Raw genomic sequence first — 57671 nt, 5'->3', positions numbered from 1 at the left:
TCCGGCGTGATCGTCAACCGCCCGCAGTGGCAGCCCGCCTACAACGCGTCGAAGGCGGCCGTGCACCAGCTGACGAAGTCGCTGGCGGCGGAGTGGGCGCCGTACGACATCCGGGTCAACGCGCTCGCGCCCGGTTACGTGAAGACCGAGATGGCGCCGGTGGACCGGCCGGAGTTCCGGCGGCAGTGGATCGAGGACGCGCCGCAGCAGCGGTACGCCACACCGGAGGAGATCGCACCGAGCGTGGTGTTCCTGGCCGGCCCGGCCGCGTCGTTCATGACCGGGTCCGTCCTTGTCGTGGACGGTGGCTACACGGCCTTCTGAGTCCGCGTCCCCGCGCGGAAGTGTCCGATGGCGGACGGCCGGACGATCCGGGAAGCAGGGCGGAGGATGCTGGAGGCGCACCCGGATCCTCCGCCCCTATGGTCGGTGTGGATCTGGCGTACAGCCGTGCTCGGAAGAGGTGGAGACCCGTGGAACGAAAGCAGCCGACCCCGCTGGACGACTTCCTGTTCGACCTTCGTGGCTATCTGGTGCTGAAGAACGCCGTCGAGCCGGAGCTCCTGGACGACCTCAACCACGCGTTCGACACCTTCCCCGAGCTCGCGCCCGGGCAGTGGTGGGGCAACGCGCAGCGCCGCGACTACACCGACGAGACCGGCTTCGAACTGCACAACGTCGTCGAGGCCGGCGAGCCGTTCGAGCGGCTCATCGACCACCCGTCCTGGATCAGCCTGGTCACCCACTTCGCCGGTGAGGAGAAGTGTTACGTGGAAGGCGTCTTCATCGACGAGTGCATCGCCTCCATCCGGACCTCCGGTGGCCACCACCCGGTGCACAGCGGCGGCTTCCAGGGCGCGATGCGCGGCGCCTTCCAGTACAAGAACGGCGTCTTCCGCTGCGGCCAGGTGAACATCATCCTGGCGCTCACCGACGTGGGCGAGGGCGACGGTCCCACCATGGTGATCCCGGGCAGCCACAAGTCGAACTTCGTGCACCCGCTGGCCGGTGACTACGCGGCCGGTGACCGGATGGACACCCTCGAGGGCGCGATCCCGTTGCACCTGGACAAGGGCGACGCGCTGTTGTTCGTGGACGGGTTGATGCACGGCGGCAGCAGCCGTACCAACCCGGGCGAGCGCCGGGTCCTCATCTACCGCTACGGGCCTTCCTGGGCACGTACGCGCTTCAACTACGAGTACTCGCCCGAGCTGCTGGAGCGGCTGACCCCGGAGCGGCGGCGGATCCTGCAGCCGGTCGCGCCGGCCCGCCCGCCGGTGGCCCAGCCGGTGCCCTGACGCGGGCTGTCAACCGCAGGCTGTCAACCGGCGGGCTGTCAACCGGAGGTTGGCGACGCGGGTGCGGTCGCCGCGCCCGCGTCCACGGCCGCGACGTGGCACGCCGCGGAGTGGCCCGGGACCAACTCGCCGAGTGGTGGTGTGACGGTGTCGCACACCGGGATCGCCAGCGGGCAACGCGGCCGGAACCTGCAGCCCTCCTCGGGGTCGACCACCCGCGGCGGCTCGCCGTAGTCGTCCGGGCCGCTCTCCTCGCGCATCGCGTCCGGGTCCGGTGCGGCCGACAACAGGAGTTGGGTGTACGGATGGCGCGGGTCGGCGAGCACCTGTTCGGCCGGCCCGCTCTCCACCACCTGCCCGGCGTACATCACCATCATCCGGTCGGCGACGTACCGTGCGCTGGCCAGGTCGTGGGTGATGTAGAGGAACGACACGTCCTCCTGCTCGCGCAGCCTGGCCATCAGGTTGAGCAGCCCGATCCGGATCGACACGTCCAGCATCGACACCGGCTCGTCGGCCAGGATCACCTCCGGACGGCAGGCCAGCGCCGCCGCGAACCCGACCCGCTGCCGCTGGCCGCCGCTGAGCTCGTGGGGGTACTTCCGCATCACCTCACCGGGCGGGGTGAGCCCCACCAGCGCGAGCAGGCGTTCGGCCTCCTTCGTACGTTCGGTCGCGGACAGGTCGCCGCGGTGCAGCCGCAGCGACCGCATGATCGCGTGCGAGACGGGATAGACCGGGCTGAGCGAGCTGTAGGGGTCCTGGAACACCATCTGCACCCGGCGGCGGTAGTCCAGGCGCTGCTTGCGGCCGCGGAGCGTTCCCACCGGCCGGCCGTGGTAGTGGATCTCGCCCGCGGTCACCGGGTGCAGCATCGCGAGCAACCTCGCCACCGTGCTCTTGCCGCTGCCGCTTTCTCCCACCAGGGCGACGATCTCGCGCCGCCCGATGGTGAGGTCCACCCCGTCGACGGCGTGCAGGGTGTTGCGGCCGAGCCGGCCGCCGACGCGGAAGTGGCGGGTGAGGTTGGTGGCCCGCAGCACCGGGCCGGCAGAACTCGAAGCGGCGGAGTCCTCGCGTACGGCGGTCATCGCTGCTCCTGACGTTCGGGTGCGGCGTCGGGTCCGTGGGCGTCGGGTCCGTAGAGGTGGCAGCGGACGAGTTCGGTGGCGCCGACGTGGTACGCCGGCGGGTCCTCGCGGCAGATGTCCATCACCTTCGGGCAGCGCGGCTGGAAACGGCAACCGCGCGGTGGATGCCGCAGGTCCGGTGGTGCGCCCGGGATGCCGGTCAGCTCCCGGCGTTCGCCACGCAGGGAGGGGAACGCGCCGAGCAGGCCCTCGCTGTACGGGTGGCGCGCGTGGGCGAACACCTCGCGGGTGGCGCCGAGCTCGACCAGCTGGCCGGCGTACATGATCGCCAGCCGGTCGGAGTAGTGGCTGACCAGCGACATGTCGTGGGTGACGAACACGACCGCGAAGCCGAACTCCTCCTGCAGCGCCTTGACCCGGCGCATCAGCGACCGCTGGGCCACCACGTCGAGGGCGGACGTCGGCTCGTCCATGATGATCAGGTCGGGCCGGAACACCAGCGCCATCGCGATCATCGCCCGTTGCCGCATACCGCCGGACAGCTGGTGTGGGTAGCTGGTCAGGTGAATCGGGTCGATGCCGACCAGCCGCAGCACCTCCTCCGACCGCTGCCGCATCTGCGCGGCCGGGATGCGTTCGTGCGCGGCCATCGCGTCCCGCAGCTGGGCGCCGATGCTGAGCACGGGATTGAGCGCGTTCATCGCGCTCTGCATCACCACGGAGTAGTCGCGCCAGCGGATCGGGCGCAGCTCGTCCTCGGTGAGCTGGACCATCTGGCGACCCGCGAAGTCGACCTGCCCGGACACGATGCGCGCGGGCGGGCTGAGCAGCCGGGCCACGGCGTACAGCAAGGTGGACTTGCCGCACCCGGACTCCCCGACGATGCCGACGAACTCGCCCCGGCGCACCCGCAGGCTCACGTGGTCGACCGCCCGGACCGGCTCGTGCACGCCGTAGTCGACCACCAGGTCGGTGATGTCAAGCAGGGCTTGACGCGACTGCGGTGTGGTGTCAGGTCTGCTGGACAGTGGCTGCACCGGACACCTCCTTCTGGTTGCGCTGTGACCGGTCGCGCTGCGGCCGGCGTCGCCGCGGCGGGCGCAGCGCGGGGTTGCTCACCTCGTCGAAGGCGTAGTTGATCAGCGAGAAACTGGCGCCCAGCAGGGCGATGCACAGGCCGGGGGCGAGGTCCCACAGCGGCGTGCCCGCCTGCAGGGCCTCGTTGTTCTCCGCCCAGTGCATCATCGAACCCCAGCTGATCGAGGTGATGTCGCCCAGGCCGATGAACTGCAGGCCCGCGACCGCCAGCACGCCGTACACCGCGGCGCCGAGGAAGTTCGCCACCAGCAGTCCCGACATGGTGGGCAGGATCTCGAAGACCACGGTGTAGGAGGTGCGTTCACCGCGCACCCGCGCGGCGTCCAGGAACTCCCGGTTGCGCAGCGACAGTGCCTGTGCCCGGAACTGCCGCGCGCCGTAGGCCCAGCTGGTCACCGCGATCACGCCGACCATCACCATGATGCCGCCGCCGCGGATGTAGGAGGAGATGACGATCAGCAGCGGCAGCCCCGGGATCACCAGGAAGATGTCGGTGAACAGCGACAGCCCGTGGTCGACGAGGTTGCCGACGTAGGCCGCGCCGACGCCGATCAGGGCCGACACCACCGTCGCCACCCCGCCGACGAGGAACGCGATCAGCAACGACTGGCGGGTGCCGTACACCAGCTGGGAGAAGACGTCCTGGCCGTATGTCGTGGTGCCGAGCCAGTGCGCACCGCTGGGGCCGACACCGCGGCCGTAGTCGGTGGAGTGCGGATCGAACGGCGCGATCAGCGGTGCGAACACCGCGACCACGACGAACATGCCCAGCACCGCCGCCCCGGCGAGTGCCTTGGGGTTGTGCGCGATCGAGCCGAGCAGCTGGCCGATCGCGCTCCGGTGACGGTTGTCGTCGTCCTGGGTGGCCGCTGCCTCGACGGCGGTTTCCGTGCCGCCGGGGCTCCCGGTGTCCTCGGTGTGGTTGAGGTCGGTGCTCATCACGCCCTGCCCCGGGTCCGCGGGTCGAGGACGAACGTCACCGCGTCGGCGATCAGCACCGAGACCAGCGTCGCCGCGGTGATCAGCAGGAACAGCGCCTGCATCAGCGGGTAGTCCTGCCCGGTCACCGCCTGCACCAGCAGGTAGCCGACCCCGGGGTAGGTGAACACCAGCTCGACCAGCAGGGCGCCGCTGATGACGAAGCCGAGCGACATCGCGAACCCGGTGAGGTTGGGCAGGATCGCGTTGCGGCTGGCGTACTGCACCATGATCCGGCCGGACGACAACCCCTTCGCCCGCGCCATCTTCACGTAGTCCTCCGACAGCACGCCGATCATCGTGTTGCGCATGGTGAGGATCCACCCGCCGATGGAGGTCAGCACGATCACCGTCGCCGGCAGCAGCGCGTGCGAGACGATCTGGCTGATCGTCTGCCAGTCGAACGACAACTGGCCGGCGGTGATGTCGTACCCGAACCCGATCGGCGCCCACGGAAGCAGAACGCCGAAGACGTACAGGAACAGCAGTCCCACCCAGAAGAACGGCAGCGCGCCCACCACGATGAACACCGGCGGCAGCACGCTGTCGAGCACCCCGCCGCGCCGCCAGGCCGAGACCGCGCCGAGCAGGGTGCCGAGTACGAACGCGAGGACGGTGGTGACCCCGACGAGTCCCAGCGTCCACGGGATCGCGATCGAGATCACGCTGGTGACGTTCTCGGGGAAGTAGGTGATGGAGGAGCCGAAGTCGAACCGGAACACCTGGCCCCAGTAGGAGATGTACTGCCTCCACAGGGGTTCGTGGGTGTTCAGGCCGAGCATCACCTCCAGCGAGTGCCGTCGGGAGCCGGTGATCTGGCCCTTCATCCGGGCCATCATCTGCTGGATCGGATCTCCGGGCATCATCCTGGGCAGCAGGAAGTTGATACTCACCGCTGCCCAGAACGTGACGACGAAGAACTCCAGCCTGCGGATCAGTCGGGGCATACCTGCGCCTTCGTCACTTCTTCTGCACGGGCTCGAGGTTGAGCAGGACGACGCCCCAGTCGGGCGCGGCGTACGGCGCCGGGTTGGCGTAGGGGTTCTGCTTCGACGGCCAGTTGGTGAAGTGCGTGCTGTCCATCTGGCTCCACGAGACCGCCTGGGTGACCGGGATGACCGGGACCTGTTCCAGCATCACCTGTTCCAGCTTCTTGACCACGCCGATCTGGGCCTGCTGGTCGGTCAGCGTGTCGTACTGGCGGATCAGGGCGTCGGTGGCCGGGTCCTTCCAGCGTTCGTAGTTGCGGCTGGTGTCCTGGCCGATGGGCTTGGCGTAGGCGCCGTAGAGCACGTCGCGGAGCTGGTAGTACGGCGTGGGGCCGGAGCTCGCCGACATGTACGCCAGGTCGAACTGGCCCTGGCTGAGCCGGCGGTTGTACTCGTTGCCGTTGAGGTTGAGCGCCTCCACCGCGATGCCGGCCTTCTTGAAGCTCCCGGTGAGCACCTGCACCGCGGCCACCCAGTCGGTGAAGCCGCCGTTGTTGATGATGCTCAGCTTGAACGGCTTGCCGTCCGGCGTCTTGAACATCCCGTCCGCGCCCTTGGTGAAGCCGGCCGCCTGGAGCTTGCCCGCCACCTTCGCCGGGTCGAAACCGTAGTCGTACTTCGACACCGCGGCCTGGTCCAGCCAGTCCTTGAACGTGGGCGTGGGAATCGCGGCCTGGTTGGCCGGCGGCTGGTAGCCGAACATCGCGTCGCTGGACACCTTGTCCCGGTCCACGGCGTACGACAGCGCCTGCCGGACCCGCTTGTCACCGAGGAACGGCTTGGCCGCGTTGATGCCGATGTAGACGTTGCCGCTCGGTGGGTACCAGTACTTGCGGTGCGCCTTGTCCTTGGCGACCCAGTAGTTGTCGATGTTCGGAACGAACTGGCCGCCCCAGTCGCCCTTGCCCTGCGCGAGGTAGCGGTTAGCCGGCTGGTTGTCGACGAAGGCGGGGTAGAGCACCTTGTCGACCTTCGGCTTGCCCTTCTGCCAGTACTTCGGGTTCTTGGTGTAGGTGACGGCCTGCGGCGTGCACGAGCCGATGGTGTACGGCCCGGTGCCGACCGGCTTGCGCATCATCTCCTTCACCGGGTCCTTGACCTTGCTCCACACGTGTTCGGGCAGGATCCAGGTCTGGCCGGCGATGTAGTAGAACGACGAGGTGGAGACCCGCTTGAACCGGAACTTCACCGTGGTGTCGTTCGCCGCGGTCACGCTGTCGAGGACGCCCTCGCCCCACAGGGCGTAGCTGTCCAGCGCGTCGTTGGTCTTGGCGGCGTTGAAGGTGTAGGCGACGTCCTTGGCGGTGAACGGCTTCCCGTCGGTCCACTTCACGCCCGACCGGGTGGTGAAGGTGAGCTCCTTGCGGTCCGAACTCCACTTGTAACCCGTGGCCAGCCAGGGCTTCTCCTTGCCGGTCAGGGTGTTGACGTAGATCAGCGGCTCCCAGATCGCACCCGCGGTCTGCCCCGAGGTGGGTGCGTAGGGGTTGAAGTTGCAGGTCCACAACGCGCCGGACGCGTTTACCACCGACAGCGTGCTGCCGCCACCGGGGCCGCCGCCCTCGTCGGACTGCCCGCCGCAGGCGGTCGCGGCCAGCGCCAGGCCGCACGCGCCTGCGAGAAGTCGTACAACTACCGATCGTTTCATCGCGTCCTCACCGTTCGTGCCTGCGCGCCGGGACGGGCGTACCTGAAGGGCTGGTGGAGCGGAGCTGGTGGAGCGGAGCTGGTGGAGCAGAAGCTGGTGCGGCGGAAGCCGATGGAGCAGAACTCGCAGCAGACCCGGTGCGGCGTCGAACCGATCTTGCTGGTGCAGTCGAGATTCCCGCGCCCACGGGTCGATAGCAAGCCTTCTTTAGGTAAAGGCCTTGTGAAATTACTGGCCGTTTCCGCCGTCCGGGCACTGTCGGCCGTTCCCGGTCGTGATGCTGGTGAACAGCCAGGCGCACCGTCCGGCCCTGTCGAGGTACGCCGCAGAAGGAGTGAGGACCCTTGCAGGTAAGCGACCCCGCGACCCCGGCGCTGCTGCGGCGCATCAACGCGCGGACGGTTCTGGACACCCTGCGCGGCTCCGAGGCCGACCGGAGCGTCGCCGAGGTCGCCGCCAGTACCGACCTGTCCCGGCCGACGGTGGACGCCGCGGTCGCCGACCTGGTACGGCTCGGCGCCGTGATGGAGGCGACCGGTCCGGGGTCCGCACCCGCCCGGCCGCGGCGCGGACGGCCGGCCCGGCGGTTCCGGTTCCGCGCCGGCGCCGGTCACCTGCTCGGGGTGGACGTGGCCGAGGAGTCCGTGCACGCCGCCGTCGCCGACCTGGCCGGTGAGCTGGTGGCCGAGCGCACCCGCGGCGTCGACCGCGAGGCCGGGCGCCGGTCGCGGCTGCGGGTGGTGCGGGCGACCGTGCGGGCGGCGCTGGCCGCCGCGGGCGTGCGCGCCGGCGACGTGCTGACCGCGGTGGTCGGCACACCCGGCACCGTGGACGCCGAGGCCGGCCGGGTGCGCTTCTGCACCGCGCTGCCGGAATGGTCCGACCTGGACCTCGCCGGATCGTTGCGGTCGGCGTTCGGGTGCCCGGTCCTGGTGGAGAACGACGCCAACCTCGCCGCGGTCGGCGAGGCGTGGCGGGGAGTGGCGGTGGGCTGCCGCGACATCGCGTTCCTGCTGCTGGGTTCTCGTACGGGCGCGGGGTTCGTGGTCGACGGGCGGCTGCTGCGCGGGCACGGCGGCGGCGCCGGCGAGCTCGGCTTCCTCGATCTGTGGGAGGACTCGCGCACGGCCCGCGGCGACGTGGCCGTGGCGAGTGCGGAGCTGGTGGCGGAGTTCGTCGGCTGGGGCAGCCGCCGGCCCAGCCGGCACAGCCTGCGCCGGCCCGAGGACCGGGAGAGCCTGTCCTGGGGGGTGGAGACCCGGCCGCTGATCGAGGCGGCGTCGAGCGGGTCGCGCGAGGCCCGGGCCGCGCTGGAACGTTTCGTGGCGGGGGCAGGATACGGCCTGGTGACGGTGGCGTTGCTGGTGAGCCCGGAGCTCGTCGTCGTCGGCGGCGGCACAGCGGCCGACGAGGTGCTGGTCGACCCGCTGCGCCGGATCACCCACCGGTTGCTGCGCGGCCGGATCGCCGTCCCGCCTCGCGTCGTGGCGTCGGCCCTCGGTGAGCGGGCGGTGGTGCTGGGTGCGGTCCGCCGGGGGCTGGACGACGTGGAACCCCGGCTGCTCGAGTGGTTCGAGGCCCGGGACGTGGAGACGCCCGTCAGCGCGGGGGAGCCTCGCCGAGGTGCCGCGCCACCGCGTCGGTGAACTCCGCCGTGCCGGACGTTCCGCCCAGGTCGGGCGTACGAACGCCGTCGGCGAGCACGGCCTCGAACGCCGCGACCACGTCCGCGGCGGCGGCCGGCTCACCCAGATGGTCGAGCATCATCGCGCCCGCCCACAGCTGGCCGACCGGGTTGGCGGCGCCCTTGCCGGCGATGTCCGGCGCGGACCCGTGCACCGGCTCGAACATCGACGGGTGGTCGCGTTCGGGGTTGAGGTTGGCGCTCGGCGCGACCCCGATCGACCCGGCGATCGCGCCCGCGAGGTCGGAGAGGATGTCGCCGAACAGGTTGGACGCGACGATGACGTCGAACGCGGTCGGCGCCAGCACCAGCTTGGCAGCCATCGCGTCCACCAGGATCTTCTCCAGCCGTACGCCCGCCCGGCCGGCCAGCGTCTGCTCCACCACCTCGTCCCAGAACGGCATGGTGTGCACGATGCCGTTGGACTTGGTGACGGAGGTGACCAGGCCGTGCCGCCCGGCGGCGAGCTCGGCCGCGAACGCCGCCACCCGGGTGATGCCGGTCCGGGTGAACACCGCCTCCTGGATCGCGGCCTCGGCCGGCTCGCCGCGGTAGATCCGCCCGCCCACCTCGGAGTACTCGCCCTCGACGTTCTCCCGCACGATCACCAGGTCCATCGTTTCCGCGCCGCGCACCGGGCTGGGCACGCCGGGCAGCGTGCGCACCGGCCGGAGGTTGACGTACTGGCTGAACCGGCGCCGGATCGGGATCAGCAACCCCCACAGGGTTTCGGTGTCGGGGATGTCCGGCGCGCCGACAGCACCGAGGAAGATGGCGTCGTGCGCGTGCAGCCGGTCCAGGCCGTCCGGCGGCATCATCGCCCCGTGCCTGCGGTAGTGGTCCGAGCCCCAGTCGTACTCCGTCCAGGCGAACGAGAAGCCGTGCCGGGCGGCGGCGAGGTCCAGGCACCGGACCGCGGCCGGCACCACCTCCCGGCCGATGCCGTCCCCGGCGACGACGGCGATGTCGTGCACCCGGGCGCCGGTGGCGGAGCTAATCCCGTTGTGCCTGTCGGTGGTGGCCGTTACGGTCCTCGGCGTGTTCGCACTCATCGGGTATGCCTACCAGGTCGCCCGCCGCAACACCCTTCTGACGCTCGGCCTGGCCGTCTCCTCGTCCGTTCTCGGCGTCCTGCTCACCTACCTCGTCGGGCAGGTCGTCGGCGCGGTGCCCGGCGTCGTCGCGGGCAGGACGGCCACGACGTCCGGGATGTCCCTTGCCGGCTTCGGGTTCCTGCTCGCGACGATGCTGGTGGTGTTCGTCGCGCAGAGCACGCTGCCCGCGCTCACCCAGGTCACGCAGTGGAACCTCTCCAACCGGGTCTCCCGCGACATCGGCGTCCGCGTCATCGACCCGCTGCTCGCACCGCGCCGCATCCACCACCTGGAAGACCCACAGGTGCAGGACGAGCAGGAGCGCGCCAAGGGCAAGGAGGGCTACCAGGTCAGCAACGGCCTGCACACCCTTCCCCAGTTGGTGTCCAGCCGGCTCACACTGCTGGGTTCGGCCGTTCTGGTCGGCCGGACGTTCTCCTGGCCGGTGGCGGTCGTCCTCGCCGCCGTCACCTTCTTCATGGAGTGGGACCGCCGCCGGGTGGTCGAGCGCGAGATCGACTCCTGGTGGGGACTCACCGAGGGGCAGCGCCGCACGTGGTACCTCTTCGACCTCGGCATGAAGGACGCGCCGAAGGAGCTGCGGGTGTTCGGCCTCGGCCGCTGGCTGGTCGAACGCCACCGGCGGGAGTGGCTGGACGCGATGCGGCCGGTGTGGGCGGCCCGCCGCAGGGGCACGGTGTCCTCCGCCGGCGCGGCCGTGGTGCACCTGGCCGCGCACGTGGTCGCGGTGGTGCTGGTCGCCCGGGCGGCACTGGCCGGTGACCTGCCGCTGACCCAGGTGGCCACCGCGGTGCCCGCCATCCTCGCCGTCGGCATGTCGTACAACGGGTTCGCGGCGGTGCAGGTGCGGCGGGCACAGACCGCCCTGCGCGCGCTGCGGGAGCTGCCGGGCTACATCGGCGAACACCACCCCGAGCAGACCGCGGGAAGCACCGACGGTGCACGCGACGTCGGCCTGATGCCGCGGGAGTGCGTACGCTTCGAGAACGTCAGCTTCCGCTACCCCGGCGCCGCCGAGGGCGCGGAGGTGCTGTCCGGGCTCGACCTGGAGATCCGGGCCGGGGAGGCGCTCGCCCTCGTGGGCGTCAACGGCGCCGGGAAGTCCACCCTGGTCAAGCTGCTCGCCGGTGTCTACCAGCCGACGTCGGGCCGGATCACCGTCGACGGTGTCGACCTGCGCGACCTCGACCTGGCCCGGTGGCAGCGGCGGATCGCCGCCATCGTGCAGGATTTCCTGCGGTTCCCGCTGTCGGCCACCGACAACGTCGTGCTCGGCGCGGTCGAGCACGCCGGCCCGCCCGGTGACTCTCCAGCGGTCGACCCCGGCGACGCGGTCGGCCGGGTGGCCGCCGAGGCCGGCATCACCGACGTCGTCGCCCGGCTTCCCTCCGGCTGGAACACCGTGCTGGACAAGACCTACACCGGCGGCGTCGACCTGTCCGGCGGGGAGTGGCAGCGGGTCGCGCTGGCGCGGGCGTTGTTCGCGGTCGACGCGGGCGCCGGGGTGCTCGTGCTGGACGAGCCGGCCGCCGCGCTGGACGTCCGCGCCGAGGCCGAGCTGGTGGAGCGTTACCTCGACCTGACGTCCGGGCTCACCTCGCTGATCATCTCCCACCGCTTCTCGGTCGTCCGCGACGCGCACCGGATCTGCGTCCTCGAGAACGGCCGGATCGTCGAGTCCGGCACGCACGACGAGTTGTTGAGCACCGGTGGGCGGTACGCCGACATGTTCACCTTGCAGGCCGAGCGGTACGCCGTGGCCGAGGTCGAGGGGAAGGCCTGAGGCCATGAGCGACCCGAAGGCCGAGGAGCGCTCGCTGCCGATGCCCGAGGCGGTGCGGGCCGTCCGCCTGTGGGCGGTCACCGCCTTCCGGGCCGCTCCGCTGCTGGTCGTCGTCCAGTGCCTGCTGTCGGTGCTGCAGGCGGTGACCGCGCCGGCCCAGACGTACGGCGTGAAACTCCTCGTCGACGGGCTGACCGGGCGGGACTCCGGCACCATCGGCCTGGGCACGACCGTCATCCTCGTCGGGTTCGCGGTGAGCTTCGTCGGGATGGTCGTCACCGGCCCGATCCAGGACACCACCGCCGAGCGGGTGGCGGGGCGGGTCTACCGCGACCTGCTGGACGTCACCGTGTCGATCCCGAGCATCACCCACCACGAGGACCCGAAGGTCGCCGACCGGCTGGAGCTGATCCGCGAGCAGGCGTGGCGGCTCGGCGTCAGCTTCGAGATGCTGCTGTTCCTGGTCGGCATCGCGGCCAACACCGTCGCGGTGCTCGGCCTGCTCGGATCGGTGCACCCGGTCTTGTTGCTGCTCCCGGTGCTCGGCCTGGGCCGGGTGTGGTCGTCCTACCGCAACATCCGCCGAGTGCAGGACGCCGTCGAGGAGGTGGCGCCGCGCCACCGGATGATCGACCGGCTGATCGAGATCTCCAAGGACGCCCGCAACGGCCTGGAGGTCCGGGTCTTCGGCCTGCGCCCGGTGCTGGTCGACCGGCTCGCCCGGCTGCACGACGAGGTGTTCGACATCCAGGCGGCGGCGTTGCGCAAGGGTGCCCTGCTCGACGGGACGGTGCGGGCCGCCTTCGGCGTGGTCTACGCCGGCGCGATCGTGTGGGTGCTGGCACGGGCGCGATCCGGTCAGGTCAGCGCCGGCGACGTCGTACTCCTGATCCTGGTCGCGCCGCAGGTGGACCAGCTCGCCGGCGGCCTGGCCGGAAACGTCTACTGGATGGGCGAGATCCTGCGCAGCTTCGGCCGCTACGACTGGTTGCGGGAGTACGCAGCCCGCAACTCGTGGTCGCAAAGCCGCACGCCCGCGCCGCCCCGGCTGACGGAGGGGATCAGCTTCCGCGGCGTCGGCTTCCGCTACCCCGGCTCGGAGCTTTCCACCCTGCACGACGTCGACCTGCACCTGCCGGCCGGCTCCACCGTCGCGCTGGTCGGGGAGAACGGCGCCGGGAAGACCACCCTGGTGAAGTTGCTGGCCAGGCTGTACGACCCGACGTCGGGCTCGATCCGGGTCGACGGCACCGACCTGCGCGACCTGGACCCGGCCGCCTGGCGGGCTCGGATCTCGGCCGGCTTCCAGGACTTCGTGAAGTTCCAGTTCACCGCCCGGGAGGTGGTGGGCATCGGCGACGCCGACCGGATGGACGACGAGCAGGCGGTGGCGGCGGCGATCCGCCGCGGCGACGCCGAGGCGGTGGTGGAGAAGCTGCCCCGCGGCCTGGACACCCAGCTGGGCAAGAAGTTCTCCGAAGGCGTGGACCTGTCCGGCGGGCAGTGGCAGCGGCTGGCCCTGGCCCGGGCGTTCATGCGGGAGCGCACCCTGCTGTTGCTGCTGGACGAACCCACCGCCGCACTCGACCCCGAGGCCGAGCACGTGCTGTTCGAGCGGTTCGCGCAGGCGTCCCGGCAGGCGGCCGCGGAGACCGGCGGGGTGACCATCCTGGTGTCCCACCGGTTCTCCACCGTACGGATGGCCGACCTGATCGTGGTGATGGCCGACGGGCGGGTCGCCGAGGTCGGCTCGCACGAGGAGCTGGTGGCCCTGGGCGGGCGGTACGCCGAGCTGTTCCAGATGCAGGCCCGTGCCTACCGCTGACCTGGGAACGAGCTACCGTCTGGGGCATGTCGACACACTTTGACGTGGTGGTGCTGGGTTCGGGTCCGGGTGGCTACACGGCGGCGGTACGAGCCGCACAACTCGGTAAGAAAACCGCGGTCGTGGAGGAGAAGTTCTGGGGCGGCGTCTGCCTCAACATCGGCTGCATCCCGTCCAAGGCACTGCTGCGCAACGCGGAGCTGGCCAACACCATCACCCGCGAGGCCAAGCTGTTCGGCATCGAGTCCGACGGTGAGGTACGACTCAACTACGGTGCGGCGTTCTCCCGCAGCCGGAAGGTCGCCGACGGCCGGGTCAAGGGCGTCCACTTCCTGATGAAGAAGAACGCGATCACCGAGTACGACGGCCGCGGCACCTTCACCGACGCCCACACCATCCGGGTCGACAAGTCCGACGGCGGCACCGAGACGATCACGTTCGACAACTGCATCATCTCCGTCGGCGCGGAGACCCGGCTGCTGCCGGGCACCTCCCTCAGCGACCGGGTGGTGACCTACGAGGGGCAGATCCTCAGCGAGGAGCTCCCGGGCAGCATCGTGATCGCGGGCGCGGGCGCGATCGGGGTCGAGTTCGCGTACGTCCTGAACGCCTACGGCGTGAAGGTGACCATCGTGGAGTTCCTCGACCGGGTGGTGCCCACCGAGGACGCCGAGGTGTCCGCGGAGCTCAACCGCCGCTTCCGCAAGCTCGGCATCGACATCCTCACCTCGACCCGGGTGGAGTCGATCGACGAGAGTGGGGACCAGGTGGAGGTGCTGGTCACCCGCGACGGGGAGAAGCAGACCCTGAAGGCCGACAAGGTGATGCAGGCGATCGGCTTCGCGCCTCGCGTGAAGGGCTACGGCCTGGACGCCACCGGGGTGGAGCTGACCGACCGCGGCGCGATCGCGGTCGACCGGCGCTGCCGCACCAGCGTCCCGCACATCTTCGCCATCGGCGACGTGACCGCGAAGCTGATGCTCGCGCACGCCGCGGAGGCGATGGGCATCGTGGCGGCGGAGACGATCGGCGACGCCGAGACGCAGGAGCTCGAGTACGTGATGATCCCGCGGGCGACCTACTGCCAGCCGCAGATCGCGAGCTTCGGGCTCACCGAGCAGCAGGCCCGCGACGCCGGCCACGACGTCAAGGTGGCGAAGTTCCCGTTCACCGCCAACGGCAAGGCGCACGGGCTCGGCGACCCGGGCGGCTTCGTGAAGATCCTCAGCGACGGCAAGTACGGCGAGCTGCTCGGCGCCCACATCATCGGCCCGGACGCCAGCGAGCTGCTGCCGGAGCTGACGCTGGCCCAGCAGTGGGACCTCACCGTCAACGAGGTCGCCCGCAACGTGCACGCCCACCCGACGCTCGGTGAGGCCGTCAAGGAGGCCGTCCACGGGCTCGCCGGCCACATGATCAACATGTGAGCCGACGGTCTCCTCAGGTGAGGCGCCGTCGTTCGGCGACGGTCGCGGCGGCGCCTGCTCCCACCAGGGCGGCGCTGCCGAGCAGGATCCACCGCGGGTCGTGCCCACTGAGCAGGCCGGCGAGAGCGGTGCCCGCAGAGGCCGCGGCGATCTTGAACCCCGCGACGGCGGCGAACACCTGGGCACGTGCGGACGCCGGTGAGTACGCAGAGCGGGCGGCCAGGGTGGCGGCGAAGAACGGCGCGTTCGCCGCTCCCACCAGCGCGAACCCGGCCAGCGCGAGCCAGTACGTCGGTGCCGCCGCGGTCAGCGCGAGCACGCCGGCCAGCACCCAGACGTAGCGGGTGGTCAGCCGTTCGGGCTCACCACCCAACGGGAACGCGGTCACCAGCAGCGAGCCGCCGAGGTTGCCTACACCGAACGCGGTGACCAGCGCGGCGCCCGCGGCGGCTCCGGAGCCGAGCCGGGCGCCGGTCGTCACCGCCAGGACAGGGATGCCGCCGAGCACGAGTGCGGTGAGCATCGTCGCGTAGGTGACCCGGCGCAACGGCCCGAACCGCGCGAGCAGGCCCAGCACCTGACGGGTCGGCATGGCCTTCTCGGCGTCGTGCCCCTGCGGCTGCCGCCGGGGAAGCGAGAGGGTGAGCAGGCCACCGAGGTCGGCCGCCGCGGCGAGAGTGAGGACGGCGACCAGCGGCGTGGTGGCCGCGGCCAGCACCGCCACCGCGGCCGGGCCGGCCGTCCCTGCCAGCCCGTAGGTGAGCGCGTCCCATCCCTCCGCGCGCCGGGTGCTCCGCTCCGCCTCGCCACCGTTTCGTAGTACGCCCGCCAGCTGGCTGCTCAGCCCGCTGGTGAGCAGCGGCCCGCACGACCCGGCGAGGGCGACGGCCACCACCGCCACCGGCAGCGGCGCCCGGCCGGTGAGCAACGCGCCGGCGGCCAGGAACACCCCGTACGCACAGGACGCCGTGGCCAGCATCCGCCGGCCGTCGGCGAGGGAGTCCAGCCGGCGTGCGAGCAGCGGGCCGAGCAGGTGGGGTGCGGTCAGCGCGGCCGCGAGCAGTCCGCCGGTGAGCGCGGTCGCGCCGTCGTGCCGGTCGGCGGCCAGTAGCAGCAGGCCGACGGCCGCGCCCGCGTCCGCCGTCCGGGCCAGCGTCGCGGCCAGCAGGTAGCGCGGCAGCCCGAACCGTCGCACGCGAGTGACCCAGCCCGCCCGCGCCCGGCTGCCGGTGTCCTGGACGGTCATCCCGGTCCCCTCCAGCTGCGTCACCGTTCTGACTGGTGACGCGCATCGCGATGGCGTCACCGCTTCGACCGGTGACGTGGCAAGGAACCCTTGCAGATCCGGACGTCACCGGTCAAGGTGGTGACATGGGAGTTGTCTTCGTGGGTGGCAACCTGGCCCTGGACTACGTGGGCACGCTGAACGAACGCCACACCAACCGGGTGGAACAGCTACGCGCCCCGGCCGACCTGGGCAGGTGGCTGGTGTCGGCGGGCGTACTCGACCGGCCGCCGGAGGTGACCGCCGGCGACCTGGCCAACGCGATCGGCCTGCGTGAGGTGCTGTTCGCGCTGGTCGAGCAGCGCATCGACCGTCCCGGCGAGGCGCCGCGGCCGGCACACCTGCGCCGGCTGAACGCCGCTGCCGCCGCACCCGACCCGGTCCCGCGACTCACCGGGAACGGCCGGATCACCCACACCGGCGACCTCGCCGCCGGGCTGTCCGCGGTCGCCCGGGACGCGATCGCGTTGTTCGACCCGGACCGGGGCGGCGTGCTGAAGTGGTGCGCCGACGACGACTGCACGCACCCGTTCCTGGACCGCTCGCGCGGGCACCGCCGCCGCTGGTGTGAGATGGCCGGCTGCGGCGACCGGGTGAAGGCCGCTGCCTACCGCGCGCGTCGCCGGGGCGGCGCTCCCTCGTCCACCTCGTCTGTCTCGCCGGGCTCGGCCGGCTGACCGTCCACCGGCGCGTACTCCGGCTCGTCCACCCGGGATTCGTTGTCCGGCGGTGCGGGAGGTGGCGGAGGCGGTGTGGGCGGAGCGTTCAGGGCCCGCCGGACCCGGCTCGCGACGGGTTCGACGTACCTCGCGGTGAGCGGTCCGGCGATCACCAGCAGCAGGACGTACGCCGTGGCCAGCGGCCCGAGTTCGGGCTGTACGCCGGCGGTGACCGCGATGCCGGCGATGACGATGGAGAACTCACCCCGGGCGACGAGAGTGCCGCCGGCCCGCCACCGTCCGCGTTCGCCGATGCCTGCCCGTCGCGCCGCCCAGTAGCCGGTGGCGATCTTGGTGACGATGGTGACGGCCGCGAGCAGCAGCGCGGGGAACAGGACCGGCGGGATGCTCGCCGGGTCGGTGTTCAGCCCGAAGAACACGAAGAACACCGCGGCGAACAGGTCGCGCAGCGGGCTGAGCAGCGTGTGCGCACCCTCGGCCACCTCACCGGACAGCGCGATGCCGACCAGGAAGGCGCCGACCGCCGCGGACACCTGCACCTGCTGGGCGATCCCGGCGACCAGCAGCGTCAGCCCGAACACCACCAGCAGTAGCTTCTCCGGGTCGTCACTGGACACGAACTGCGAGATCAGCCTGCCGTAGCGGAGCGCGACCACCAGCACGGCGCCGGCCGCACCGAGCGCGATCACCAGCGTGATGCTGCCGGTGGCCAGCCCGGCCCCGGCCACCAGCGCGGTGAGGATCGGCAGGTAGACCGCCATCGAGAGGTCCTCGAGGACCAGCACGCTCAGGATCACCGGTGTCTCGCGGTTACCGATCCGGCCGAGGTCGCCGAGCACCTTGGCGATCACCCCGGAGGAGGAGATCCAGGTGACTCCCGCGAGCACGACCGCCGCGACCGGTCCCCAGCCGAGCAGCAGCGCGGCCAGCGCGCCGGGCACGGCGTTCAGGGTGAAGTCGACGACGCCGGCCGGGAACTGCGTCTTGAGGTTGGTGACCAGGTCGGCGGCGGTGTACTCGAGGCCGAGCATCAGCAACAGCAGGATGACGCCGATCTCGGCGCCCACGGACACGAACTCCTCGCTGGCGTCCAGCGGGAGCAGTCCGCCGTGGCCGAACGCCAGTCCGGCCAGCAGGTAGAGCGGAATGGGGGAGAAGCCGTAGCGGCCGGCGATCCGGCCGAGCAGCCCGAGTCCCAGGATGACGGCGCCGAGCTCGATCAGCAGGAGGGTCGAGTGCACGCGTCACTCCCTCTCGAGGATCGCGGCGGCCGCGTCCACGCCCTCCCGGGTGCCGATCACGATAAGGGTGTCACCGCCCGCCAGCCGGAAGTCCGGACGCGGGGACGGGATCGCGTCCGTACGCCGGAGTACGGCGACGATCGACGCGCCGGTCTCCGCGCGCAGCCGGGTCTCGCCGAGCACCCGGCCGTTCCACAGCGAGGTGGCCGACAGCGGGATCCGGTCCGCGACCAGGCCGAGGTCGGTGGTGTGCAGCAGGCTCGGGCTCTTGTGCGTCGGCAGCAGGGCCTCGGCCAGGGTGGCCGCCTCCGGGCCGCTGAGCTGGAGGGACAGCGCGCACGCGTCCGGGTCGTCACCGCGGTAGGCGGACAGCGTCCGGGCGCCGTCGCGGTGCGCCACCACCGACAGGTGCCGGTCGTCGCGGGTCGTGAGGTCGTACTGAACCCCGATCCCGGGCAGTGGTGTCGAGCTCATCCGTGGGCCGGCCATCCGGACATCCCTTTCCGCGTTCGGGTTCGCGAGCCTGTGCGGCCCACCCGGGGTGCGGGTGGGCCGCACCGATCCTCTCACTCGCCGGCACCTTCGCCCACCGGCCACCACCGGGCCGGGAACCGGGTGGGCGACCGGTGCTGGCCGCCGGACTGTCCAGGCGTACCGACCGGCACTAGCGTCGGACGATGAGCACCGCACGGAGTACCGCACGCGAGCCCGAGACCCCGAAGCCGCGGACCGAAGCCGGTCGAACCGGGCACATCGCCTGGACCCGTCGCGGCGGCCGGCCGGAGATCCTCTTCCTGCACGGCTTCAGCGACTCCGGTGCCTGCTGGGACCCGGTGGTGTCCGCCCTCCGCCCCGGCTGGGGTGTTCTCGCCACCGACGCCCGCGGCCACGGTGAGTCCGGCCTTCCGGAGGAGCCGTTCGGCCACACCGCGCACGCCCGCGACGCCGCCGCCGTCCTGGACGACCAGCCCGGCCTCGACCCGGACGGCGTCCTCGTGGTCGGGCACTCGATGGGCGCGGTGACCGCCGCCGCACTGGCCGGCCTGCGCCCCGACCTGGTGCGCGCGGTGGTGCTGGAGGACCCGCCGCCGGGAGAACGCGAGAGTACGCCCGGCCCCGGGCCGGCGGCCTCCCCCGACACAGCCCCGGCCGCGCCCTCAGCCACGCCTCCGGCCGCGCCCTCAGCCACGCCCCGACCGGGACCGCCGCGGCAGCTGCCGGACTGGCTGCGGGCCGTCCGCGCACTCGACCCGGCGGCCCGGATCGCCCGCGGCCGCGCCGACAACCCGGAGTGGTCGGAGGAGGAGCTGGTCCCCTGGGCGCGGTCCAAGGAGCAGTTCGACGTGGGAGTGTTCGAGCGGCCGAGCGAGCCGTTCGTACCGCTGCGCGAACTCCTCGCGAAGGTGACCTGCCCGGTGCTGCTGATCCACGGCGACGTCGACCGGGGCTCGCTGCTGCCGCCCGCCATCGCGGCCGCGTGCGCGATGGCGGCCGGTGGGGACGTGGAGGTCGCCCGGATCGACGGCGCCGGCCATTCCGTACGCAGGGACCGGCCCGGCCCCTACGTCGCCGCCCTCGAGGACTTCCTGCGCCGGCACCGCGGCTGATGCAACCGCCCGGGGTCACGAGCGCCTGGGTCAGGTGGGTCGGGCGAGAGTCTCCCGGGCGGCGTTGGCGAGTTCGTCGCAGCGTTCGTTCTCGGGGTGGCCGCTGTGCCCCTTGATCCAGTGGAAGCGGACGTCGTGCGGCGCGACCAGCTCGTCCAGCCGCTGCCACAGGTCGAGGTTCTCCACCGGCTTGTTGTCGGCCTTGCGCCACCCGCGGGCCTTCCAGCGGGGCATCCAGTCGCGCAGGCCGCGCAGGACGTACTGCGAGTCCGAGGTGAGGTCGACCACCGACGGCCGCCGGAGCGCGACCAGTCCCTCGATCACCGCCTGCAGCTCCATCCGCTGGTTGGTAGCCACCGGGTCCGCCCCCGACCGCTCCTGGGTCTTGCCGCTGGCCGGATGCCGGAGCACGTACGCCCAGCCGCCCGGGCCGGGGTTGGGCCGGCAGGACCCGTCGGTGAACAGTTCCACGTGCGAGGGTGCGGCCACAGCAGCGAGACTAGCCGCCGGGCGGACGGGTAAGGGAACAGGTCGACGATGCCGCGGCGAGGTCACGGGGGATGCGCGGCGGGGTTACGGGAGGGCAGATGGCGGACGCCGGGAGGAGCCGGCTGCCGGCGAAGCATCCGGCCACGACGGCGGCCGGACCCTACGGCCACCCGCTGCACCCGGCCCTGGTCACGATCCCGATCGGATGCTGGGTGGCGAGCTTCGTCTTCGACGTGGTGTCGAGGTTCTCCAGCATGCCGGTGCTGTTCGCCGAGGGGTCGCACTGGCTGGTCGGGATCGGACTGGTCGGTGCCGTCGTCGCCGCGGCCGTCGGGCTGCTGGACTTCCTGGTCATCCCGGGCAGGACCCGTGCCTACCGCACGGCGGTCCTGCACATGTCGCTCAACCTCGTGGTCATCGTTCTGTACGTCGTGAACTTCTTCATGCGCGCCAACCCGCTCGGCCCGGTGGGCTGGGGACAGCTGGTCCTCTCCGCGGTCGGGCTCTCCCTGCTGGGCGGCTCCGGTTACCTCGGCGGCGAACTCACGTTCCGGTACGGCGTCCGGGTGGCCGCCGAGTCCACCCAGGCAGCCGGGTTCGCACCGGAGCCCTCGGGCGGCGCAGGTGGTTCAGGTGGTTCGGACGCTCCGGGTGGTTCGGGTGGCGCGGGTTCGGGCAAGCCGGGTGCATCGGGTGAAGTGGATCCACCGGGTGGTTAGGAAAGGACCGGAGCAATGGCTGTTGCCGCACTGATCACCTGGGTGATCACCGCGATCCTGGGTTTCACGATGCTGCGGAAGTGGGTCTCCGGCGGAGGCCTGGCCGCGGCGCGGGCAGGTGCCACCGAAACAGCAGGCACGGCCGACACGGCCGAGACCGCCACCGGCGGTACGGCTGCCGGCGGCGCGACGCCCGGGAGCACGGCTGCCGGTGGTGCGACGCCCGGGAGTACGACGGGCACGTCGTTTCCTCCGGGCGTGGTCTTCGGGCACTTCCTGGTGGTGCTGGCCGGGCTGGTGCTGTGGATCATCTACCTCGCCGCTGACAAGGACGTGTTGACATGGGTGTCGTTCGTGCTGCTGATCGTGGGGGCGGTGCTCGGCGACGTGATGTTCCTGCGGTGGCGGAAGTCCCGGTCCGGGCCCGAGGCCCGGCTGCCCCGCCAGTTGGTCTACCCCCACGGCGCGTTCGCGGTGATCACGATCATCCTGGTCCTGCTGACCGCGCTCGGCGTCGGCAGCTGAGCGGACACTGACGGGGAGTTGGCCGAACGGCATCCGCACCCTCCCGCGGTGACCTAGGGTCGGACTGTTCGCGGCGGCCTGCGCCACACATGTTGTGTCGGACCTGGCCACTGGGTATCGGGGGGTTCCCATGCGGGCACGCATGCTGGTCGCCGGGTTGGTCGTCGGGTCGTGCGCGCTGGCGGCGGTCGCCGGGTGCGGCGGCGGCGAGCCCGCGAGTGCGCCCAGGCCCAAGGTGACGCAGGTGTCCATCGCGCCGAAGCCACTGTCGTACGGCGCCAGGGTGAAGGTCGCCGGGATTCGCGCCAACTACCACGGCACCAGGGACGTCCGGAAGGCGCGCAGCGTCTACGTCGAGATCGAGGACTTCTACTTCTCGCCCACCATCATCCGCGGCCGGCCGCGGCAGAAGATCACCCTGCTGGTGGAGAACGAGAGCCAGACGCCGCACACGTTCACCACGTCGGACAAGACCCTGGACGTGCAGCTGCAGCCGGGAACGCTGGCCAAGCTGGCGTTCACCCTTCCGGCCCACGGCAACGTGTCGTTCTACTCGACCGGGCACCAGCAGCAGGGGATGGCCGGCGGCCTCACGGTCTCCGGGTCGTTCGGCGCGCCCGCTCCGACGCCCAGCAAGGCCCAGTGACAAGCCCGGTAGGCCGTCAGGAGGCTGTCAAGCCTTCCTTGACATCGGTGCCGACCAGGCGGCGGAGCCACGAGGTGGCGCCCCGCACCATCGACTCTGCACTGGTGCCGGACACGTGGTCGCGCAGGTGCAGGGAGGTCATCGTCTGGTGGAGCACGCCGAGTTCCTCTGCCAGCGAGAGGGCCCGGCGCAGGTCGGCAGGTGTGGCGTACTCCTCCCACTCGGCGAGGTAGGCGTCCTTCACCCGCGGGTCCTGCGAGATCGCCGAGCCCTGCTCGGCGAACGTCACCAGGTCGAGGAACGGATGCGAGACCGCCGCGTCGGTCCAGTCGAAGGCGAGTACGCGGCCGTCGCGTACGGCGACGTTGCGCGGGTGCAGATCGCCGTGCAGCAAGGTCTCCGGTACGCCGATCGCCGCCAGCTCGTCGATCGCCGCCCGCAACTGCTCTGCCCGGCGGGGCAACACCGCGCGCTCGGCGGGTTCGAGCCGCTCGGTCGCGGGGTTCGGGCCGAGCAACCTGGCGACCTCACCGTGCAGCACCGCGAGCCGGCGGTCGACACAACCGAACGCCAGCAGCCGATCGGACCGGCCGGCATAGCTACGCTGCAACCGGGCATGCCCGCGGACGGCCTCGAACCACAGCGAGAGATCCGGCTCGTGCGCCAGCGCCGGGCCGAGATCCGGCAGCAACATCCAGGCCCGCTGCTCGTCGATCGCCAGCGGAGTGGGTACCGCGCCGGGCCGCTCGCCGGACAGTTTCTCCAGCAGCAGGGGCTCGTGCGCGAACAGCAACGGCAACGCGCCGGCGCGCGCCGGCCGGATCGTGCTGGAGTGGGCGAGTGCCTTGAAGTACACGTCGCCCTTGGCCGTCGGGCACCGCAGGACGTTCGACAGGCCCCACGACCGCACCTGTACCGGCAGGCCGGTACGCGGCGCTCCGGCCGCCTCGAGGTGGGTGTCGATCCACGGCATCGCCTCGGCGTACCAGCCGGGCATCGTCCAGGCGGGGGTGACGGGGGAGTCCGGAGGCAGCGCGAGGTGGATGCGCGCGGCGGCGACCAGCGGGTCGTCGAGGTCGCTCACCCACCGGGCCTCGTCCGGCACCGCTCCGGTCACGGTCATCAGATAGTCCGTCGCGTTCGGCAGGTCGTCGAGGCAGAGGAGTACGCACGCCTCGATTCCCAGCTGCGTCCGCAATGCCCGCACCGGCGCTTCGACATCGGGGAACCAGGGTTTGCCGGCGACCTCCACCCGGGGAAGCCCGGAGGGCAGCACGAGCACCGCGCCGTCGTCGGGACGCACCACCACCGCCGTGACTTTCACCGCACCCTCCCGCCAGGCAATGCCGCAGCCTAACCGGCCGGATGAAGTGTCGACCTGGAGCGTGTCCTAGCGGTCGTCGTGACCTTCGTCGGTGCGGCCCTGCTCGGCGGTCCACGCCGCGACCTGCGCGCGGGAGGTGAAGCCCAGCTTGACGAGGATGTTCTCCACGTGGCTTTCCGCGGTCCGCTGGGCGATCACGAGTGCGCCCGCGATCTGTTTGTTCGTACGCCCCTGTGCGATCAGGTCGGCGATCTCGCGTTCGCGCCGTGTCAACGGCGAGTTGCCCGGACCGCTGCGTACGCCGCGCCGGTCCGGCTCCTCCTGCAGGGCGACGGCGATCGCGTGGTCGTGTCCGCGTTCGGCGCCCTCGGCGAAGGCCCGTGCGTAGGCTTCCTCGCCGAGGGTGGCGCGGAGTTCGCGCACGCAGCGTTCCTGGTATCCCGACAGGTGGGTGTAGCCGGTGAGGGAGAGCCCGAGTGCGCGGCTCAACGAGTCCAGCGCGCCGAACAACCCGGCCGCCCGGGCGGGCTGCCCGGCGGAGGCCGCGGCCAGCGCCAGCACCTGGAGGTTGAGGGCCACGCCCACCTGGTCGTCCAGCCGCTGGTTGTGACGCAGGCTCTCCCGTTCCAGGATGGTCGCCCGGGCGACGTCGCCCTCCCGCCAGACCTCGATGCCCAGAGCGAGCAGTACGTACGCCCGGTGCCAGAGGTCACCGGCGTCGGTGCACAGCGACAACGCCTCCTCGGCGAGTTCGACGGCCTGGGCGGAGTCGCCGAGCGCGGAGTGCGCCATGGCCGACCGGATCAGGGTGGACGCGATCCCGTGCGGGTTGCGGCCGGCCCGGTGGAGCTCCAGCGCCCGCGCGTAGTGCGCGAGGCCGGCGTCGGTGTCGCCGGTCGCGGTGGCGAGCATCCCGGAGAACAGTTCGACGTACCCCCGGGTGCTCGGTGCGTCCTCCGTTTCCAGGATCGACCGCGCCTGCGCCAGCATCGTGCGTGCCGCCGGGAAGTCGGTCTGGATGAGGGCCAGCCACGCGTTCGCCCACAACGCGTCGGCCCGGCCGGCGGCCGGTGCCGTCCCAGGAGTGTCGGCAGCAGTGTCGGCAGCAGTGGCGGCCAGCAGCCGGTCCAGCCACTCCCGGCCCTCGTTGAGGTAGCCGTTCAGCCAGTGGAAGAGCAGGTCGGCGGCCAGCCGGACCCCGTCCTGGTGCAGGTCCGGATCGGCCAGCGCGAGGTCCAGCGCCGCCCGCAGGTCGTCGTGCTCGCGGCGCAACCGGGCGAACCACTCCACCTGGTGCGGCGCGAACACCTGCCGTGCCGTACGGGCACCTTCCTGCCGGAAGTAGCCGAAGTGCCGTCGGCGGGTGGCGTCCAGCCTCTCCTGTTCGGCGAGGCGGCGCAGGCCGTAGTCGCGGACAAGGGTGAGCTGCCGGTATCCCGCCCGGCCCGCGTGGTCCTCCCGGAGCAGCACGGACTTGTCGATCAGGCCGGTCACGAGGTCCATCACGTCCTCGCGGGCCAGGTCGTCGCCGGCACACACCGACTCCGCGGCGTCCAGGTCGAAGGCGTTGGCGAACACAGACGACCGTGCCCACATCGCCTGTTCGCCCGCCGAGCACAGGTCGTAGCTCCAGTCCAGCATCGCCTCGAGCGTGCGGTGCCGCGGGTCGCCGCAGCCGGGACCCGCGGTCAGTACGCCGTAGCGCTGGTCGAGCCGGTCGCGGATCTGGCCGGGGGTGAGCGCGCGCACCCGCGCGGCGGCGAGCTCGATGGCCAGCGGGATGCCGTCCAGCCGCCGGCAGATCGCCACCACGGCGTCCTGGTTCTCCTCGGTGAGGACGAAGTCGTGCTGGACGGCGGCGGCCCGGTCGACGAACAACGCGACCGCCTCGAACCGCCCGGGCACCTGCCGCGCCCCCGCCTCCCGGCCGTCGGCCGCGTCACCGCCGGGATGGTCGCGTGCGTCCGGAAGCGGGAGCGGCGGCACCGTGAGGGTGTGCTCGGTGGCCACGTCCAGCCGCTGCCGGCTGGTGACCAGCAGGTGCAGGCCGGGTGCGGCCGACAGCAGCCGGTCGGCGAGCACGGCGCAGGACTCGGGGAGGTGCTCGCAGTTGTCCAGCACCACCAGAAGGTGCCGGTCGCGCAGATGGTCGGCGAGCATCCGGGCCGGGTCGCGCCGGGAGCGTTCCAAAACCCGTAGCGACTCCGCCACCGTCGGTGCGACCAGCGCGGGGTCGGTGACGTTGGCGAGGTCGACCAGCCACACGCCGTCGCGGAACGTTCGGCGCAGAGCGTGCGCGGCGCGCAGGGCGAGCCGGGTCTTGCCGACGCCGCCGAGACCGGTGAGTGTCACCATCCGGGTGACCGACAGCAGGCGTTTGACCTCGGCCAGCTCACGCCGTCTTCCGACGAAGCTGGTCGTGTCCGCAGGAAGATTCCCCACCTGCGCGGTGGCGTCCGATTCGGGCCTGGTCATGGCGACGTACGGACGGCCACGAGCAGTCGCCGTCCGACAACCGCATGGTATGCCGCCACGTCGGAGGGTGCCGAATCTCCTTGCGCACAAGGCCGGAAGTGCCCCATGATCAGCTGGTTGGCGACCAGGTGGGGTGGCCGATGTCGTCCGGCTGCCAACCCGAGCTTGCGCCCGAAGGTGCCAGGCTGGTAGCAATGCCCCTGATCGCTGCCGTTCAGGACGAAATGAGGCAAATCGGATGTCCGACCATGACGGCACGGGGATCGAGAGCGACTACGACCGGATCGGCGGCGGGCCCGCGGTGAGCCGCGTGGTCGAACGCTTCTACGAGTTGGTTCTCGCCGACGCCGACCTCGCGCCGTTCTTCGTCGGCGTCGACATGAGCAGCCTCAAGCGGCACCAGGCGCTGCTCATCTCCCAGGTGCTCGGCGGTCCGGCGGAGTTCACCGGCCGGGAGTTGCGCGTCGCGCACAAGGACCTGCCGATCACCGCCGAACACTTCGGCGCCGTGGTGGCGCACCTGGTGGCGGCGCTGACCGAGGCCGGCGTTCCGCCGGAGGTGATCGCCCGGGTCGGCGCGGTCCTCGGCGCCACCGAGAAGGACATCGTCACCGAACCCGCGGGCTGACCGGACATGGATCCCGCGGCACTTCAGGGCAGCTGGCAGATCGTCGCGAAGTCCGGCGATGACGTTCCGCTGTTCTTCTACTCCCATCTGTTCCTGTCCCATCCGGAGCTGCGCGAGCTGTTCCCCATCTCGATGGCCGCCCAGCGCGACAAGCTGGTCGGTGCCCTCGGGAGCGTCGTCAGCAGTGTCGACCGCCTCGAGGAGGTCGTGCCGCTCATCCAGCAGCTCGGCCGCGAGCACCGGAGGTTCTCCGTCGTCGCCGAGCACTACGGCGCGGTGGGAGCGTCGTTGCTGGCCACGCTGAAGCACTTCCTCGGGCCGGCCTGGACGCCGGAGCTCGCCGCCGACTGGTCCGCGGCGTACGGCCTGATCGCGCGCACGATGGTGGAGGCCGCGGAGGCGGCCGCCGACACCCCGGCGTGGTGGACGGCCGAGGTCACCGCGATCGAACGCCGCACCCTGGACGTCTCGGTGCTCCGGCTCCAGCCGCAGGAGCACTACGACTACCGCGCGGGTCAGTCGTTCGCCATGGAGATTCCGCAGCGGCCGCGGCTGTGGCGTTACTTCAGTCCGGCCAACGCGCCGCGCCGGGACGGGTCGATCGAGCTGCACGTCCAGCTCGTCGACGGCGGCCAGGTCAGCACGTCGATCGTCCGGTCCACCAAGGTCGGCGACACGGTGCGGCTCGGTGCGCCGATCGGGACCGCGCTCACGCTGCCCGACGACTTCGAGGGCGACCTGCTGATGGTGGCCGGCGGGACCGGACTCGCGCCGCTGCGCGCGGTCCTCGAACAACTCGACCGGCGGTGGCAGGTCACCGGCCGGACGCCGCGTACGCACCTCTTCCACGGCGTACGCATGCCGTGGAGCCTCTACGAGCGTGAGCTGCTGTCCCAGCTGGCCAACCGGCCGTGGTTCGACTACACCGAGGCCGTGTCCGACGACTCGTCCTACCCCGGCGCGCGGGGGCCGGTGGGTACTGTTGCGGCACGCGGTGGAAGCTGGCAGGGGCGAACGGCGATGGTGTGTGGTTCACCGGCGATGGTCGAGCACACCGTCGCCAGGCTGGCCGAAGCCGGGATCCCACGCGAGCACATCCGTTTCGAGTCCTTCGGAGCGGCGGGGGACGTCAACCATTCACAGCAGGAAGCCAGCAGGCAAGGTGATGGGCAGTGAGTGACTTCCCCCGTGGACCCCGTGCGACCCGTGCGCCCAGGCGGTCGCCGCAGGTGATCCGATCCGCGACGTTCTCCCAGCGCAGACGGGGTTTCGACGAGGGCGAGGTCCGTGACTTCCTGGGTCAGGTCGCGAGCCAGGTGGAGGCCGCCGAGGCCGAGTGTGCCGAGCTGCGCGCCGAAAACGAGCGGCTGCGCGCCGACGTCGACCGGTGGCGTACCGAACTCGTGCAGCGTGAGGAGAACCCACCGGAGATCAGCGACCGCGCGGTGGCGTTGTTCAGCCAGGCCCAGCAGGTCGCCGACCGGCTGGTCGAGGAGGCGGTGCAACACGCCCGCGACCTGATGTCGGCGGCGCGTGCGCAGGAGCGCGAAATCGTCCAGCAGGCGCGCGAATCGGCGCGCACCTCCACGCGCGAGACGGGCGGCCGTTCGCCCGGCGGCGCGGTGGACGGCCGGGCGGGCCACGGCGCCGGAGGGTACGACACCCCGGTGCCGGACATCGAGTACGTCCGTACGTTCGCCCGGGTCGCGCAGGTGCAGTTCCGTTCGGTGCTGGAGGCGCTCGGCGAACAGGTCGACCGCCTCGGCCAGGTGCCCGACCTGTCCGAGGGACGTCGGTCGTACTCATCCGGCGACGGGTATCCGGACGGGTCCTTTGACGGGTCTCTTGACGGGTCTCTTGACGGGTCGCCTGATGTGTCGTGGCACGGCGGGCACGGTCGCGACGAGCTGGACGGCTACTCCGGCGACTACACCCCCGAACCCCCCGACCCCGCCCGCCGCTGACCCGCCCGACCTCGCACGACCGTGGCCGAAACCGCCCGATCCGGGCCGCCTCCGTTGACCCGCGCCCACCGGGACGCTGAGGTGAAGGCGTCCACCGATCGACGCGCGAGGCACGGGAGCCGACATGACGGACGCCGCGACGACCCCATCCGCCCGCCAGTCCGCGAAGTCCGCGCGGTTCAGTTCCGGAGGTAGCCGCGGACGCGGGCCGGCCCGGCGCACGGCACTGGCGGCGAGCGGGCTCGGCCTGCTGGTCGGCGCGGGTGCGCTGCTCGGCGCCGGCCCACCCGCCGCGGCTGCCCCTGCTGCAGGTGCGGCCCCCGCTGCAGGTGCGGCCCCCGCTACGGACGCCGCCCCCGGAAGCGCGAGCTGTTCGCTGACCGACCGGCACTGGACCGCGCACGCCCGGGTCGACCGTGCCCGCACCGAGCGGTTCGCGGCGTACGGCAACAGCGGCGTCGGCTGGACCGGCGGCGACAGCACCTACTCCGTCCCGCTGCCCGGCAACCGCACCGCGTGGTTGTTCTCCGACACGTTCTGGGGGCCGGTGAACGCCGACCTCAGCCGGCCCACCACCGTGCCGTTCCTCAACAGCTCGTTCGTGGTCGAACGCGGCGGGCACCTGCGCACGGTCGCGGGCGGCACCCCGCAGGCACCCGACTCGCTGGTTCCGCCGGACGAGCCGGGCACGTGGAACTGGCTGGGAGCGGGCCAGGCGACGCCCGCCTCCCTGGACGTGATGTTCCTCGAGTTCGCCCGCACCGGGTCCGGGCCGCTCGACTTCGGCTGGCGGGAGAACAAGCTCGGCCGGTTCGACCCGGGCACGCTGCGGTTGCGCGAGGTCGTTCCGCTGCCCTCGGCCGCCGGTGTGCAGTGGGCGTCCTGGCTGCTGCGGTCGGGCGGATACACCTATGTGTACGGCGTGGAGGACCTCGGCCTGACGAAGTACATGCACCTCGCGCGGGTGCGCGGCACCGACCTCGCGAGCGGCGGGTGGGAGTACTGGACGGGCGGCGCCTGGTCGCCCACCGAGACCGACTCGGCCCGGCTGATGTCGGGAGTCGCCAACGAGTACAGCGTTTCCCGCTGGCGCGACGGCTACCTGCTGGTCACCCAGGACACCCGCGAGCTGTTCAGCCGGCGCATCCTCGCCTACGTGGGCTGCTCGCCGACCGGTCCGTTCACCGAGGCGGCGACCCTCTACACGACACCGGAGACGGGTGCCGCCGGCTCCTACGCCGACCCGGACATCTTCACCTACAACGCACACGAGCACCCGGACCTGCGCCGCGGTGACCGGCTGCTGGTGACGTACAACGTCAACAGCCTCGACCCGAACGCCGATCTGTACGACGACGTGACGATCTACCGGCCGCGGTTCGTCGAGGTGACGCTGGTGCCCGACCGGGGCTGACGTCGGGGATCGGTGTATCGCGGGCGTATCGAAAATCCCATACGCCGCCACAACGGCCTCACGTCTTCGATGGGGGGACGAACCAGGCGCACCGCGTCGACGCCGGGTTCCCCACCCCGGAGAGGACCGAGAGCATGGACTCGAATTCGGCACGACCTGTCGGGCGGCGGCGGCTGGTCGGGTGGGGCGGGTTGGCGGCCGCCGGTGTGGTGACGGCCGGCGGGCCGCTGGTGAGCACCGGGATCGCCCACGCCGACGCCGCGTCCACCCGGACCGACTCGTCCGGGCACGACCGGATCCCGCCGGACACCCGGCCCGGCGGCGCCTACGACCGGTACGTCGCGCGGTTGGCCGCCGCGGGCAGGTTCTCCGGGGTGGTGCTGCTGTCGCACCGGGGCCGGACGGTGCTGTCCCGCAGCTACGGCATGGCCGACGAGGAGCGGGGGATCCACAACCACGAGGGCACCGCGTTCGCGCTCAGTTCGGCAGGCAAGCCGTTCCTCGCGGTGGCCCTCCTGCAGCTGGCCCAGCGTGACAAGCTGCGGTTGACGGACACGGTGGGCGCCCATCTGTCCGGCTTCGCCGCGGACGTGGCCGATCGGGTGACCGTCCACCACCTGCTGTCCGGCACCTCCGGGTTGTCCCTGCCCGACGAGGACGTGCAACGGGTCTTCGGGAGCCGGGACGAGGTGCACGACTACTACCGGCGGCGAGCCCGGCAGGCAGAGCTGGTGGGTGTCCCCGGCCTGCCCGACACCATCCACGCGGAGGCCGAGGTCACCATCGCCGCACTGATCGTGGAGGCCGTGGCCGGCACGACGTACTGGAGCTACGTCCGGCGGAACATCTTCGACCGCTGTGGCATGACCGGCTCGGGGTTCTACACCAGGCCGCGGTGGCTCGCCGACAGGCACATCGCGCACCCGTACATGCGGCTGGCCGACGGCAGCGTGGTGGACGCCCTCCGCAACCTGGACAAGGGCAGTCCGGACCCGTACGTACTCGGCCGGAACCCGGGTCGCGCCTTCGTCGACGCCCCCGGGGACGGCGGCTTCGCCACCGCGCCGGATCTGGTCCGGTTCGCCCGCGCCCTGGGCGACGGCACGCTGCTGGACCGCCCCTGGGCCGACGTGCTGACCGCCGCCAGGATCCCCCAGGGACCGGGATCGTTCGCCGCCTACGGGATTCCGGTCTCCATCGTCGGCGGCCAGTGGATGTTCCAGCGCGCCGGCGGCAACCCCGGGGTCGGTGCGAACTGGAGCATCTACCCGGACACCGGCTGGGTCGGGGTCATCCTCGGCAACCGCGACAGTGTGCCGCTGGTGGAGGTCATCGGGCAGGAGATGCAGGCCGTCACCGGGGTCGCGCCCGGCGACGGGGCGGGAGGCTGAGGCGGCGTGGCCGCGCGACGTATCCGGCGGATCGTCCTCGCCGGCCTGGCGATCCTCGGCCTGGCCGTCGTGGCGTTCGCCGTACGGCGGCCGCTGCTGATGTCCGCTCCGGCGTGCCTGACCGGGCAGTGGCACGGCTGTTTCGGCACCGAGAACGGCGTGCTGCTGATGATGCTGGCCGGGCTCCCACCGGCCGCGCTGGTGGTGTGGGTCCTGGCGCTCCGGCGGCGTGCCGCCGGCAGCACGAGGTCCTCGGCGTGGCGGACGTCGCTGGCCGAGGTGGGCATGGTCCACGGCACGGTGCCGATGCTGTGGCTGACCCTGATGCCGGGGCCGGGGGCCGGTGTCGTCCCCCGCAGGGTGAGCCTGGTCCCGCTGCGGGACCTGGCCACGATGGGGCCGCTCGGCATCGGCGGCAACCTGGTGATCCTGGCGGCGCTGGGGTTCTTCGCCCCGATGCGCTTCGCGGCGCTGGCGACCCTGCCGCGGATCCTGGCACTCGCGGCCGGCTGCTCGGCCCTGGTCGAGATCGCGCAGTACGTCCTCTGGCTGGACCGGGTGACGTCGGTGGACGACGTACTGGTCAACACGACCGGTGCCGTGCTGGCCGGGCTGGCGTCGCGCCGCTGGTGGCGCACCCCGGCGGGCGTGCGGACCGGTCGGCCCCGCGCCGCGCCGGCATCGACCAGGTGAGCCCAACGAAACAGAGGGGTTCCGGTGCGCGTGCACCGGAACCCCTTGTTTTCGTACGACGGGCTTGTCTGGCTTGTCCGGCTCGTCTGGCTCGTCTGGCTCGCTGGGCTCGTCCGGCTCAGGCGCCGTGGTGGCCCTTCACCTGCTGACCGGTCGCCGGGTCCAGCAGCAGCGGCCGCAGGTCGCGGTGCCGCCAGTCGAACATCGCATCCAGACTGTTCGCCATCGAGTCGAACGATGCCTTGTCGATCGCGGCGCCGGACGCCTCGCCGAGCCGCCGGCCGTCCAGCCAGTTGTCCTCCACGAACCGCATGACCGACGTCTGGTCGGTGATGGTGCCGTCGACGAAGTTGCGCCTGGCGTACGGCGAGAGCACCAGCAGCGGCAACCTGGGACCGTAACCACACCGGGCCTGGTAGCCACCCATCGGCGCACCGGTCCCGCACTGGCCGGGTGCGTTCAGCGCGTCCTGGTCGGTCTGGGAGGCGTTCACGATCGGCGGCACGACGTGGTCGTACCATCCGTCGCTGTCGTCGTAGGCGATGACGACCGCGGTGGACGCCCAGTCACGGGACTTCTGCAGCTTGTTCAGGACGCCGACCACGAACTGCTGCTCGTCCAGCGGGTCGGAGTACCCCGCGTGCCCGTCCTGGTAGTTGGCTGCCTTGAGGAAGCTCACCGCGGGCAGGTTGCCGTTGCCCAGTGCGTCGTACCAGTCGGTCAGGTCGTACTGGTGGTTCGCCTGGTCCTGCCTGCCCACCATGTCCACGCTGGTCGGCGGGAGGTGGTGCGGGTTGGCGGTGGACTTGTAGTACTGGAACGGCTGGTGGTGCGGGTTGTAGTCACCGGTGAAGCCCGCCTCGCCGGTGTAGCCGAGCGCGGCACCGATTGGGTGCTTCGCGGTGCACTGGGCGGTCTTGCCGAAGTCCGGGTCGTACGTCGAGGAGCCGGTGTAGGACTGCGGCCGGAACCCGCCCTGGAACCAGCCCCAGGTGACGTTCTGCTTGTTCAGCATGTCGCCGACGTTCGACCCGGTCATCACCGCGAGGTTGCGGGACGCGTTGGAGCAGTCGTCCCAGGCCGGGTCCGGGTCGTTGATCATCGTGCCCACGCCCTCGGCGTTCGGCGCGATGACGACGTACGGGTCGGGCGTGGCGGTCTTCTTCCGGTCCGCGCCCACGGAGTAGATGCCCGACGTCTGCCCGGACACCAGGTTGATCGCGCCGGGGGAGGAGGGGCCGAAGTTGGTGTCGAAGGAGTTGTCGTTCATGGCGAACCGCTGGGCGTAGTTCCAGTACGCCGTCACGGTGTTGCCGTCGTAGTAGTCGAGCACCTGCGTCGGCGAGGAGTAGTGCTTGGGGTCCTTGCACGTCCGGTTGGTGGCCGGCACGAACTGGTCCATCAGCCCGCGGTCGACCGCGACCTGCTCGTCCTTGTAGTTGTGGTCCATGTCGCAGGTCAGCGCCTGGTCGCGGCCCAGCCGGGTGGGGTTGACCTGGTGGCCGTCCATGACGTTCGGGTTGTGGTTCAGGAGCAGCGGGCTGAGGCCGTTCACCGTGGGGGTTCCGGGTGCGGCGTCGAACGCCGGCTCGCCCGCGGGGTTGGCGGCGTTGGGGTAGGTGCCGAAGTAGTGGTCGAACGACACGTTCTCGCCGAAGATGACCACCAGGTGCTTGATGGGTGTCGCCGTCCTGGCTCCCGGCCCGTCGTGGTTGCCGTTCGCCTGTGCCGGCGCCATCGTTCCTGCCGCCAGGAACGCGGCGGCCGCGACCGCGGCACCCGCCCCGGCGATTCGTCTGATTCGCATTGCGTGCCCCTCCACTGAAGCAGGCGTACGTACGACGTACGCGACGGCGATGATCCGGTGTTCACCTGGGAGTGAGCTGACCACCGGCGAAACACCGAGCGAACAGTCGGCGTGACTGTAGGCGTCCGGAGTACGGCATGACTACGGATCTTCGGCGAGTGACCGCTATCGGGCGGACCGGCCGTGGTCGGCAGGTCGGGTAGTGTCGCTGCGGCTTGGCCGGGAGCTCGGCGCGGAGGTGGGGGTGTGATGGCGGACAGCATGGTGGGTGGGGACGTGCACCCGTACGAGGCGATGGGCGAGCGCCTGCCGGACGCGGCGGTCGCGGCCGCGGTGCGCACGCAGGTGGGTGTACGGCCGGACGCGGTGCGGCAGCTCTCCGGGTTCGTCGGCAACCAGGACTTCCTCGTCACCACCGGCCGGGGCGACTTCGTACTCAAGGCCGGGGACGCCCACGCGGTCCTGTCCGAGGCGTGGGCGTGCGAACGCGCCCGAGCGGTGGGCGTGCCCGCGCCGGAGGTGGTGGCCGTCGACGCCGACCGGGACACGCTGCCCCTGCCGTACCTCCTGATGCGCTGCCTGCCCGGCGGCCCCATCGACGACACGGACGACGTCGATGATGCGGACGAAGCGCTGGTGGCCGCCGGACGGTGGCTGCGCGCGGTGCACGAGATCGAGGTCGAGGGGTACGGCCTGCTCACCGCGAGCCGCGGGCCCGACGGAACGTGGGGGCAGGTGCGCGGCCGGGAGTCCACCTGGGCCGACGTCGTCGCTCACCCGCTGGGCAGGCTGCCCGACCTGGTGGCCGCGCGGATCCTGGACGAGTCGCTGGCCGGCCGGGTGCGCGCGGCGTTCGCCGCCGGCGCAGGCCTGCTGGCGTACGGGAGGGGAGGCGTGCTCCTGCACGCGGACCTGCATCCGCGGCACGTGTTCGCCGAGCAGGGGCGGCTGACCGGCATCATCGACTGGGGAGACGCGACCGCGGGCGACCCGGCGTACGAGTTCGGCCGCTACTCACGGGCCGGCGACGACTCGCTGGCGCTCGTCCTGCGTGGCTACCAGCCGGACCGGGACGAGAAGTTCGGCCGCCGGATCGTGCTCTACCGAGTGCTGTGGTCGTTGTACGCGCTGACCTGGGAGTACGCCGCCGGCGGGGACTGGTTCGCCGGCCACGTCCAGGCCGTACGCGACGGCCTGCGGACCCTCGACGCCTGAGTTCTCGGAGACCTACTTCGAGCTGCCGGGATTCTTCCGCGGAAGAATCCGCACGGACGTCAGGCGGTCGGCCTGGCGTTCAGCGCCGCGAGGATCCTGCGAGCCAGGGGTGCCTGCAGCGGCGAGAAGCGCGGGTTCAGCTTCAGCGCCTCGGTCAGCAGCTCACGGGCGCGGGCGGTGTTGCCGACTCCCCGCTCGATCATGGCGCGGTGGTAGAGGAACGTCGCGTCCTTGTAGCCGGTGCGGGCGGCGTAGTTGGCGAACGGCACGGCCGCCTTGTCCTGGCCCGAGACGTGCAGCGCCCAGGCGACCGCGTCCGCCACCTCGATGCTGTGCCGCTTCTTCCACTCCGCCCGCGCGAGCCGAAGAGCCAGCGCCTGCTTGCCGTGGTCGGCGGCGAAGTTGGCCAGGTCCATGGTCACCCGGACGCCGTTGTCGCTGGCGATCGTCTGCCACGTGCTCACCACGTCGTACTGCGCGGCGGCGCTGACGTTCTTGCCGGCGACGGTGTAGAGGTCGCCCAGCTCGGCGACGTACTGCGGTTCGGGCACCCGCTGGGCGAGGTCGCGGTACCACTGGATCGCGGTCGCCAGCCGGCCCTGGGCGAACAACGCCTGCGCCGTACCCGCCACCGCGGGCGGATCCGTGGAGTCGACCCGCCGAGCCTCGCGGTAGGCGGTGGCGGCCGCGGCGAAGTCACCCTGCCGGAGGGCGAGGTCGCCCTGAGCGGTGAAGGCGCGCAGCCGGTCGGGCTTGCTGGTGGCGATCTCCGCGGCGTGGGCGAGCAGCACCTTGGCCCGGGCCGCGTTCCCGCCGAGTTCGGCCAGCCGGGCGAGCCGGACCACCGATCCCGCCGACGGATCCATCGCGTGCAGTTCCTTCGCCGCGAGCAGTGCCTCGTCGTAGCGGCCGAGGCTGATCAGCGCGTCGATCCGCAACAGGTTGCTGTCCCGGTCGCGGGCGTTGACCGACAGGGCCTGGTCGGCCCACCTGAGTGCGCCGGGGTAGTCGTTGCGCGCGTACGCGAGCTGGGCCTGCCCCCGCAGCGCGACGTCGTTGTAGTCGGACTCGATCCGCAGCGAGTTCGACAACGCCCGGCCGGCCTGGCTGTAGAGCGTGTGGTCAACGGTGTCCTGGCCCTGCCGGAGCAGCGACACCCCGAGCCGTGCCCAGCCCTGGTAGTCCCTGGGCTGTTTGCGCAGGTGCGCCTGGAGCTGGTCGATGCCGGCGTTGGGTGGGGCCAGAATCACCGGCCCCTCGTCGAGTGCGCGCGGGGGACTTGCCGGCGGAACGTAATTGTCCCGGCCGAAATAGAGCACCAGTCCGAGCGTCATCGCGAGTGCGGTCATGAATGTGCCGACCACGATGAGGAGCCTTATTCGCATGGCGCTTCTACCCCCGCCTGTTGTGTGGCACAGCGGGCCTTTTCCGCGTCCGCCAACGGGCTAGCGGATACCCGGTCGCCGGTTGACGGAAGCGATCGGTAGCGGGTGAATCGGCAATGTCGAGAATCGCGGGCGGCACGAAATCGACACCGAAGTTGCCATTATCCGAAAACGGGAATGCGCGCTATTTCCGGCCTGGGAGTGTTGTCCACCGCCCGCTGTGTTGTGACCGGCGAAAAGGGTGAATTCGCGGTGAGGCGATTATCGTCGGCCGCGTCCGAAGTGCGGGAACGTCGCGTCGAAATCGACGCCGAGCTCCGCGTCGATCCGGTCCAGGTCGAGGGTGGGGCGCCCCTGGTCGTCGCGTCCGGCGTGGTCCTGTCCGATGCGCAGGTCGAGTTCGAGCACGTGGCCGTGGGCCCAGCGCAGCCGGCCGTCGTGCAGGATCGGGACACCGAGGACCGCGCGGGTCAGCCCCTCGTGGTGGTTGCCCGCCCAGGCGAGCACCAGAAGCTCACCCGGCGGGAGCTCCGGCATGCCGGCCAGGATGCCCTGCCGGGGCACGTCGCCGGGAGTCAGCCGGCCCTTGAGGGCGTCGTCGTCGGCCAGCCGGAAACCGGCGTAGGGGTCGGTGCCGGCCTCGGAGTACTTGTAGGGGTAGACGACCCGGCCACCGACCTCGACCGTGAACGCCGTGCCGATCCGGTCGCTGGGCCGGTGCACGTCGGCGGCCGGCAGGCGTTGCTCGATCACTCGGCCGAGCACCTCGCACAGGATGTGGTAGCGAAGCTGGCCGTAGGCGGTGGCGTTGAGGTAGTCGGTGGCCTCGAACAACCTGGCCGCCTCGGCGTGGGCGAAGTGCAGGCAGGGAACGGCGTAGGTGGTCAGCACGAACGCGGCGCGCTCGCCGACCTGGTGGGCCAGCCAGTCGCCCTCCGAACCCGCGGTGGCCTCGTCGAGCACGCCGCCTTCCCTTCCGGCCTTCGGCCCACGATCGACTGCTCGGCAGCTCCCGGGAGCATCCGCGGATGGTCCCGGGAGCCGTCCCGAGCGTTCTCAGGCCAGTGATCCTCTCACTGCCCACCGACAGGGGTGGCCGACCGGTCGCCGACGGCGGCGGAGCGGGCGAGGACCAGTGCCGCCGCCGCGAGGAGCAGCAGCACGGCGGCGGCGAGCAGCGCCACGTCGACTCCGTGGGCGATGCCGGCTGCGACGCCGGTCCGGCTCCCGGCGTGGCCCCCGCCGGCGGTGGTCACCACGGCGACGGTGGCGGCGACCCCGAGCGAGGAACCGATGTAGCGGGCGGTGTTGTTCGCGCCGGTGCCCATGCTGGCCCGCCCGGCCGGTACGGACTCGATGGCCAGCCGGGCCAGGGCGGAGTTCAGCAGGCCGCTGCCCACCCCGGCGACGTGCCGCGCCGGCGACCAGGAGCCGGCCGAGCCGAGGAGAAGCAGGCTGCCCGCACCGGCGAGGGCGAGGCCCAGCGCGAGCTGGTGGTCCGCACCCAGCCCGGCCCGGCGGGCCTGGGTGGCGGCGACGAACGACGCGCCCGACCACAGGGCGAACCAGCAGGCGGTGACCAGCGGGGTCCAGCCGAGGGTGTGCTCCCAGGCGGTGGGGAGGTAGCTCATCACCCCGATCACGCCGAAGCCGGTGATCATGGCGCCACCCACCGACAGCAGGAACGCCGGCCGGGTGAACAGCCCGAGGTCGAGCATGGGCTCGGGGGTCCGGGCCTCCACCGCGACGAAAGGCGCCGAGCAGGAGCACCGCCACCGCGGACAGCGCCAGCACCAGTGGCCGGTCGAAGCCCTGCCGGCCGGCGGTGACGGCGGCGAGCAGGACGGCCACGCCCGCGCCGAGCGTCACCACGCCGGCCACGTCGGGCCGGCGCCGGATGGCGGCGCGGGACTCCCGCAGCGCGAGCGCACCGAGCACGCCGGCGACCGCCGAGGCGACGGCGTACGCCCAGAAGAACGCGCGCCAGGAGGACGCGGCGGCCAGGCCGGCCGCGGCGAGCGGCCCGAGCGCGATGCCGGCGCCGAGGCTCCCGCCCCACAGTCCGGTCGCGCGCACCCGGTGGTGCCCGGCCGGGAACTCGTGGCCGATGATCCCCAGCGTGGCGACCAGGATCGCCGCACCGGCCCCGCCCTGCACCACCCGGGCGAGGACCAGGACGAGTGTCGTACCCGCCGTCGCGGCCACGACACTTCCCGCCACCGACACCGCGGTGCCCAGCAGGAACAGCCGGCGGCGGCCGTGGTTGTCGGCCAGGCTGCCCGCGACCAGGAGCAGGGAGGCCAGGCCGAGCGCGATGCCGTTGAGGATCCAGGTCTGCCCGGTGGTGTCCGCGTGCAGGTCGGCGGCGATCCGGGGAAGCACGGTCATCGGCTGGACGTAGTTCATCAGCACCAGCAGCGTCGAGACGCACGCGGCCAGCAGGGTGAGCGCCGGCCGCTCCGGCGGTGCGGGCGCGGTAGCGGCCGGTGCGTCCGGCGCGGCCGCGGCCGACGACTCCAGCAGGCCCGATCTGTCCGGCATGTTCGGCATGGCGGCTGCTCCCGGATAGTGAGTTCGGTGAACGAACTGACGTGGCTGCTCACCACCGTAGCAGGTGTCGGTTCGGTGAACGAACTCACTGGGGAGTACGATCGGAGGCATGGCGCTCGGCAAGGACTACCAGGGACAGGACTGCTCGCTGGCCCGTGCGCTCGAGCTCGTCGGCGAACGCTGGACGATGCTGGTGCTGCGGGACGCGTTCTACGGCGTACGCCGGTTCAGCGACTTCGCCGACCACCTCGGCATCCCGCGGGCCGTACTCACCGAGCGCCTGCAGGCCCTGGTCGACGCCGGCGTCCTCGCCCGGCAGCGTTACCAGGAGTCCCCGCCGCGCGACGAGTACGTCCTCACCGAGGTCGGCGAGGAGCTGTGGCCGGCGCTGTACGCGTTGTCCCGTTGGGGCGAGCGGCATGCAACCACCGGCAAGCCGCGCCGGGTGTTCCGGCACGCGGGGTGCGGCCGGCGGCTCGACCTCACCGGCGCCTGCCCGGCATGCGGCCACTTCGTTCCCGCCCGCGAGGTGGAGACCCGTCTCGGTCCGGGCGCCGGACCGGCCCGGGACGATGCCGTCAACCGCGCGATGGCCAAGCCGCACCGGCTGCTCGAGCCGCTGTTCCCGGCGTAGGGCCTGTCCGTCAGCCGGGCGTTCCCGCGGTCGATGAGACCGTGCGGCGGACCCGGGCGAGAGCCAGCCCGCCGAGCAGCATCGCGGCCAGCCCGACCGGCAGGGCCAGCACACCGCCGACGATCCCGTAGCCGGTGCCGGGACCGCCGTCGGCGGCCGCCACGACCAGCCCGCCGACGACCGTCCCGGCCGAGCCCGCGACCAGAGCCGCGAGGGCCCGCCTTCTGCGGGTGACGGTGCCCGCCCGGTTGGCCAGCGCCAGTCCACCGGCGATCGCGCCGGCAACTCCCAGCGCCATGGCGACCATGGCCCAGGAACGGCCGGCGGTCAGGGTGTACGCGCCGGGTGCGGCCGGCTGGGCCGGGACGAACCCGGCAATCAGGTGTGGGACGAACATGAGGGCTCCTTCTCGCCTCCGAGCGGACGGCTGACGTCCACGACCGGACGCCTCCAGCCTGTCGCGCCGGTCGCCGCCGGTCGTCGTACGGACGGAGACAGTTCGCGCTGCCGCCGGTGCCGTAGCCGGCTGCCGCGGAGGTCGTACGAACCGCCCGGATACCGCGATCGCGGTATCCCTCCCTGGTCCCGCAGAGGGAGCCACCCGCGCGGGCCCACGGTTATGGTGCGCGGGTGAGCAGTGCACCTGGGCGAACCCGAAACCTCGGGGTGATGGACGTCGTGATCGCCGTCGGCGTGGCCGGTGCCCTGGTGGCCGCCGGGCTTTCCGAGGCGCGACCCGCGACGAGCCTGGACCCGCTGGGCTACGGGTTGCTGGCGGCCGGCGGGCTGGCGCTGGTCGCGCGCCGCCGTTCTCCGGTCGCCGTGCTGGTGGTCACCGGGTTGTGCGCGCTGGGCTACCAGGCCGTCGGCTTCGACGTGCCGGTCGTGGCGTACCTGTTCGCGGTGTACGCCGCGGTGCGGGCCGGCCACCGCATCGTCACCGTGGCGGCGTCGGTGCTCATGCTCGCCGTCCTCCCGTTCGCCATCGTGGTCTCGCCCCAGGACGCCTCGGTGAGCAAGGCGTTCGCGCAGGCCCGGGACGTCCTCCAGATCGCCTGGCTGATCGCCGCCGGGGCCGCCGGAGAGGCCCTGCGGCAGGCCGAACGCCGGGCGGACGAGGCCGAACGCACCCGGGAGGAGACCGCGCGGCGCCGTGCCGACGAGGAGCGGCTGCACATCGCACGGGAGCTGCACGACTCGCTGACCCACCAGATCTCCGTCATCAAGGTGCAGGCCGAGGCCGCAGTTCACCTGGCCCGCAAGCGAGCTGAGCCGGTGCCGGAGGCCCTGGTGGCGATCCGCGAGGCCAGCCGGGAAGCGGCGCGGGAGCTACGCGCGACCCTCGAGGCGCTGCGCGACGACGAGCTGAGCCCGCCGAGTGGACTCGACCAGGTTCCGGACCTGCTGCGGCGAGCCCGGGCCGCGGGGTTGGACGCGACGCTGACGATCGAGGGAGTACGCCGTGGCGTACCGGCGGCCGTGGACCGGACCGCCTACCGGATCGTCCAGGAGTCGCTGACCAACATCGCCCGCCATGCCGGCGCCACCGAGGCGTCGGTCCGGATCGGCTACCGGCGAGACGCCCTGGACGTACGCGTCGACGACGACGGGAAGGCCACGGTGGACGCGGTGCCGGTACCCGGTGTCGGGCTGCTCGGGATGCGCGAACGCGTCACCGCCCTCGGCGGCCACCTGCGGGCGGCGCCGCGCGACGAGGGCGGCTTCACCGTGCACGCCGTACTCCCGGTACTCCCCGTACCCGCCGAACCCGGGCAGGCCGAACCCGGGCAAGCTGACGTTGACAGCCGTGCCAAACTCCGGCTTGCCGAACCTGGGCAAGCCGGAGTTGACAGCCGCGCCGAGCACCCCGCGGAGCCGTCACCGTGATCCGGGTACTGCTCGTCGACGACCAGTCGCTGATCCGCGGTGGGTTCCGCGCGCTGCTCGACGCCGAGGACGACATCGAGGTGGTGGCCGAGGCCGCCGACGGCGCCGCCGGTGTGGCGCTGGCCGCGGAACACCTACCGGACGTCGCGCTCGTGGATGTGTCGATGCCGGTGCTCGACGGCATCGAGGCCACCCGGCGGATCGCGGCGGACCCCGCCCTGGCGCGGGTGCACGTCGTCATCCTCACCAACTACGGCCTGGACGAGTACGTCTTCGAGGCGCTGCGCGCCGGAGCCGCGGGGTTCCTCGTCAAGGACATCCTGCCCGAGGACTTCCTGCACGCCGTACGCGTGGCGGCGCGCGGCGACGCCCTCCTCGCGCCGTCGATCACCCGCAAACTGATCAGCCGGTACGTCACCCAGCCGCCCGGCGCCGGCGTCCACCCGCGGCTGCCGGACCTGACCAACCGCGAGTGCGAGGCCGTCACCCTGGTGGCCAGAGGCCTGTCCAACAACGAGATCGCCGACCGGATGGGGATCAGCCCGCTGACCGCGAAGACCCACGTCAACCGGGCCATGGTGAAGCTGGGTGTACGCGACCGGGCCCAGCTCGTCGTCCTCGCGTACGAGTCCGGCCTGGTCACCCCGCGCGACTCCTGAGGGTCGAGACACCTGAGGGTCTTGCACCTGAAAGTCCGCGAGCGTTCGTACCCGCGTCGGTGCGGTCAGGCGGGCGTCTCGTCGTCGTGGTGGTACCAGACGGTGGTGTTGGGGGGGATGGTGTCGGTGGGGTGGGGGGTGGGGTGGGTGGTGAGGATGGGTTGGCCGGGGTGGGGGTGTGGTGTGGGGATGGGGTGGTGGGTGGTGTTGGTGTAGGTGGTGAGGTGGGTGCCGCGGGTGAGGGCGAGGAGCCCGGGTGGGGTGTCGGTGTGGAGGGTGAGGGTGGTGGTGGCGAGGTCGGGGATGGTGCGGCGGAGGGCGAGGGCTTGGCGGTAGAGGTTGAGGGTGGAGGTGGTGGTGTGGTGTTGGGTGTCGGCGGCGAGGTCGGCCCAGGTGGGGGGTTGGGGTAGCCAGGCGGGGGTGGTGGTGGCGGGTGGGGAGAAGCCGTGGTGGTGGTCGGGGCTGGTGGTCCAGGGCAGGGGGACGCGGCAGCCGTCGCGGCCGGGGCGGGTCCCGCCGGAGCGGTGGTACATGGGGTCTTTGAGGACGGTGACGGGTAGGTCGGCGACGTCGGGCAGTCCGAGTTCTTCGCCTTGGTAGAGGTAGACCGCGCCGGGCAGGGCGAGCATGAGCGCGGCGGCGGCCCGTGCCCGGGCGAGCCCGATCTGGGCGGGGTCCGCACCCGCCGGCAACTCCTCACCGTCGCCGTCGCCGTCGCTATCGCTGGGGGTGGGGGTGTGGCGGGTGACGGCGCGGGGGAGGTCGTGGTTGTTCGCGACCCAGGCCACCCCGTCGGGGTGGTGGGCGAGTGCGGTGGTGATGACCTGGCGGTAGGTGTCGGCGTCGAAGTGGGCGTGGGCGAAGGGGAAGCAGAAGGTGTGGTGGAGTTCGCCGGGGCGGGTGTAGTCGGCGACGGCGGCGGGGTCGGTCAGCCCGACCTCTCCGATCAGCAGCCGGTCCCGCCCGTCGGCGGCGGTGTAGTCCTCGACCAGCCTGCGCCACGAGCGCCACACCTGGTGCACGGCCGGCTGGTTCCACGCGTTCGGGTTGACCGGGTCCCCGGTCGCCTCGTCGGCGGCGGCGTCGGGGTGGTCGGGCAGGCCGGGCTTCTTGTGCAGGCCCTGGGCGACGTCGACTCTGAATCCGTCGACGCCGCGGTCCAGCCAGAACGACAGCACCCGCTCGAACAGCGCCGGAACATCCGCGTGGGTCCAGTTCCAGTCGGGTTGTTCGGCGGCGAAGGTGTGCAGGTACCACTGCCCCGGTGTGCCGTCGGGTTCGCTGATCCGGGTCCAGGCCGGCCCACCGAAGATGGACCGCCAGTTGTTCGGCGGCTCGTTCCCGTCGGGCCCGCGGCCGTCGGCGAAGTGGAACCGGCCCCGCTGCGGGCTGCCCGGCCCGGCCGCGAGGGCGGCAGCAAACCAGGGGTGGGCGATCGAGGCGTGGTTGGGCACCACGTCCAGGATCACCCGGATCCCGTGCCCGTGCGCGGTGGCGACGAGCTCGTCGAACCCCTCCAACGAGCCGTACGCCGGGTCGACCGCGCAGTGGTCGGCCACGTCATAGCCGTGGTCATGGCCCGGAGAGGCGTAGAACGGGTTCAGCCACAACCCGTCCACACCCAGACCCGCCAGATACGGCAACTTCCCCACCACACCCGCCAGATCTCCCACCCCATCACCATCACCATCACAAAAACTCCGCACATACACCTGATACACAACCGCCCGCCGCCACCACTCCGCGCCCAGATCGCGGAGAGGGACGTCCGGGACGGGCCGCAGGGCGGGCACGGCGGGGGCCACCGCAGTCGCCGTCGGCGCGAACCGCTGGCGGAGGGAGTCCTGCGTGGCGCTGATCTTCGGAGGCATTGCGTGGACCTTGGGGCCTTGGGATCTCGGGACTTTGGTCACCGATCTGGTGGGACCTTCCCCACGCTTGCACCAGGACCCTCGTCGTGCATCCGTAGCCATACCTAGGCAGGTACGTAAGAACGCAACGCGGTCGGCGCGTTCCGTCCCGTCGTCCGCCTGCGCAAGCCGGCGTTGACACCGCGCCTCGGGCGGTGCAGTCACCCGGTCGGCAGGATGTGCCCGAACCTGTCCCGTTTGGTGGCGAGATAGCCGGCGTTCTCCGGATTGGCCGGAACGACGAGCGGTTCGCGTTCGACGACGCGGACACCGCCCTCGGACAGGCCTGCCGCCTTGGCCGGGTTGTTGGACAGCAACCTGACCCTGCCCACGCCGAGGTCGGTGAGGATCGCCGCGGCGTCGGCGTAGTCGCGGGCGTCCGCGGGCAGCCCCAGCGCGAGGTTGGCGTCGACCGTGTCGTGTCCGCCGTCCTGCAGGGCGTACGCCGCGAGCTTGGCCGCCAGGCCGATACCGCGTCCCTCGTGGCCGCGCAGATAGACCACCACGCCCCGGCCGGCCGCGGCGATCGCGGCCAGCGCAAGCCGGAGTTGCGGTCCGCAGTCGCAGCGCAACGAGCCGAGCACGTCCCCGGTCAGGCACTCCGAGTGCAACCGGACCAGCGTCTCGGCGCCGTCGGCCACGTCGCCGCGCACCAGCGCGAGGTGGTCGACGCCGCGGGGCGTGCGGTAGCCGTACGCGGTGAACTCGCCGTACTCCGTGGGCAGCCGGGTCGACGCCGCCCGCTCCACCAGGCCTGGCACCGGCACCCGCTGGGCGGTCATCGCAGCAGCGGCAGGGGCCGGCGGACGGCGGCGCACACACCGTCGCTGGCCTCGGCGGCGGCCACCCGCTCCGGGCCGGGCACGCCGTACCCGGTGGTCCGCTGCTTCAGCGGCCGCCCGGTCGGCGCGGCCAGTGCGCGCAGGTCGCTGATCGTCTTGTACGAACCGTTGCCGGCGCCCGCCATCCGGCTGATCGTCTCCTCCATCAGCGTGCCGCCGAGGTCGTTCACACCGCCGTCGAGGACCGAACGGCACAGCTCGGGCCCGAGTTTCACCCAGGAGCACTGGATGTTGTCCACCAGCCCGTGCAGCAGCAACCGGGACAGCGCGTGCACCGCACGGTTCTCCCGCGCGGTCGGCCCGGGGCGGGCCAGCCCGGCGAGGTAGATCGGCGCGCTGGTGTGCACGAACGGCAGCAGCACGAACTCGGTGAACCCCGGCCGGCCGTTGGCCTCCAGGCTCCGGCGTTGCAGGGAGGCGATCAGCTTGATGTGGGCGACCCAGTGGGCGGGGGTGTCGACGTGGCCGTACATCATCGTCGAGGTGGTGGGGATGCCGAGGTCGTGGGCGGTGCTCACCACCTCGGTCCAGCTTGCGGTGGGCAGCTTCCCCTTGGTGAGGGTCCAGCGGACGTCGTCGTCGAGGATCTCCGCGGCCGTTCCTGGTAACGAGTCCACACCCGCCTCGTGCGCACGTGTCAGCCACTCACGGACCGGCAGGTCCGTCCGCGAGACGCCGTTGATGACCTCCATCGGGCTGAACGCGTGCAGGTGCATGTCCGGCTGACGCCGCTTGACCTCGGCGGCCAGGTCGAAGTACGCCGTACCCGGCAGGTCAGGGTGGATCCCGCCCTGCATGCAGATCTCGGTCGCGCCGGCCTCCCACGCCTCGTCCACCCGGTCGCCGACCTGCTCCAGCGACAACGTGTAGGCGTCGGCGTCGGTACGCCGCTGGGCGAACGCGCAGAACCGGCAACCGGTGTAACAGACGTTGGTGAAGTTGATGTTGCGGGTCACCACGAACGTGATGTCGTCGCCGGCGGCCTCGCGGCGCAGGTCGTCGGCCAGCTTCGTGAGTGCCTCGAGTTCGGCGCCGTCGGCGTGCAGCAGCGCCAGCGCGTCGTCGTCGCTCAGCCCCGCCGGGTCGCGCTCGGCTCGGCGCAAGGCCGCCTTGACATCGGCGTCGAAGCGTTGCGGTGCTGTGGAAACCTGGCCGGCGAGCTCGTCCCAGTCGCCGTAGACCGAGTCGAAGTCGGTACGCCGGTCGTCGGTGCGGCCCTCGGTGTCCACGGTGACGTGCAGGTCCGTACGCCCGGTGCCGGCGTCGGCCGGCCAGCCGCCGTCAGGTTCCTGCCAGGGCAGACCCGCAGGTATCGCGTCCTCGTCGGCCAGCCCGGTGGCGGGGTCGACGAGGGCCTGCACGTGCCGCTGCAGGCGCGGGTCGAGCCAGGGCTCGCCCGCCCGGACGTACTCGGGGTAGATCGTCAGCCGCTCCCGCAGCTCGAAGCCGCCCGAGGCCGTCCGCCGCGCCAGGTCGGCCACCTGCGGCCAGGCGCGTTCGGGATTGACGTGGTCGGGGGTCAACGGCGAGACGCCACCCCAGTCGTCGATCCCGGCCGCCAGCATCAGCGCGTACTCGTCGTCGATGAGGTTCGGCGGCGCCTGGATGCGCACGCTCGGCCCCAGCACCAGCCGGGCGACCGCGATCGTCGCGGCCAGGTCGCGCAGGTCGGCGTCGGGCGCGGACCGCATCTTCGTGTCCGGCTTGGCCCGGAAGTTCTGCACGATGACTTCCTGGATGCCGCCGTAGGTGCGGGCGATCCGGCGGATCTCGAACAGCGCCTCGGCGCGTTCGTGCCGGGTTTCGCCGATACCGATGAGCAGGCCGGTGGTGAACGGCACGGCACTGCGGCCGGCGTCCTCCAGCACCCGCAGCCGGATGTCGGGATCCTTGTCCGGTGAGCCGAAGTGCGGCCCGCCGCGCTCGGTGAACAACCGGCGCGCGGTGGTCTCCAGCATCATCCCCATCGACGGCGCGACCGGCTTCAGCCGCTGCAGGTCCCGCCAGGACAGCACGCCGGGGTTGAGGTGCGGCAGCAGGCCGGTCTCCTCCAGCACCCGGATCGCCATCGCCCGTACGTAGGAGAGCGTGTCGTCGTAGCCCGCCTCGTCCAGCCAGTCGCGGGCGGCGTCCCAGCGGTCCTCCGGCCGGTCGCCGAGAGTGAACAGCGCCTCCTTGCAGCCCATCGCCGCACCCTGGCGGGCGATGTCGAGCACCTCGTCGGGGCTGAGGTACGGCGAGGGCAGCCGGCCGGGCACGGTGACGAACGTGCAGTAGCCACAGCGGTCCCGGCACAGCCGGGTCAGCGGGATGAACACCTTGCGGCTGTAGGTGATCACGCCCGGGCGGCCGGCGGCGGCCAGCCCGGCGTCGCGCACCCGGGAGGCGTGCCCGGTGAGCGTGTCGAGGTCGGCATCCCTGGCGTGCAGGAGGACGGCCGCCTCGTCGACGTTCAGCGTCTTGCCGGCGCCGGCCCTGGCCAGGGAACGCCGCATCGCCGACGCCGGTGGCGCCGGCTCCGCCGGTGCGGGCACGGTCGGCGCCGCGACGGGCACGGCCGTGGTGGCGGAGGTGGCGGGCGGGTTCGGCGTACGCGGGGAATCCACGCCCGAACGCTAGGCCGGTGCGCCGGGGGCTCGCCACCACGCCGCCGCCGGGCACCGGTGGCAAGGCCTCGTTGACACCCGTGGAAGAGGCGTCGGCGCTGGTCACAGCAGAATGGGTGGGTGGCGAGAACCCCCGCCGGACGGTATTACCTAAAGTATGGCGTCGGTGATCGGCAAGACGGTGAACGGCCGGACCTTCTACTACCTCGCGGAGTCCGCCCGGGTGGGCGGAGCGCCACGAGTGGTGGCCCAGCGTTACCTCGGCAGTGCCGAGGACATCGCCGCGGCGCTGGCCGGCGAGCGCGGCCCGGCGCCCACACCGACGCACACCCGGCACCTGGCGTTCGGCGACGTCGGGGCCGTCTGGCGGGTGCTCACCGACCTCGGCGTGGTGGACCTGGTCGACGGTCTCGCCGGGCCCGGCCGCAGCCGCGTCTCGGTCGGTACCTACCTCGCCCTCGCGGTGGCCCGGCAGGCGGTCGCCCCCGAGTCCGAGCCGGGCGAGGTCGACCTCGGCGAGTGGTGGGCGGCCACGGCGGCGCAGCGGTTCGTCCGGCCGCGGATCGACCCGGGCGCGCTGGACCGCCGGGCGTTCTGGCGGGCCATGGGCCGGCTGGGACCGGAACGGCGCCGGCTGCTGGAGGCGGGCGTGCTCGACCGGCTGCGAGCCGAGTTCACCGAGCCTTCGGAGCCTCCCGAGCCTCCCGAGCCTCCCGAGCCTCCCGAGCCTCCCGAGCCTCCCGAGCCTCCCGAGCCGGCCGAGCCGGCCGAGCCGGCCGGGCCGGTGCTCGTGCTCGACGTACCCCACTTCACGACCTACGCGGGCCCGCCCGACGCCGACGCGGCCCCCGGCGCCGACGGCTCGGCCGACGAGCCGTGGCCGGCCGGCCTGGCGGCCGCGGTCACCCTGGACGGCGCGGTGCCGCTGACCGCCGAGCTCTACCGGCACGGCGACCCGGCGACCACCGCGTTCACCGCGCTCAGTGAGCGGCTCGCCGCCCGGTACGCCGGGCTCGGCGGGCAGGCACCGGTCACCGTCGTGGTGGACGCCGGCCAGTCCGCCGAGGTCGACTTCGCCGCGCGCACCGGCCGGCACTTCGTCGCCTCGCTGCCGCTGACCGACCATCCCGAGCTGGCCGCGCGGCCGGCGTCGGGACGGCGGGCGGTGGATCGCGACCGGTTTCCGGGCGTCACCGCGCTGGACACCCGCGCCCGGGTCGCGGGAGTGGACCGGCGGGTCGTCCTGGTGCACTCCGCCGCCCTGCGGGCCGCGCAGACGCAGGCCCTCGCCCGCGACCTGAGCAGCGCCACCCGGCGGCTGGCCGACCTCGCCGGGTCCCTGGAACGCCGTACGCTGCACCGGTCACGGGACCAGGTGGCCGCCGAGGTCGCCCGCATCACCCGCTTCCGGTGGGTCGAACGCGTGCTCTCCACCAGCCTGACCGGCGGCCCGGCCGGTGGTGACGAGGGGCTGCGGCTGCGCTGGAAGGTCGACGAGGCGGCACTCACCCGGCTACGGCACGAGGTGTTCGGCAAGCAGGTGCTGGTCACCGACCACGAGGACTGGTCGGTGGCCGACGTGCTCACCGCCTATCGCGCCCGCTACCGCCTGGAGTCGACGCTGCGCCAGTTCGTCGCCCCGGTGACGTCCGCGCCGTCGCCCCGGTGGCGGTGGACCGACGAGCGCGTGGCCGTGCACTCGCTGGTCTGCCTGCTCGCCACCACGGTCGCGCACGTGATGCGGCGGCGCGTGCAGCACGCGGGCATCGACCTGTCGGTGCGCGACCTTTTCACGCGCCTGGCCGGAATCGAGGAGACCGTCGTCTCCTACCCGTCGACCGGCGGGCGGCCGCGGGCGCGCCGGGTGCTGGTCGACCTCGATCCCGTGCAGCGCCGGCTGTGCACGGTGTTCGCGCTGGAGGAGTGGGCACCCGGCCCCCACTGAGCCGCATCAGTTACACAGTGTTCGCGAATTGTCACACAAGGCTATTGCGGCGACACCGAATTCGGCTCACGATTGACGGGCGGTCGCTATTAGGTCGAGAAAAGTAAAAACGGTTCTCCGGGCTTTCCACGAGTCCTGCCCGACGGGTTTGGACGTAGTGGTACGCGGGAGAGGTTCCGGATATGCGCGAGGACGAAGAGCAGGGCAAGGGGCCTTTGTCGTACCACTACGAACAGTACGACAAAACTCGCCGCCGACAACAGGGATATGGCCGGGCACTGGGCTTCACCGTGCTCGGCACGGTCATTCCCGGCAGCGGTCTGGTGATCGCGGGCCGGCGCAGGATCGGCTGGGCCATCGTGGTGCTGGCCGCACTGGTCGCGGGCTTCCTCGGCTATCTGCTGCTGTTCCACCGCGACACCGTTCTGCACTGGGCGGTCCAGCCCGGGGCGCTGGTCGTGATCGGGATGGTGCTGCCCGCCCTGGCGCTCGCCTGGGTGTGCGTCATCATCGCGACGTACCGCTCGCTGCTGCCACGCGGAGTCGCCGCGTTTCAGCGGGTCATGGGGTACGGCCTGGTGGCGGTGCTGGCGCTGATGACCGTGGTGCCACTGGGCGTCGGCGGACGCTACGCGCTGGTGCAGAAGGATGTCGTACAGAACGTCTTCGCCAGTTCGCACAGCCGCAGCGCCACCGCGCCCAAACACGTGTCGGTGAAGGATCCCTGGGCCGGGAAGCCGAGGCTGAACATCGCGCTGCTCGGCGGCGACGGCGGACCGGACCGGGTGGGCGTGCGCACCGACACGGTGATCATCGCCAGTATCGACACCCACACCGGCAACACCGTGCTCTTCAGCCTTCCGCGCAACCTGGAGAAGATTCCGTTCCCCAAGGGATCCGTGCTCGCCAAGGCCTACCCGAACGGCATCTTCGACGGCAAGGGCAGCGAGCTGGAGTGGATGCTGACCGCGGTCTACAGAAACGTTCCCGAGCAGAATCCCGGCCTGCTGAAGAGCGACAACCCGGGTGCGGACGCGGTCAAGCTCGCGGCCGGCGGGGCGACCGGGCTGAACATCGACTACTACGTCCTCGTCAACCTCGAGGGCTTCCGCGAACTCGTCGACGCCCTGGGCGGCATCACGGTCAACATCAACACCAAGATCCCGATGGGTGGCGAATCCTCGGCCGGCCTCAAGCCCGGCGGCTGGATCCAGCCCGGACCCAACCAGCACCTCGACGGGTTCCACGCGCTGTGGTTCGCCCGGGCGCGGTACGGCGCCGACGACTACGCCCGGATGCGGCGGCAGCGCTGCACGGTCAAGGCGATCGTCGACCAGGCCGACCCGGTGAAGCTGCTGACGAGGTACGAGGCGCTGGCCAAGACGGCGAAGGACATCGTGCTGACCGACATCCCGCAGAGCCTGCTGCCGGCGGTCGTCGACCTGTCCCTGAAGGTGAAGAAGGCCGACGTCAGCAACGTGGCGTTCACCAACGAGCTGATCAAGTCCGCGCATCCCGACTACGACTTCATCCACAGCCGGGTGAAGCAGGCCATCCGGGAGAGCGAGAAGGACAGCGCCACGCCGCAGGCCGCGGACGACCTCGACAGCGCCTGCGCCTACAAGGGCCCGAAGAAGCTTTAGCCGGCTAGGGTTTCTGCACCGACACGGTGAGCAGCTCGCTCAGCCTCTCCTTGGGCAGGGCGGGCTGCTCGGCGTGCAGGAAGCAGGTCGCGGCGTGGTCGGGACCGGTGAGGTACGGCGGCGGCGCGTTCTCCACACACCTCGCCATCACCGCCGGGCAGCGGTCGGCGAACCGGCAACCCTGGTGGTCGTCGGGAACGGTGACGTTCTCACTCGACCGGGCGGCTTCCTGCCCCCACGGCCGCATCGGGTCCGGCCAGGGAATCGAGTCGATGAGCAGCTGGGTGTACGGATGCTTCGGTGCGCGGATCACCTCCTCGACGTCGCCGGCCTCGACGATGGTGCCGCGGTACATCACCAGGATGTGGTCGCTCACGTGGTAGGCGGTGCCGAGGTCGTGGGTGATGTAGAGGATCGGCACTTTCAACGTCTGGTTGACAGTGCGCAGGCTCTCCAGGATCGTCGCCCGCAGTGAGGCGTCCACCATCGACACCGGCTCGTCGGCCACGATCAGCTTGGGCCGCATCATCAGTGCCCGGGCCACGGTGACCCGCTGGCGCTGGCCGCCGGACAGCTGGTGTGGATACCTGCCGAGGGTCTCGTCGGCCCGCAGCCCCACCGTCTCCAGGGCCGAGACCATCAGGTCGTGCCGGTCCGCGCGTGACTTCGCCAACTTGAACTTCGCGATCGGCACCGTCAGCACGTGGTCGACCTTGTAGAACGGGTTGAACACCGAGAACGGGTCCTGGAACACCGCCTGCACGTCGCGCCGGAACTCCCGCATCCGGGCGCCGCCGAGGCTCGCGACATCGCTGCCCTGGTAGTGGATCGTGCCCGACGTGGGCGAGATGAAGCCCATCAGCAGCGACGCCAGGGTCGTCTTGCCGCTGCCGCTCTCGCCCACCACCGAGATGATCTGCGGGGTGTCACCGGCGACGGTGAGCGAGACGTCGTCCAGGGCGACGGTGGCGTTGCGGGACAGCACCCGCCCGCCGTACACCTTGGTGACGTTGCGGAGCTCGATCAGCGGTGCGTGCGTCCGCGCGCTCCCGGCCGCGGTGGTGGCGTCCTGGTCAGCGGTCGGCTTCGCCATGATGCTCCTCGTGCAGGTGACAGGCGGCGAACTGGTTGGGCCGGTGCTCGCGGTAGGCCGGCACGGTGGTGCGGCACACGTCCATCACCCGCGGGCACCGCGGATGGAACAGACAGCCCGGGGGCAGCGACTTCAGCGAGGGCGGCAGCCCGGGGATGCCGTGGAACGTGCCGCGGTCCTCCAGCTTCGGCAGGCTCTCGATCAGCAGGTTGGTGTACGGGTGCAGGGGTTCGGCGAAGATGTCCCGGATCGGGGACAGCTCGGCGAGCTTGCCGGCGTACATCACCGCCAGCCGGTCCACCGACTGCGCCATCAGTCCCATGTCGTGGCCGATCAGGATGACCGCGACGTGCAACTCCTGCTGCAGCCGCACGATGGTGTCCATCACCTGGCGCTGCACGACGACGTCCAGCGCGGACGTGGGCTCGTCCGCGATCACCACCTTGGGCCGCATGGCCACGGCGATGGCGATGCAGGCGCGTTGCTTCATCCCGCCGGACAGCTCGTGCGGATACATCCGGCCCACCTCACGGCGCAGGCCGACCGACTCCAGCGCCTCCCGGGCACGGCCGAGTAGCTCCCGTTTGGACGTACGCCCGCCGGCGTGGTCCTCCAGCGTGTCGATGATCTGGTCCTCGATCCGGGCCACCGGGTTGAGGGAGTTCATCGCACCCTGGGGAATCATCGCGATCTCCCGCGCCCGGCGGGCCCGCATCGCCCGCTCCGGCAGCGGCACCAGGTCGGTGCCGTCAAGGACGAGTTGCCCCCCGGAGATCAGGCCCGGACGGCGGATCATCCGCATCAGCGCCAGCGCGACGGTGGACTTGCCCGAGCCGGACTCACCGACCAGGCCCATCCGCTCACCGGGCATCAGGTCGAAGGAGATGCCGTTCACGGCCCGCACCACGCCGGTGTCGGTGTGGTACTCCACCTTGAGGTCGCGTACCGACAGCACCGGCCGCGCCGCCGTCTCGGCGGTCGCCGACGAGGCGGGGGACGCGGTGGACGCGGAGCTCATGCGGACCTCCGGGAACGCGGGTTGGCCCACTCGTCGAGGGCGAAGGAGATGAAGTACAGCGAGAGGATCAGCAGGATGATGATGGCGATCGGAATGCCCCACCACCACCACAGGTTGCGCAGCAGCGCGGAGTACTTCTGCATCCAGAAGAACGTCATCCCCAGCGTGGGTTCGCGCTGGGAGCCCAGGCCGAGCAGCTCCAGGCCGAGCGCGCCGTAGACCGCGCCGATCAGTGCGCCCACGAAGCCCGCCAGCAGGAACGGCGCGAGGTTGGGCAGCAGCTCGCGGATGATGATCTCCGGCCCGCGCATGCCGGACAGTCGCGCCATCTGGATGAACTGGCGTTCCCGCAGCGACAGCACCTGCGCCCGGATGCCGCGGGTGGGACCGGGCCAGGCGAACGCCGCCAGGATGAACGCCATGTTCTCGATCGAGATGTACTGCTGCAGCAGCGAGGCGATGACCACCATCACCAGGAAGCTCGGGATGGTGAACATCACGTCCACGATCCAGCGGATCGCGCTGTCGATCCAGCCGCCGTAGAACGCCGAGATCAGGCCGAGCACGATGCCGACGGCCAGGCCGATCGACCCGGCCAGCAGGCCGATCTTCAGGCTCAGCCGGGTGCCCACGATCATCACCGCGAGCATGTCCCGGCCCTGGGCGTCGGTCCCGAACGGGTAGTCCCACGACGGTGCCAGGCTGGCCGGGGCCGCCAGCGGGTACGGCGCCTTCACCGTGTCCACGAACAGGCTGCCGGCGGTGGAGAACAACACCAGAGCGAGGAAGATGATCCCCCCGACCGCCAGCAGCGGGTTGCGGCGGACGTAGCGCAGGAACGAGCCGGCCCGGCCGGTCCAGGCCTGCCGGCCCGGCATGGTCATCGAGGTCGTGGCAGGGGTGACCATGCTCACCTCCGGTCGTAGCGGATGCGGGGATCGAGCAGGGGATAGATCAGGTCCACGGCCAGGGTGGCGATACACACGGCGAAGACCAGGATCATGGTGATTCCGTAGAGCAGGTTGAAGTCCAGCACCTGGATCGCGGAGTTGATCAGACCGCCCAGCCCCGGGTAGGCGAACAACGTCTCCACCAGCACGGTGGAGAAGATGAACGTGCCAAGGGACATCACCAGTCCGGTCACCTGGGGCAGCAGCGCGTTGCGGACGGCGTACCTCAGGAACACCCGGCGCGGCCGTAACCCCTTGGCGTCGGCGAAGGTGATGTAGTCCTCGCCGACGGTCATCACCATCAGCCCGCGCATCTGCAGCGCCTGGCCGCCCATCTGGAACAACACCAGCGCCATCGCCGGCAGGAAGGCGTGGTCGAGGACGTCGCCGGCGAAGCTCAGACTCCAACCGGGGTTGGCGGTCTGGGAGTACGCCCCGGCGAGCGGGAAGGCCTTCAGCCGGAACGCGAACAGGTAGATCAGCAGGAAGCCGAGCACGAACGCCGGCACCGCGCTGGTGAGCATGCTCACCGGGACCAGTGCCCGCAGCCAGCCGGGCGAGCGCGGCCAGCCGAGCAGCGCACCCAGGACCGTGCCGACGACGAACGCGATCAGGATCGACACCAGGCCGAGGCAGATCGTCCACGGCAGGGCGTCACCGATGACGGAGTTGACCGTCCGCGGGTACTGCGAGATCGAGTAGCCGTAGTCGAACTGCACCACCTTCAGCAGGGCGTGCAGGTACTGCTTCCACAGCGGCTGGTCCAGGCCGTACTGATGGGCGTACGCGTCGGCCATCGCCTGCAGACCGGTCTGGTTGCGCCCACCCTGGGTCGCGGCCAGCTGCAGGCGTTCCTTGATCGGGTCGCGCGGACTGAGCTTCGGGATGAAGAAGTTGATCGTCGCCGCGGTCCACATCACCAGCAACAGCAGCAGGATGCGGCGAACGAGGTAACGCCATGACACAGACTCACCCCTTCGCGGACTTGAGGTGGCTGAGCTCCAGCGGAAGGGTCTTGAACCAGAACGCACCCGGGAGGTACGGGTCGGACTTGTCGGGCCAGCCGGTCCAGTACGTCGTGTTGTACGGGATCCGGTGCAGCCACTGCACGACCGGGGTGTGCGGGAGGTTCTTGAGGTAGATCTCCATCGCCTGCAGGAACAACGGCAGCTCGCCCGGGTCGCCGACCGGGAGACCGCTCATCCGTTCCACGATCTTGTCGTAGTCGGCGTTCTTCCACCGGCTGCTGACGTCGCCCTGCACGCCGACCTTCGACACGTGCCGGGAGTGCATCAGTTCCAGCGACGGGTAGGGGTCGGCGATGGCGCCGGCGAAGCCGAAGAGGAACAGCTTCGCCGAGCCGTCGGCGATCCGGGTGTAGCTGTCGGAGGGCGCCTGGTGGGAGGCGTTGAACCCGGCGGCCCGCAACTGCTCGGCGAGGATGGGGCCGTAGTCGGTGGTGAGGTCCTGCAGACCGTAGATGGTGGCGTCCAGCCGTTTGCCGGACTTGTCCACCCAGAGGTTCTGGTTGTCCTTGGTGAACCCCTTGCTCTTCATGATCTGCTCGGTCTTCGCCGGGTCGTGGGCGTTGGTCGGGTATCGGTCCAGGGTGGGCTGCAGTGCGTCGAAGTACTTCTGCAGTGGAGGGAAGTTGGGGAACGGCAGCTGTGAGATCGTCCCGGCACCCTCGTATCCCACCGACACCAGCTGGTCGCGGTCGATGGCGTGGTTGACCGCTCGCCGCACGTGGGGGTCGTTGTACGGCGGGACCGCGCAGTTGAAGAACAGCGACTGCGGCCACCAGTCGATGTAGCCGTAAGGCGCGGAACGTCCGCTCCAGGTCACGATCTTCGGGTTCTCCTTCACCACCTGCTTGATCACCGGCGGCCGCAGGTCGAGGGAGGAGTCCAGCTCGTTGTTGATCAGTCGCTGTGCGGTGTTGGTCGGGTCGGTGAACGGAACGACGATGACGCGCTCGGGTCCGGGCTGCTGGGCGATCCCGGCCTTGCTCGCCCACCAGTCGTCACGCCGGTCCAGCAGCCGGCGCTGGTTGGTCCAGTCGACCATCTGGTAAGGGCCGGTGACGACCGGCCACTTCTTCGCCGGGTCGTAGAAGAGGAACTCCGTCAGCTTCTTCTGCTGGGAGAAGATGTGCTCGGGTACCAGGAAGATGCCGAGGTCGTTCTTCATGTACAGATAGTCGAAGACGAACCTCGGTGCCGGCTTGGTGAAGCTGATCTCGACGGTGTTGTCGTCGACCGCGCGGGCGCTCTTCACCCACTCCCGCATGTCCGCGGAGTACGCCATCGCGGTGTTCTTCTTGTCCTTGAGCATCGTCAAGGTGAAGGCCACGTCGCCCGCGGTGAACGGTTTCCCGTCACTCCAACTGGCGTCCTTGCGGGTCTTGATGGTGACCTTGGTGTTGTCGGAGGTGTAGGTGGGCTGCCCGTCCGCCAGCCACGGGATCGTCTCGCCGGTGAAGGCCGAGTAGAAGTAGAGCGGCTCGAACATCGCCGCCAGCCCGCGCTGGTGGTTGAAGCCGGAGGCGTACGGGTTGCAGATTCCGACGTCGGACCCGTCGCCGTTGGCCAGCATCAGGGTCTTCTCCCGGGGCACCGACTTCGGCTTGCCGCGCGGCACCGGCCGGGACGACGTCTGCGAGGGTTGCGGTCCGGGTGGCGCCTCGGGGGTGCCGCACGCGGCGGCGAGCACCAGGCCGGACGTGGCGAGTCCGGTGAGCTTCAGGAAGTCGCGTCGCGAACCGTCCGGCGACATGGGTGACATGCGTACCTCCAGCGATCAGCCCAGCTGTCAGCAAGGTCGAGCGACCGGCGGGTGGACGGAGGACACATGGGTACGGAGCGCGGGAAGACGGCCGTACGCATGCTCACCGCCTCGCCCGCGAGGTCTGGAAACTGCGTGTGGTGACTTCACATCTCGATGCGTGTCGAATCAATGCGTGTCGAAGCCGAAGATCTGCGAACGTGCTGCGGTGATGCGGCGGTGCATGGCAGTGCTGCGTTCGGTGCGTGGACACGATTCACCGGCGGGCGCGATCACCCCCCGGCGAAGACGTGATCGGGACGCTAATGACAGGGGTGTGACCTGTCAATGACAACGGCATTCTCGGCCATGTACCAGGTTGGTATCGCTGGTGGCGTGGTGGCTCCGGGGTATGACGCCGAACCTGGCTCCGTGGACGGACGTGTTGCCAGGCTGGGCTTTCGTGGTGTCCGCCGCAGACAGCTTCGCCTTCAACGTCCGAACACACGTGGCCGGCCGACCTCGTTGGTCGACCGGCCCTCGGCGCGCTACCCAGAGATGTCGTGGTGATGTCGTCGCAGGATTCCTGAGGAGTCGTGACAGGAAATCGCCACGCCGTGATGCGCGGTGATCGAACGTTCGGGCAGCTGTCCGGAGTCGGCCGCCCGGCTTCGGGTTTCCTTGATTTCCCAAACGCCGCGCACCTACGTTCACTGGTCGTGTGGACATAAGTAGGAGGGCGGACTC

At 71.3% G+C, this 57671-nt stretch carries 48 protein-coding genes and 1 pseudogene (1 of these 49 running past the window's edge); 23 read left to right on the top strand and 26 right to left on the bottom strand.

Annotation, left to right across the window (positions count from 1 at the left end; genetic code table 11):
• A protein-coding gene (locus FHR37_RS23685; RefSeq protein WP_092879623.1) for an SDR family NAD(P)-dependent oxidoreductase crosses the window boundary here: on the top strand, positions 1 to 324 show its 3' portion. Its footprint begins 444 nt before the window's first position; the window shows 324 of its 768 coding nt (coding positions 445-768); the start codon falls outside the window, past its left edge; the stop codon is at positions 322 to 324.
• A 149-nt stretch (positions 325 to 473) separates the two neighbouring features.
• Positions 474 to 1298 (top strand): phytanoyl-CoA dioxygenase family protein, encoded by an 825-nt coding sequence (locus tag FHR37_RS23680; RefSeq protein WP_237768504.1) that lies wholly within the window; start codon positions 474 to 476, stop codon positions 1296 to 1298.
• Positions 1299 to 1336: 38 nt separating this feature from the next.
• On the opposite strand, the gene FHR37_RS23675 is transcribed toward FHR37_RS23680, so the two are convergent.
• From FHR37_RS23675 to FHR37_RS23655, 5 genes are read right to left on the bottom strand one after another with little or no spacing between them, the layout of a single operon-like run.
• Positions 1337 to 2389, bottom strand: coding sequence for an ABC transporter ATP-binding protein (locus FHR37_RS23675; RefSeq protein WP_175542279.1), 1053 nt, complete (start codon positions 2387 to 2389; stop codon positions 1337 to 1339).
• Entirely contained in the window at positions 2386 to 3426 is a 1041-nt protein-coding gene (locus tag FHR37_RS23670; protein ID WP_092879630.1) for an ABC transporter ATP-binding protein, read from the bottom strand. Before FHR37_RS23670 ends, FHR37_RS23675 begins: the two co-directional genes overlap by 4 nt.
• Complete coding sequence (locus FHR37_RS23665) at positions 3401 to 4426, bottom strand: ABC transporter permease (RefSeq protein ID WP_092879633.1); 1026 nt, start codon at positions 4424 to 4426, stop codon at positions 3401 to 3403. The genes FHR37_RS23670 and FHR37_RS23665 overlap by 26 nt, the downstream gene beginning before the upstream one ends.
• A complete protein-coding gene (locus FHR37_RS23660) occupies positions 4426 to 5412 on the bottom strand; it encodes an ABC transporter permease (protein ID WP_092879637.1) in 987 nt (328 codons plus the stop codon). Before FHR37_RS23660 ends, FHR37_RS23665 begins: the two co-directional genes overlap by 1 nt.
• Before the next feature lie 13 nt (positions 5413 to 5425).
• Positions 5426 to 7102: an ABC transporter substrate-binding protein gene (locus tag FHR37_RS23655; RefSeq protein ID WP_092879640.1), complete on the bottom strand. Its 1677-nt coding sequence runs from the start codon at positions 7100 to 7102 to the stop codon at positions 5426 to 5428.
• 344 nt (positions 7103 to 7446) lie between these two features.
• On the opposite strand from FHR37_RS23655, the gene FHR37_RS23650 reads away from it, so the two are divergent.
• A complete protein-coding gene (locus FHR37_RS23650) occupies positions 7447 to 8748 on the top strand; it encodes an ROK family protein (RefSeq protein ID WP_092879643.1) in 1302 nt (433 codons plus the stop codon).
• Here FHR37_RS23650 and FHR37_RS23645 read toward each other — a convergent pair.
• Entirely contained in the window at positions 8702 to 9838 is a 1137-nt protein-coding gene (locus FHR37_RS23645) for a tartrate dehydrogenase (protein ID WP_092879646.1), read from the bottom strand. The two genes, FHR37_RS23650 and FHR37_RS23645, sit on opposite strands and share 47 nt — an antisense overlap.
• On the opposite strand from FHR37_RS23645, the gene FHR37_RS23640 reads away from it, so the two are divergent.
• Genes FHR37_RS23640 through lpdA form a run of 3 tightly spaced genes read left to right on the top strand, consistent with a single transcriptional unit; the run spans position 9825 to position 14936 of the window.
• Positions 9825 to 11684 carry an ABC transporter ATP-binding protein gene (locus FHR37_RS23640; protein WP_237768505.1) on the top strand — a complete coding sequence of 620 codons (1860 nt, stop codon included), beginning with the start codon at positions 9825 to 9827 and terminating at the stop codon, positions 11682 to 11684. The two genes, FHR37_RS23645 and FHR37_RS23640, sit on opposite strands and share 14 nt — an antisense overlap.
• Positions 11685 to 11688: 4 nt before the next feature.
• Positions 11689 to 13509 carry an ABC transporter ATP-binding protein gene (locus FHR37_RS23635; protein ID WP_237768506.1) on the top strand — a complete coding sequence of 607 codons (1821 nt, stop codon included), beginning with the start codon at positions 11689 to 11691 and terminating at the stop codon, positions 13507 to 13509.
• Positions 13510 to 13535: 26 nt separating this feature from the next.
• On the top strand, positions 13536 to 14936 hold the full coding sequence (lpdA, locus tag FHR37_RS23630; RefSeq protein WP_092879651.1) for a dihydrolipoyl dehydrogenase: 1401 nt from the start codon (positions 13536 to 13538) through the stop codon (positions 14934 to 14936).
• A 13-nt stretch (positions 14937 to 14949) separates the two neighbouring features.
• On the opposite strand, the gene FHR37_RS23625 is transcribed toward lpdA, so the two are convergent.
• Positions 14950 to 16182: an MFS transporter gene (locus tag FHR37_RS23625; protein WP_139238754.1), complete on the bottom strand. Its 1233-nt coding sequence runs from the start codon at positions 16180 to 16182 to the stop codon at positions 14950 to 14952.
• A 125-nt stretch (positions 16183 to 16307) separates the two neighbouring features.
• Here FHR37_RS23625 and FHR37_RS23620 point away from each other — a divergent pair, with 125 nt between their 5' ends.
• On the top strand, positions 16308 to 16898 hold the full coding sequence (locus tag FHR37_RS23620) for a CGNR zinc finger domain-containing protein (RefSeq protein WP_092879657.1): 591 nt from the start codon (positions 16308 to 16310) through the stop codon (positions 16896 to 16898).
• On the opposite strand, the gene FHR37_RS23615 is transcribed toward FHR37_RS23620, so the two are convergent.
• Both FHR37_RS23615 and FHR37_RS23610 read right to left on the bottom strand, forming a co-directional pair.
• Positions 16829 to 18142, bottom strand: a complete 1314-nt coding sequence (locus FHR37_RS23615; RefSeq protein ID WP_092879660.1) for a cation:proton antiporter — start codon at positions 18140 to 18142, stop codon at positions 16829 to 16831. The genes FHR37_RS23620 and FHR37_RS23615 overlap by 70 nt on opposite strands.
• A gap of 3 nt (positions 18143 to 18145) precedes the next feature.
• Positions 18146 to 18631, bottom strand: coding sequence for a cation:proton antiporter regulatory subunit (locus tag FHR37_RS23610; RefSeq protein WP_092879663.1), 486 nt, complete (start codon positions 18629 to 18631; stop codon positions 18146 to 18148).
• 188 nt (positions 18632 to 18819) lie between these two features.
• Between FHR37_RS23610 and FHR37_RS23605 the strand changes: the two genes are divergently transcribed.
• Positions 18820 to 19749 carry an alpha/beta fold hydrolase gene (locus FHR37_RS23605; protein ID WP_092879666.1) on the top strand — a complete coding sequence of 310 codons (930 nt, stop codon included), beginning with the start codon at positions 18820 to 18822 and terminating at the stop codon, positions 19747 to 19749.
• A gap of 30 nt (positions 19750 to 19779) precedes the next feature.
• On the opposite strand, the gene rnhA is transcribed toward FHR37_RS23605, so the two are convergent.
• On the bottom strand, positions 19780 to 20238 hold the full coding sequence (rnhA, locus tag FHR37_RS23600; protein ID WP_092879669.1) for a ribonuclease HI: 459 nt from the start codon (positions 20236 to 20238) through the stop codon (positions 19780 to 19782).
• A 98-nt stretch (positions 20239 to 20336) separates the two neighbouring features.
• On the opposite strand from rnhA, the gene FHR37_RS23595 reads away from it, so the two are divergent.
• The 3 genes from FHR37_RS23595 to FHR37_RS23585 all read left to right on the top strand — a co-directional run bounded on the left by FHR37_RS23595 (position 20337) and on the right by FHR37_RS23585 (position 22128).
• Positions 20337 to 20957, top strand: coding sequence for a DUF2231 domain-containing protein (locus tag FHR37_RS23595; protein WP_139238755.1), 621 nt, complete (start codon positions 20337 to 20339; stop codon positions 20955 to 20957).
• A 15-nt stretch (positions 20958 to 20972) separates the two neighbouring features.
• Positions 20973 to 21482, top strand: coding sequence for a hypothetical protein (locus tag FHR37_RS23590; protein ID WP_092879672.1), 510 nt, complete (start codon positions 20973 to 20975; stop codon positions 21480 to 21482).
• A 130-nt stretch (positions 21483 to 21612) separates the two neighbouring features.
• On the top strand, positions 21613 to 22128 hold the full coding sequence (locus tag FHR37_RS23585; protein WP_092879674.1) for a cupredoxin domain-containing protein: 516 nt from the start codon (positions 21613 to 21615) through the stop codon (positions 22126 to 22128).
• A gap of 16 nt (positions 22129 to 22144) precedes the next feature.
• Here FHR37_RS23585 and FHR37_RS23580 read toward each other — a convergent pair whose 3' ends face one another.
• Together FHR37_RS23580 and FHR37_RS23575 are read right to left on the bottom strand one after the other, a co-directional pair.
• Positions 22145 to 23452 (bottom strand): phosphotransferase family protein, encoded by a 1308-nt coding sequence (locus FHR37_RS23580; RefSeq protein WP_092879677.1) that lies wholly within the window; start codon positions 23450 to 23452, stop codon positions 22145 to 22147.
• Positions 23453 to 23518: 66 nt separating this feature from the next.
• Positions 23519 to 25927, bottom strand: coding sequence for an ATP-binding protein (locus FHR37_RS23575; RefSeq protein WP_092879680.1), 2409 nt, complete (start codon positions 25925 to 25927; stop codon positions 23519 to 23521).
• Between the two features lie 238 nt (positions 25928 to 26165).
• On the opposite strand from FHR37_RS23575, the gene FHR37_RS23570 reads away from it, so the two are divergent.
• From FHR37_RS23570 to FHR37_RS23545, 6 genes are all read left to right on the top strand, one after another.
• Complete coding sequence (locus tag FHR37_RS23570) at positions 26166 to 26555, top strand: group I truncated hemoglobin (protein ID WP_092879683.1); 390 nt, start codon at positions 26166 to 26168, stop codon at positions 26553 to 26555.
• A 6-nt stretch (positions 26556 to 26561) separates the two neighbouring features.
• Positions 26562 to 27731 carry a globin domain-containing protein gene (locus FHR37_RS23565; RefSeq protein ID WP_092879686.1) on the top strand — a complete coding sequence of 390 codons (1170 nt, stop codon included), beginning with the start codon at positions 26562 to 26564 and terminating at the stop codon, positions 27729 to 27731.
• A 53-nt stretch (positions 27732 to 27784) separates the two neighbouring features.
• Positions 27785 to 28519, top strand: coding sequence for a DivIVA domain-containing protein (locus FHR37_RS23560; protein ID WP_175542280.1), 735 nt, complete (start codon positions 27785 to 27787; stop codon positions 28517 to 28519).
• A gap of 124 nt (positions 28520 to 28643) precedes the next feature.
• Entirely contained in the window at positions 28644 to 29933 is a 1290-nt protein-coding gene (locus FHR37_RS23555) for a DUF4185 domain-containing protein (protein WP_092879692.1), read from the top strand.
• A 134-nt stretch (positions 29934 to 30067) separates the two neighbouring features.
• A complete protein-coding gene (locus tag FHR37_RS23550; RefSeq protein WP_092879695.1) occupies positions 30068 to 31324 on the top strand; it encodes a serine hydrolase domain-containing protein in 1257 nt (418 codons plus the stop codon).
• Positions 31325 to 31330: 6 nt separating this feature from the next.
• Positions 31331 to 32017, top strand: a complete 687-nt coding sequence (locus FHR37_RS23545; protein WP_237768507.1) for a VanZ family protein — start codon at positions 31331 to 31333, stop codon at positions 32015 to 32017.
• 118 nt (positions 32018 to 32135) lie between these two features.
• On the opposite strand, the gene FHR37_RS23540 is transcribed toward FHR37_RS23545, so the two are convergent.
• Positions 32136 to 33824: a phospholipase C gene (locus FHR37_RS23540; protein ID WP_092879698.1), complete on the bottom strand. Its 1689-nt coding sequence runs from the start codon at positions 33822 to 33824 to the stop codon at positions 32136 to 32138.
• 249 nt (positions 33825 to 34073) lie between these two features.
• On the opposite strand from FHR37_RS23540, the gene FHR37_RS23535 reads away from it, so the two are divergent.
• Positions 34074 to 35039, top strand: a complete 966-nt coding sequence (locus FHR37_RS23535; RefSeq protein WP_139238756.1) for a phosphotransferase family protein — start codon at positions 34074 to 34076, stop codon at positions 35037 to 35039.
• Positions 35040 to 35098: 59 nt separating this feature from the next.
• On the opposite strand, the gene FHR37_RS23530 is transcribed toward FHR37_RS23535, so the two are convergent.
• The 4 genes and pseudogenes from FHR37_RS23530 to FHR37_RS33520 form a co-directional block, all read right to left on the bottom strand.
• Complete coding sequence (locus tag FHR37_RS23530; RefSeq protein ID WP_175542281.1) at positions 35099 to 36403, bottom strand: tetratricopeptide repeat protein; 1305 nt, start codon at positions 36401 to 36403, stop codon at positions 35099 to 35101.
• 282 nt (positions 36404 to 36685) lie between these two features.
• Positions 36686 to 37387: a hypothetical protein gene (locus FHR37_RS23525; protein WP_092879704.1), complete on the bottom strand. Its 702-nt coding sequence runs from the start codon at positions 37385 to 37387 to the stop codon at positions 36686 to 36688.
• A gap of 110 nt (positions 37388 to 37497) precedes the next feature.
• Complete coding sequence (locus FHR37_RS32695) at positions 37498 to 38142, bottom strand: MFS transporter (protein ID WP_092879707.1); 645 nt, start codon at positions 38140 to 38142, stop codon at positions 37498 to 37500.
• 196 nt (positions 38143 to 38338) lie between these two features.
• Positions 38339 to 38812 (bottom strand): annotated as a pseudogene (locus tag FHR37_RS33520) (MFS transporter); the annotation flags it as partial.
• A gap of 271 nt (positions 38813 to 39083) precedes the next feature.
• Here FHR37_RS33520 and FHR37_RS23515 point away from each other — a divergent pair.
• A complete protein-coding gene (locus tag FHR37_RS23515; protein ID WP_092879711.1) occupies positions 39084 to 39608 on the top strand; it encodes a winged helix-turn-helix transcriptional regulator in 525 nt (174 codons plus the stop codon).
• A gap of 10 nt (positions 39609 to 39618) precedes the next feature.
• Here the strand turns inward: FHR37_RS23515 and FHR37_RS23510 are convergent, their stop codons facing one another.
• Entirely contained in the window at positions 39619 to 40005 is a 387-nt protein-coding gene (locus tag FHR37_RS23510; RefSeq protein ID WP_092879714.1) for a DUF6223 family protein, read from the bottom strand.
• A 233-nt stretch (positions 40006 to 40238) separates the two neighbouring features.
• Between FHR37_RS23510 and FHR37_RS23505 the strand changes: the two genes are divergently transcribed.
• Together FHR37_RS23505 and FHR37_RS23500 are read left to right on the top strand one after the other, a co-directional pair.
• Entirely contained in the window at positions 40239 to 41495 is a 1257-nt protein-coding gene (locus FHR37_RS23505) for a sensor histidine kinase (protein WP_202817850.1), read from the top strand.
• Positions 41492 to 42154: a response regulator gene (locus FHR37_RS23500; protein WP_092879719.1), complete on the top strand. Its 663-nt coding sequence runs from the start codon at positions 41492 to 41494 to the stop codon at positions 42152 to 42154. The genes FHR37_RS23505 and FHR37_RS23500 overlap by 4 nt, the downstream gene beginning before the upstream one ends.
• Positions 42155 to 42219: 65 nt before the next feature.
• Here FHR37_RS23500 and FHR37_RS23495 read toward each other — a convergent pair whose 3' ends face one another.
• The 3 genes from FHR37_RS23495 to FHR37_RS23485 form a co-directional block, all read right to left on the bottom strand.
• On the bottom strand, positions 42220 to 43860 hold the full coding sequence (locus tag FHR37_RS23495) for an alpha-amylase family glycosyl hydrolase (RefSeq protein WP_456237031.1): 1641 nt from the start codon (positions 43858 to 43860) through the stop codon (positions 42220 to 42222).
• A gap of 365 nt (positions 43861 to 44225) precedes the next feature.
• On the bottom strand, positions 44226 to 44846 hold the full coding sequence (gene ribA, locus FHR37_RS23490) for a GTP cyclohydrolase II (RefSeq protein WP_092881915.1): 621 nt from the start codon (positions 44844 to 44846) through the stop codon (positions 44226 to 44228).
• Positions 44843 to 47440, bottom strand: coding sequence for a bifunctional FO biosynthesis protein CofGH (locus FHR37_RS23485; protein ID WP_092882426.1), 2598 nt, complete (start codon positions 47438 to 47440; stop codon positions 44843 to 44845). Before FHR37_RS23485 ends, ribA begins: the two co-directional genes overlap by 4 nt.
• Before the next feature lie 229 nt (positions 47441 to 47669).
• Here FHR37_RS23485 and FHR37_RS23480 point away from each other — a divergent pair, with 229 nt between their 5' ends.
• Entirely contained in the window at positions 47670 to 49457 is a 1788-nt protein-coding gene (locus tag FHR37_RS23480; protein ID WP_092881917.1) for an IS1634 family transposase, read from the top strand.
• Between the two features lie 182 nt (positions 49458 to 49639).
• Positions 49640 to 51100: an LCP family protein gene (locus tag FHR37_RS23475; RefSeq protein WP_092881919.1), complete on the top strand. Its 1461-nt coding sequence runs from the start codon at positions 49640 to 49642 to the stop codon at positions 51098 to 51100.
• A gap of 4 nt (positions 51101 to 51104) precedes the next feature.
• On the opposite strand, the gene FHR37_RS23470 is transcribed toward FHR37_RS23475, so the two are convergent.
• The 5 genes from FHR37_RS23470 to FHR37_RS23450 are packed head-to-tail and all read right to left on the bottom strand — an operon-like array spanning position 51105 to position 56945.
• On the bottom strand, positions 51105 to 52193 hold the full coding sequence (locus FHR37_RS23470) for an ABC transporter ATP-binding protein (RefSeq protein ID WP_092881921.1): 1089 nt from the start codon (positions 52191 to 52193) through the stop codon (positions 51105 to 51107).
• Positions 52174 to 53211: an ABC transporter ATP-binding protein gene (locus FHR37_RS23465; protein WP_202884558.1), complete on the bottom strand. Its 1038-nt coding sequence runs from the start codon at positions 53209 to 53211 to the stop codon at positions 52174 to 52176. Before FHR37_RS23465 ends, FHR37_RS23470 begins: the two co-directional genes overlap by 20 nt.
• Positions 53208 to 54119 carry an ABC transporter permease gene (locus tag FHR37_RS23460; protein ID WP_202817942.1) on the bottom strand — a complete coding sequence of 304 codons (912 nt, stop codon included), beginning with the start codon at positions 54117 to 54119 and terminating at the stop codon, positions 53208 to 53210. Before FHR37_RS23460 ends, FHR37_RS23465 begins: the two co-directional genes overlap by 4 nt.
• A 2-nt stretch (positions 54120 to 54121) precedes the next feature.
• Positions 54122 to 55126 (bottom strand): ABC transporter permease, encoded by a 1005-nt coding sequence (locus FHR37_RS23455; RefSeq protein ID WP_092881923.1) that lies wholly within the window; start codon positions 55124 to 55126, stop codon positions 54122 to 54124.
• Between the two features lie 4 nt (positions 55127 to 55130).
• Positions 55131 to 56945 (bottom strand): ABC transporter substrate-binding protein, encoded by a 1815-nt coding sequence (locus FHR37_RS23450; RefSeq protein WP_092881925.1) that lies wholly within the window; start codon positions 56943 to 56945, stop codon positions 55131 to 55133.
• Positions 56946 to 57671 lie beyond the last annotated feature (726 nt).

It is taken from the genome of Actinopolymorpha cephalotaxi (genome assembly GCF_013408535.1).
Classification (GTDB): domain Bacteria; phylum Actinomycetota; class Actinomycetes; order Propionibacteriales; family Actinopolymorphaceae; genus Actinopolymorpha; species Actinopolymorpha cephalotaxi.
Note: the sequence above shows the minus strand (reverse complement) of the source record. Positions and strands in the feature narration are given on the sequence as shown.

Coding starts and splice junctions, on each gene's coding strand:
- FHR37_RS23655 (WP_092879640.1), bottom strand. CDS start 7,102: ATGAAACGATCGGTAGTTGTACGACTTCTCGCAGGCGCGTGCGGCCTG.
- FHR37_RS23610 (WP_092879663.1), bottom strand. CDS start 18,631: ATGGCCGGCCCACGGATGAGCTCGACACCACTGCCCGGGATCGGGGTT.
- FHR37_RS23450 (WP_092881925.1), bottom strand. CDS start 56,945: ATGTCACCCATGTCGCCGGACGGTTCGCGACGCGACTTCCTGAAGCTC.
- lpdA (WP_092879651.1), top strand. CDS start 13,536: ATGTCGACACACTTTGACGTGGTGGTGCTGGGTTCGGGTCCGGGTGGC.
- FHR37_RS23620 (WP_092879657.1), top strand. CDS start 16,308: ATGGGAGTTGTCTTCGTGGGTGGCAACCTGGCCCTGGACTACGTGGGC.
- FHR37_RS23480 (WP_092881917.1), top strand. CDS start 47,670: ATGGCGTCGGTGATCGGCAAGACGGTGAACGGCCGGACCTTCTACTAC.
- FHR37_RS23665 (WP_092879633.1), bottom strand. CDS start 4,426: ATGAGCACCGACCTCAACCACACCGAGGACACCGGGAGCCCCGGCGGC.
- FHR37_RS23465 (WP_202884558.1), bottom strand. CDS start 53,211: ATGAGCTCCGCGTCCACCGCGTCCCCCGCCTCGTCGGCGACCGCCGAG.
- FHR37_RS23575 (WP_092879680.1), bottom strand. CDS start 25,927: ATGACCAGGCCCGAATCGGACGCCACCGCGCAGGTGGGGAATCTTCCT.
- FHR37_RS23675 (WP_175542279.1), bottom strand. CDS start 2,389: ATGACCGCCGTACGCGAGGACTCCGCCGCTTCGAGTTCTGCCGGCCCG.
- FHR37_RS23625 (WP_139238754.1), bottom strand. CDS start 16,182: ATGACCGTCCAGGACACCGGCAGCCGGGCGCGGGCGGGCTGGGTCACT.
- ribA (WP_092881915.1), bottom strand. CDS start 44,846: ATGACCGCCCAGCGGGTGCCGGTGCCAGGCCTGGTGGAGCGGGCGGCG.
- FHR37_RS23540 (WP_092879698.1), bottom strand. CDS start 33,824: ATGCGAATCAGACGAATCGCCGGGGCGGGTGCCGCGGTCGCGGCCGCC.
- FHR37_RS23590 (WP_092879672.1), top strand. CDS start 20,973: ATGGCTGTTGCCGCACTGATCACCTGGGTGATCACCGCGATCCTGGGT.
- FHR37_RS23660 (WP_092879637.1), bottom strand. CDS start 5,412: ATGCCCCGACTGATCCGCAGGCTGGAGTTCTTCGTCGTCACGTTCTGG.
- FHR37_RS23550 (WP_092879695.1), top strand. CDS start 30,068: ATGGACTCGAATTCGGCACGACCTGTCGGGCGGCGGCGGCTGGTCGGG.
- FHR37_RS23635 (WP_237768506.1), top strand. CDS start 11,689: ATGAGCGACCCGAAGGCCGAGGAGCGCTCGCTGCCGATGCCCGAGGCG.
- FHR37_RS23570 (WP_092879683.1), top strand. CDS start 26,166: ATGTCCGACCATGACGGCACGGGGATCGAGAGCGACTACGACCGGATC.
- FHR37_RS23460 (WP_202817942.1), bottom strand. CDS start 54,119: ATGGTCACCCCTGCCACGACCTCGATGACCATGCCGGGCCGGCAGGCC.
- FHR37_RS23585 (WP_092879674.1), top strand. CDS start 21,613: ATGCGGGCACGCATGCTGGTCGCCGGGTTGGTCGTCGGGTCGTGCGCG.
- FHR37_RS23605 (WP_092879666.1), top strand. CDS start 18,820: ATGAGCACCGCACGGAGTACCGCACGCGAGCCCGAGACCCCGAAGCCG.
- FHR37_RS23475 (WP_092881919.1), top strand. CDS start 49,640: ATGCGCGAGGACGAAGAGCAGGGCAAGGGGCCTTTGTCGTACCACTAC.
- FHR37_RS23510 (WP_092879714.1), bottom strand. CDS start 40,005: ATGTTCGTCCCACACCTGATTGCCGGGTTCGTCCCGGCCCAGCCGGCC.
- FHR37_RS32695 (WP_092879707.1), bottom strand. CDS start 38,142: ATGCTCGACCTCGGGCTGTTCACCCGGCCGGCGTTCCTGCTGTCGGTG.
- FHR37_RS23555 (WP_092879692.1), top strand. CDS start 28,644: ATGACGGACGCCGCGACGACCCCATCCGCCCGCCAGTCCGCGAAGTCC.
- FHR37_RS23515 (WP_092879711.1), top strand. CDS start 39,084: ATGGCGCTCGGCAAGGACTACCAGGGACAGGACTGCTCGCTGGCCCGT.
- FHR37_RS23470 (WP_092881921.1), bottom strand. CDS start 52,193: ATGGCGAAGCCGACCGCTGACCAGGACGCCACCACCGCGGCCGGGAGC.
- FHR37_RS23595 (WP_139238755.1), top strand. CDS start 20,337: ATGGCGGACGCCGGGAGGAGCCGGCTGCCGGCGAAGCATCCGGCCACG.
- FHR37_RS23535 (WP_139238756.1), top strand. CDS start 34,074: ATGGCGGACAGCATGGTGGGTGGGGACGTGCACCCGTACGAGGCGATG.
- FHR37_RS23565 (WP_092879686.1), top strand. CDS start 26,562: ATGGATCCCGCGGCACTTCAGGGCAGCTGGCAGATCGTCGCGAAGTCC.
- FHR37_RS23645 (WP_092879646.1), bottom strand. CDS start 9,838: ATGAGTGCGAACACGCCGAGGACCGTAACGGCCACCACCGACAGGCAC.